This is a genomic window from Bacillus sp. TE9106W, from assembly GCF_054062215.1.
In genome coordinates this window covers 115,343-156,051 of record NZ_JBSSFA010000011.1, presented here as the reverse complement: position 1 = coordinate 156,051, position 40,709 = coordinate 115,343, and the positions used below count along the sequence as shown (strand labels likewise).

Annotated in this window: 39 protein-coding genes (1 of these 39 cut by a window edge); 12 read left to right on the top strand and 27 right to left on the bottom strand. The window is 36.3% G+C overall.

The features are described from left to right. Window positions 1-98 precede the first annotated feature (98 nt). Complete coding sequence (locus ACVWY7_RS19635; RefSeq protein WP_000948230.1) at window positions 99-443, bottom strand: potassium channel family protein; 345 nt, start codon at window positions 441-443, stop codon at window positions 99-101. A 118-nt stretch (window positions 444-561) separates the two neighbouring features. Continuing rightward, window positions 562-1,614, bottom strand: a complete 1,053-nt coding sequence (gene bdhA, locus ACVWY7_RS19630; RefSeq protein WP_000645822.1) for a (R,R)-butanediol dehydrogenase — start codon at window positions 1,612-1,614, stop codon at window positions 562-564. 225 nt (window positions 1,615-1,839) lie between these two features. Between bdhA and ACVWY7_RS19625 the strand changes: the two genes are divergently transcribed. Beyond that, a complete protein-coding gene (locus ACVWY7_RS19625) occupies window positions 1,840-2,994 on the top strand; it encodes an MFS transporter (protein WP_073525627.1) in 1,155 nt (384 codons plus the stop codon). Between the two features lie 285 nt (window positions 2,995-3,279). Here the strand turns inward: ACVWY7_RS19625 and inhA2 are convergent, their stop codons facing one another. The 10 genes from inhA2 to ACVWY7_RS19575 form a co-directional block, all read right to left on the bottom strand. Further along, window positions 3,280-5,679, bottom strand: a complete 2,400-nt coding sequence (inhA2, locus tag ACVWY7_RS19620) for a M6 family metalloprotease immune inhibitor InhA2 (RefSeq protein ID WP_456523934.1) — start codon at window positions 5,677-5,679, stop codon at window positions 3,280-3,282. A gap of 316 nt (window positions 5,680-5,995) precedes the next feature. Next, window positions 5,996-6,643 carry a fructose-6-phosphate aldolase gene (gene fsa, locus ACVWY7_RS19615; protein WP_000667661.1) on the bottom strand — a complete coding sequence of 216 codons (648 nt, stop codon included), beginning with the start codon at window positions 6,641-6,643 and terminating at the stop codon, window positions 5,996-5,998. Between the two features lie 34 nt (window positions 6,644-6,677). Next, on the bottom strand, window positions 6,678-7,604 hold the full coding sequence (rbsB, locus tag ACVWY7_RS19610) for a ribose ABC transporter substrate-binding protein RbsB (RefSeq protein ID WP_000759004.1): 927 nt from the start codon (window positions 7,602-7,604) through the stop codon (window positions 6,678-6,680). A gap of 14 nt (window positions 7,605-7,618) precedes the next feature. After that, window positions 7,619-8,554: an ABC transporter permease subunit gene (locus tag ACVWY7_RS19605; RefSeq protein WP_001074628.1), complete on the bottom strand. Its 936-nt coding sequence runs from the start codon at window positions 8,552-8,554 to the stop codon at window positions 7,619-7,621. 2 nt (window positions 8,555-8,556) lie between these two features. Beyond that, complete coding sequence (gene rbsA / locus ACVWY7_RS19600) at window positions 8,557-10,041, bottom strand: ribose ABC transporter ATP-binding protein RbsA (protein ID WP_212114877.1); 1,485 nt, start codon at window positions 10,039-10,041, stop codon at window positions 8,557-8,559. An 18-nt stretch (window positions 10,042-10,059) separates the two neighbouring features. Next, complete coding sequence (gene rbsD, locus ACVWY7_RS19595; protein ID WP_144508099.1) at window positions 10,060-10,455, bottom strand: D-ribose pyranase; 396 nt, start codon at window positions 10,453-10,455, stop codon at window positions 10,060-10,062. Then, a complete protein-coding gene (gene rbsK, locus ACVWY7_RS19590) occupies window positions 10,452-11,348 on the bottom strand; it encodes a ribokinase (protein WP_144508097.1) in 897 nt (298 codons plus the stop codon). Before rbsK ends, rbsD begins: the two co-directional genes overlap by 4 nt. A 13-nt stretch (window positions 11,349-11,361) precedes the next feature. Next, on the bottom strand, window positions 11,362-12,354 hold the full coding sequence (gene rbsR / locus ACVWY7_RS19585; RefSeq protein WP_002050857.1) for a ribose operon transcriptional repressor RbsR: 993 nt from the start codon (window positions 12,352-12,354) through the stop codon (window positions 11,362-11,364). A gap of 117 nt (window positions 12,355-12,471) precedes the next feature. Continuing rightward, on the bottom strand, window positions 12,472-14,085 hold the full coding sequence (locus ACVWY7_RS19580) for an MDR family MFS transporter (RefSeq protein ID WP_000437634.1): 1,614 nt from the start codon (window positions 14,083-14,085) through the stop codon (window positions 12,472-12,474). Window positions 14,086-14,104: 19 nt separating this feature from the next. Then, entirely contained in the window at window positions 14,105-14,563 is a 459-nt protein-coding gene (locus ACVWY7_RS19575; RefSeq protein ID WP_144508095.1) for a MarR family winged helix-turn-helix transcriptional regulator, read from the bottom strand. A 272-nt stretch (window positions 14,564-14,835) separates the two neighbouring features. On the opposite strand from ACVWY7_RS19575, the gene glpT reads away from it, so the two are divergent. The 6 genes from glpT (at window position 14,836) to opp4A (ending at window position 22,105) form a co-directional block, all read left to right on the top strand. Continuing rightward, the gene (glpT, locus tag ACVWY7_RS19570; protein WP_000466375.1) at window positions 14,836-16,185 is read left to right on the top strand and encodes a glycerol-3-phosphate transporter; all 1,350 of its coding nucleotides are present in this window, start codon (window positions 14,836-14,838) and stop codon (window positions 16,183-16,185) included. 284 nt (window positions 16,186-16,469) lie between these two features. After that, window positions 16,470-17,489 (top strand): ABC transporter ATP-binding protein, encoded by a 1,020-nt coding sequence (locus ACVWY7_RS19565; RefSeq protein ID WP_000795373.1) that lies wholly within the window; start codon window positions 16,470-16,472, stop codon window positions 17,487-17,489. Then, on the top strand, window positions 17,476-18,402 hold the full coding sequence (locus tag ACVWY7_RS19560) for an ABC transporter ATP-binding protein (protein WP_001196379.1): 927 nt from the start codon (window positions 17,476-17,478) through the stop codon (window positions 18,400-18,402). Before ACVWY7_RS19565 ends, ACVWY7_RS19560 begins: the two co-directional genes overlap by 14 nt. A gap of 14 nt (window positions 18,403-18,416) precedes the next feature. Next, entirely contained in the window at window positions 18,417-19,385 is a 969-nt protein-coding gene (gene opp4B, locus ACVWY7_RS19555; RefSeq protein ID WP_000265441.1) for an oligopeptide ABC transporter permease, read from the top strand. An 18-nt stretch (window positions 19,386-19,403) separates the two neighbouring features. Then, window positions 19,404-20,309, top strand: coding sequence for an ABC transporter permease (locus ACVWY7_RS19550; RefSeq protein WP_000880733.1), 906 nt, complete (start codon window positions 19,404-19,406; stop codon window positions 20,307-20,309). Between the two features lie 14 nt (window positions 20,310-20,323). Further along, on the top strand, window positions 20,324-22,105 hold the full coding sequence (opp4A, locus tag ACVWY7_RS19545; RefSeq protein ID WP_105989809.1) for an oligopeptide ABC transporter substrate-binding protein: 1,782 nt from the start codon (window positions 20,324-20,326) through the stop codon (window positions 22,103-22,105). Window positions 22,106-22,208: 103 nt separating this feature from the next. On the opposite strand, the gene ACVWY7_RS19540 is transcribed toward opp4A, so the two are convergent. The 4 genes from ACVWY7_RS19540 to ACVWY7_RS19525 form a co-directional block, all read right to left on the bottom strand. After that, window positions 22,209-22,334, bottom strand: coding sequence for a DUF4027 family protein (locus ACVWY7_RS19540; RefSeq protein WP_000738299.1), 126 nt, complete (start codon window positions 22,332-22,334; stop codon window positions 22,209-22,211). Window positions 22,335-22,544: 210 nt separating this feature from the next. Then, the gene (locus ACVWY7_RS19535) at window positions 22,545-22,967 is read right to left on the bottom strand and encodes a universal stress protein (protein WP_000277989.1); all 423 of its coding nucleotides are present in this window, start codon (window positions 22,965-22,967) and stop codon (window positions 22,545-22,547) included. Window positions 22,968-23,032: 65 nt separating this feature from the next. Continuing rightward, window positions 23,033-24,484 (bottom strand): SulP family inorganic anion transporter, encoded by a 1,452-nt coding sequence (locus tag ACVWY7_RS19530; protein WP_144508093.1) that lies wholly within the window; start codon window positions 24,482-24,484, stop codon window positions 23,033-23,035. A 157-nt stretch (window positions 24,485-24,641) separates the two neighbouring features. Beyond that, window positions 24,642-25,883 (bottom strand): cell wall-binding repeat-containing protein, encoded by a 1,242-nt coding sequence (locus ACVWY7_RS19525; RefSeq protein WP_144508091.1) that lies wholly within the window; start codon window positions 25,881-25,883, stop codon window positions 24,642-24,644. Between the two features lie 174 nt (window positions 25,884-26,057). Here ACVWY7_RS19525 and ACVWY7_RS19520 point away from each other — a divergent pair, with 174 nt between their 5' ends. Both ACVWY7_RS19520 and ACVWY7_RS19515 read left to right on the top strand, forming a co-directional pair. Then, on the top strand, window positions 26,058-26,735 hold the full coding sequence (locus ACVWY7_RS19520) for a response regulator transcription factor (RefSeq protein ID WP_000227657.1): 678 nt from the start codon (window positions 26,058-26,060) through the stop codon (window positions 26,733-26,735). 11 nt (window positions 26,736-26,746) lie between these two features. Continuing rightward, complete coding sequence (locus tag ACVWY7_RS19515) at window positions 26,747-28,117, top strand: sensor histidine kinase (RefSeq protein WP_000822541.1); 1,371 nt, start codon at window positions 26,747-26,749, stop codon at window positions 28,115-28,117. A gap of 34 nt (window positions 28,118-28,151) precedes the next feature. Here ACVWY7_RS19515 and ACVWY7_RS19510 read toward each other — a convergent pair whose 3' ends face one another. After that, window positions 28,152-28,673, bottom strand: a complete 522-nt coding sequence (locus ACVWY7_RS19510) for a dihydrofolate reductase family protein (RefSeq protein WP_144508089.1) — start codon at window positions 28,671-28,673, stop codon at window positions 28,152-28,154. A 64-nt stretch (window positions 28,674-28,737) separates the two neighbouring features. Here ACVWY7_RS19510 and ACVWY7_RS19505 point away from each other — a divergent pair, with 64 nt between their 5' ends. After that, complete coding sequence (locus tag ACVWY7_RS19505; RefSeq protein WP_186305751.1) at window positions 28,738-29,721, top strand: helix-turn-helix transcriptional regulator; 984 nt, start codon at window positions 28,738-28,740, stop codon at window positions 29,719-29,721. Between the two features lie 21 nt (window positions 29,722-29,742). Here the strand turns inward: ACVWY7_RS19505 and ACVWY7_RS19500 are convergent, their stop codons facing one another. From ACVWY7_RS19500 to ACVWY7_RS19455, 10 genes are all read right to left on the bottom strand, one after another. Continuing rightward, window positions 29,743-30,255 (bottom strand): HIT family protein, encoded by a 513-nt coding sequence (locus tag ACVWY7_RS19500; protein WP_144508085.1) that lies wholly within the window; start codon window positions 30,253-30,255, stop codon window positions 29,743-29,745. A 134-nt stretch (window positions 30,256-30,389) separates the two neighbouring features. After that, window positions 30,390-30,767 carry an OsmC family protein gene (locus tag ACVWY7_RS19495; protein WP_000778827.1) on the bottom strand — a complete coding sequence of 126 codons (378 nt, stop codon included), beginning with the start codon at window positions 30,765-30,767 and terminating at the stop codon, window positions 30,390-30,392. After that, window positions 30,742-32,169 carry an amino acid permease gene (locus tag ACVWY7_RS19490; protein ID WP_001187102.1) on the bottom strand — a complete coding sequence of 476 codons (1,428 nt, stop codon included), beginning with the start codon at window positions 32,167-32,169 and terminating at the stop codon, window positions 30,742-30,744. Before ACVWY7_RS19490 ends, ACVWY7_RS19495 begins: the two co-directional genes overlap by 26 nt. 205 nt (window positions 32,170-32,374) lie before the next feature. Next, complete coding sequence (locus ACVWY7_RS19485; protein WP_000345964.1) at window positions 32,375-33,019, bottom strand: amino acid ABC transporter permease; 645 nt, start codon at window positions 33,017-33,019, stop codon at window positions 32,375-32,377. Continuing rightward, window positions 33,020-33,676, bottom strand: coding sequence for an amino acid ABC transporter permease (locus tag ACVWY7_RS19480; RefSeq protein WP_001112689.1), 657 nt, complete (start codon window positions 33,674-33,676; stop codon window positions 33,020-33,022). A gap of 62 nt (window positions 33,677-33,738) precedes the next feature. Beyond that, window positions 33,739-34,569: a glutamine ABC transporter substrate-binding protein GlnH gene (gene glnH, locus ACVWY7_RS19475; RefSeq protein WP_000916480.1), complete on the bottom strand. Its 831-nt coding sequence runs from the start codon at window positions 34,567-34,569 to the stop codon at window positions 33,739-33,741. 12 nt (window positions 34,570-34,581) lie between these two features. Further along, complete coding sequence (locus ACVWY7_RS19470) at window positions 34,582-35,310, bottom strand: amino acid ABC transporter ATP-binding protein (RefSeq protein WP_000569229.1); 729 nt, start codon at window positions 35,308-35,310, stop codon at window positions 34,582-34,584. A gap of 137 nt (window positions 35,311-35,447) precedes the next feature. Next, entirely contained in the window at window positions 35,448-36,908 is a 1,461-nt protein-coding gene (locus tag ACVWY7_RS19465; protein ID WP_073525657.1) for an alanine/glycine:cation symporter family protein, read from the bottom strand. Between the two features lie 157 nt (window positions 36,909-37,065). Further along, window positions 37,066-38,037 carry a phosphotransferase enzyme family protein gene (locus tag ACVWY7_RS19460; protein WP_000401653.1) on the bottom strand — a complete coding sequence of 324 codons (972 nt, stop codon included), beginning with the start codon at window positions 38,035-38,037 and terminating at the stop codon, window positions 37,066-37,068. Between the two features lie 23 nt (window positions 38,038-38,060). Next, window positions 38,061-38,747, bottom strand: coding sequence for a CPBP family intramembrane glutamic endopeptidase (locus ACVWY7_RS19455; protein ID WP_212114874.1), 687 nt, complete (start codon window positions 38,745-38,747; stop codon window positions 38,061-38,063). A gap of 150 nt (window positions 38,748-38,897) precedes the next feature. On the opposite strand from ACVWY7_RS19455, the gene gerKA reads away from it, so the two are divergent. Further along, a complete protein-coding gene (gene gerKA / locus ACVWY7_RS19450) occupies window positions 38,898-40,400 on the top strand; it encodes a spore germination protein GerKA (protein WP_073525658.1) in 1,503 nt (500 codons plus the stop codon). Beyond that, window positions 40,381-40,709: the 5' portion of a GerAB/ArcD/ProY family transporter gene (locus tag ACVWY7_RS19445; protein WP_073525660.1), read on the top strand. It continues 778 nt past the right edge of the window; the window shows 329 of its 1,107 coding nt (coding positions 1-329); its start codon is at window positions 40,381-40,383; the stop codon falls past the right edge of the window. Before gerKA ends, ACVWY7_RS19445 begins: the two co-directional genes overlap by 20 nt.

Below are 40,709 nucleotides of genomic sequence, written 5' to 3'. Positions count from 1 at the left end.
AGAAAAACTTCACGGCCTTTCCCCGATAGAATATCGGGAAAAGGCCGTGGCATAATACTCTTTTTATGACTGTCTACTTGACAGGGAGATGACCAGCTTTACTCTTTTTTTCTATTCGATAATATACTCGGTAGTTGTACATTAACTGCCAACTTATGAATAAATCCAAACACTAATCCAATCCCAATAAATATGTATAAGATTGTAAATATCTTTCCAAAATCAGTTTGCGGACTAAAATTCGCATCACCGACAGTCGTCAACGTGACCACACTAAAATATAAAGCGTCAAGAGGACGTAATCCTTCAACTGTACTATAAAAAATCGTACCGGATGTTAATGTTAAAAATGTTAATACGCATAATACTTGAAATTCTTTATCTTTCCACGCTCGTAAACAAGCTTTTAGCATCCGTTTCAATGTCAACATAAATGAAAGCATTAGACTTCCCCTTCCAAACAAAATACCTGTAGTTACAGGAAAGTCTATCACCTTTCTGTATAGAAAAAAAGTAGCCCTTTTCTATTTCTAGAAAAGGGCTACTTTTTACTATTCTATATTATTTAGGTGAAACAAGAATTTTCACTTGTGTTTTATCTTTTACAAGTGCTTCAAATCCTTCTTCAACAACTTGATCCACTGTGATTTTTTTCGTAATTAATTTCTCTGCCTGAATTTGGCCAGAACTAATTAATTTAATAACAGCTGGGAAGATATGACGGTATCCTAAAATACCAACCACTTCTTTTTCTTTTAGTACAAGATTATTTGGAGTAATTGTTGCGTCTTTTTCCCATACACTAACAATTACAGTTTGTCCTTCAAAGCTTGTGCTTTCAATTGCTTGACGAAGTACTACTTCAACACCAGTTACTTCAAAGCTTACATTTACACCTAAACCATTTGTTAAGTTGCGAATTTCAGCTAATACATCTTGAGTCGCTGGATTCAATACGTAATCCGCACCTGCTAATTTTGCTAACTCTTGACGTTCTTTAGAAAGTTCAACTGCAATAACAGGAGTTGCTCCTGCTGCTTTAGCTGCTTGGATAACAAGAAGTCCAATTGGACCACAACCAAATACTGCTACAGCTTCCCCTTCTTTTAATTTACTTTGACGTACTGCATGAACCGCTACTGCTGCTGGTTCTACAAGAGCACCTTGTTCATACGTCATTTCATCTGGAATATGGTGAACCATATCTTCTGGTACTACTGTATATTCAGAGAAACCGCCGCCTTCTCCGCCAAGACCGTGGAAAACAAGTTGTTCACAAACATTGTAATGTCCATGTTTACAAGCTTCACATTTACCACAAGAATAAATTGGTTCTACAACGACGCGGTCTCCCACTTTATGAGATGTAACGCCTTCACCGATTTCAACTACCTCACCGCTAAACTCATGACCTAAAATAACCGGTGCTTTTACATGTGTTAATGGATGCTCTTCTGTCGGAATAAAAATAGGTCCTGCTAAATATTCATGCAAGTCTGTTCCGCAGATACCACACCATTTAACTTTAATCTTAACTGCTCCTGGTTTTACAGTTGGTTCTGGTACTTCTTCTACTCTTACATCACGTTGATTATGCCAAAGTAATGCTTTCATTTTATACATCCCTCTCTATGTATATACTTAACCTGGTGAAGTTTACAAATCTATTATAATACTTCTATCCATATATTTCAAAAAAACAATCTCATTCCCACTAAATTTTAACAAATAACGTTCAATATTTTGTCACTTTGTACTTTTTTCCACATCTGTTAATTCAATTTCATTGCGGTTGAAATTCGCATTATGCCATAATAGCATAGGAGAGGTGAATATCGCTTGAAATATTTTATTTACTTTATTGTTATCGTAGCGTTTCTAGATACATTTTCACAATTACCTATTATGAGTACGTTCGCTCAAAGTCTTGGAGGATCCCCTCTTATTATTGGGCTAGTTGTCGGCATGTACTCATTCGCTAATATGATCGGTAATATTATTGCTGGCGCTGCTGTTGATAAATTTGGTGCAAAAAAAATACTTTATATAAGCATGGGACTTACGAGTTTCATAGTCTTGTTATACACTGTTGTTCAAAGTGGTGAACAACTATTAGTTGTGCGCTTTATGCATGGCTTTAGTGACGGATTTTTAATTCCTGCTGCCTTTACATTTTTATCAAAACAAACAAATGCAGCAAGACAAGGTAAGGCAATGGCCCTATCTGGTGCTGCTGTTGGAACAGCGGCAATTGTAGGACCTGCTTTTAGCGGTATTATGAAAGCAACTGCTGGTATAGAGTGGGTGTTCATTACCATTTCTATTTTAATGGTTCTTGGTACAATCGTATCTCTATTCTTCTTACCAAATAACGTATCAAGAAAAGATACTTCAAGAACACAAATGATGAACAAAGAAGATATGTTTGAACTATTGAAATCAGAACCGTTATTACAGGCGTATATTGGTGCTTTCACACTCATGTTTTCACAAGGAATTGTCACTTATATGTTACCAGTGAAAGTTGAGGCATTGGCACTTAAAGCATCTACAACAGGCATGATGTTAAGTGTATTCGGCATTACCGCTATCCTCTTCTTCTTACTACCGACAAATCGTATTTACGATCGATTTAATCGTTCAAAACTAATGTTAATTGGTATTGCAGTAATGGCATTAGCATTATCTTTACTTGGATTATTCGCAACAAAAGGCATGCTCTTTATCGTTATGATGATTTATGGCATTGGATTCGCTATCCTTTTCCCATCGATAAATGCATTACTTGTTGAAAATACGACAGATGATAAACGCGGAAAAGCATTCGGATTGTTTTATGCTTTCTTCTCATTAGGAGTTGTTGCTGGATCCTTTACAGTTGGAGCAATCGGGGCATCCCCTAGCGTCAGCTTCGTTATTGGAACTGCATTCTTATTAACATTTGCCGGTATGATTTATGTAAGAAGCAAAGTAAAAAAGACAATGATGGGTTAATGCCATCATTGTCTTTTTTTCGCCTAATATATATTACTTTTGCATATAACCAAGTAATACTGTAAACAAACTTATGTATAAAAGCAATACTACCTTCTTTCTTTAAAAAAGAAAGTTTACAAATACCGACGATACTTCGACAATTTCCTCGGAAATATTTCCTTTCCCTACATAATTTGATACACTACATATGAACAGACACTTATATTACATAAGCTAAAATAATAACTTACTGTACAAATTTAAAAAGAACACTCTTCATATGAAGAATGTTCTTTTCTATTATTAACGTTTAATCCAAACAGCGCCTGCTGATTTATCATCTGCCTGTCCAACAACTTGGAATTTAAGTCCGAGGTTTGGAACTTTTCTTCCTGCGTCTGCAATTTGGTTGTTACTATATACTTTTGAATCATCAAAAGTTGTAACGCCTTGTAATCCAGAATAGTTAAACTGTCCACGTGTTAATGAATTTACACTCCATGCTGGTGTTTGATCAAATGAAAATGCAGCGTCTGCAATTTGCATACCTGTGTTACCATAAGCTGGTTTTCCGTTTAAATTGCCAACAAATGCTTCTGGATGAGAGTCTACAACCCCAAGGAATCCTTCACCTGGATGCACCCCAACCCAGTTATCTTTAAAGCTATCATCTGCATACCAAACGACAAGACCTGTATTATACACTGGACCTTTTCCTGCTTTTAATCCATTATCTGATCCTGCATAGTTTCTCCACTCTAAGTAGTAATAATGAGCTTTTTTCTCTGTCCCATCAGAAACAACAAAACCATTTAAATTCATTTTAGACTGTCCTTCTACATCATCAGAAAATACTACTTGTCCATCAACAGTTACATTTACATGATCCATCGCGAAACCTTTATATGTTACAGCTGGATCTGTAATATAATCGAATTGTAGTTTCACTTTTTTTCCTTTAAATTGACTTAAATCATATGATTTATCAATCCATTTTCCATCTGTTGTATCTTTATCTCCTTGGACTACTTTTTCTCCAAGTCTATCAATTAATGTTTTCGTTCCATCTTCTGTTACTGCATGAACTTCAACAAAATCGCACTCTGCTTCTAACTCATAATTTGCTTTATAATCAAACTTTGCATTTGTTTCTTTTGTTAAATCAAAGAGCGGTGTTTCTAATGTTGTATGCATATCATCGCCTCTTGTACTATAATATGCATGCTTTCCAAACTCCGGTTTAATCGTTTCAACACTTTTGCCTGGTAAGTTAACACGTACAACACCTGGACGATTTGATTTCGTAACACTTTGATCAATATATGTAGGAACTCCTACACCACGCTTAATTTTATCGTAATCTACTTCTAAAATTTTTGCCCAGTTGCCTCCCATATTCTTTTGTAAGAAATCTTTATTTTGTGGTGAAAAACTAGTTGGCTCTGTTCCTGCAATTTTCCCTGTCCAACTACCTCCACTCATTAATGACCAAGCTTCGACAGGTGAACCAGTTCCAGTATATTTCGTATCATATTCATCTGGTAAGCCAAGATCATGTCCAAATTCATGCGCAAATACACCTACTGCTCCATCTTCTGGTTCAATTGTGTAATCATGTGCTGCTACTTTGCCACTAAAGTAATCTACCTTTGATTTTGTCCCTTCAATTGCTACTGGATCTATTGCTAATTTTGAACGATGTGACCAAATGGCATCATCACCTAATTTACCTCCACCAGCTTCTTGACCAACACCAGCATGGATTACCATTAAATGATCAATTACACCGTCAGGTTCATTTTGATTTCCATCACTATTTGTATCATATCTATCAAACTGATCAAATTGAGATAAATCTAAACCTTTCTCAGCAGCTGCATGTAAAGCTTCTTTCACTAAATCACGTGCGCCTTTTGGACCTTTATTATCGTGACCACTACTACCATCCGCTCCATAATCAGATGCTTTTCCTGGAACGGTTAACCATTCAGTTACATATCCGTCTGTCGTATAACTACCGCCAGACTGCTCTTCATAGTATTGTTTAAATGTTTTTACTTTCGAACCATCAAATAATGTGTACGGCTCATTACCAAATAACATCTTTTGATAATGCTCTCTACTAAAGTCATTCGAATACATATAACCTGGTGTTTGATCAATATTATTATGTTTATAATCACTAAATTCAACGAGTAACACTAATACTTTATCCGTTCGAACAGACCCCTTATATGGCGCTTGCTTTGCTTTAGATGTTGGAACTTGTCCATTCAATTGTTTTTTATTTGGTTCAGGCTTTTGCTCAGGGCTAACATTTTTTTCAGGTTTCTTTACTTTCTCCTTTTCTTCCATTTTTTTCTCTTTTACTTTTTTCACGAAATCAGATGCCTCTTTAGCAGTATCAGCTGGAAGAATTTCTTTATTTGCCTGATCTCCTTGTTTCTTTTCAATATATTTCTCTACAGCCTTTTTCGTCTCTTCTTTAGAAGATGCTGGATTAATTGTTCCTCTTTCTTTCAGCGCTTCCGCTAGACGATCTTCTTGAATTAAATTGTAATCAATTGGTGTTGTAGACACATTTTCTTTCTCTTTTGCTGGCGTTTCTGCGTACGCTAATGGAGCACTCATTACAGATGTACATCCGATAATTGCCGCAATTGCTAATGACGATAACACTTTAAGTGGCGCTTTTCTTCTCATTCTATTTCTCTCCTTTTATAAAACTTAAAATTCAGATAAATAAGTGCATTTAAATCAAAAGCTCTACTTTCTGCCCTCCCTATATAAAAAGGCATAATTCTATAAACATTAAGCTTTCTGTTATAGAATCATGCCCTCCAGTTTTCTGGTCAGACTCTCTATCTGTCTATATCAAAATATGCAAAATAAAGAGTGATTTGTATATATTAAATAGTTTATATAACAAATTTAAAAGACAATATGCAAAATTGCATGAAAATTCTTTTAAATACAAAAAAGAATCCTAGTCACTTAAACTAGGATTCTTGATTTTCTATTATTTCTCTTGTGTTTTTTCCCAATCAGCTAAGAATTTCTCAATTCCTTGATCTGTTAGTGGATGCTTCACTAATGAAGCAATTACGTTTGCTGGGATTGTTGCAATATGTGCACCATTTAATGCTGCGTCAGTTACGTGAACACTGTGACGTACAGATGCTGCGATAATTTCTGTTTCGATGCCATGAATTGCAAAGATTTCTGCGATTTGGCGAATTAAGTCCATACCGTTATGACCGATATCATCTAAGCGACCTAAGAATGGTGAAACGTATGTTGCACCAGCACGAGCTGCAAGTAATGCTTGAACTGCTGAGAACACTAATGTAACGTTTGTACGAATTCCTAAGTCAGAGAACGCTTTTACTGCTTTTAAACCTTCTGTTGTCATCGGAACCTTTACAACAACGTTTGGAGCAATTTTCGCTAACTCTTTTCCTTCTTCGATCATTTTATCTGCTTCTAAGCTAATTACTTCTGCACTTACAGGTCCTTCTACAACGTTGCAAATTTCACGAATGCGCTCGTGGAAATCTACACCTTCTTTTGCTACAAGTGATGGATTTGTCGTTACTCCAGCTAATACGCCTAATGCATTTGCCTCTTTAATTTCGTTAATATTTGCTGTATCAATAAAGAATTTCATTTGTTATTCTTCCTTCCTAATTTTCAATTTATATTTATTTATTTTTCTTAATAAGCTCTAATTCAATCGGAATAGATTTGTCCACTTTTTTACCTTGCGTGATCTCTTTTGCTGTTTGCATCGCCTTCTCCCCGATTAATTCCGGTTTTTGAGCAACTGTTGCAGCCATACGCCCATCGTTAACCGCTTTCACAGCATCTTCAGTTGCATCAAATCCAACAACGACTACATCTGTTTTTCCAGCAGACTTCAATGCTTCAAGTGCACCTAATGCCATCTCGTCGTTATGCGCAAATACCGCTTTAATATCACCATTTGCTTGCAAAATATTTTCCATAACAGATAATCCTTTCGCTCTATCAAAATCAGCTGCTTGTTTAGAAACTACTTTTAAAGACTTATCGGCTACGTTATGGAATCCTTTCCCGCGTTCACGAGCTGCAGAAGAACCAGGGATTCCTTCTAATTCAGCAACGTTTGCTCCTTCGCCGACTAATTCACGAATGTAATCACTAGCCATTTGACCACCTTCAATATTATTAGAGGCAATGTGAGAAACAACTTTACCTGAATTCGCAACGCGGTCTACTGTAATAACAGGGACATTCGCTGCATTTGCCGCACTTACTGCTGAAGCAACAGCATCTGAATCGGTTGGATTAATAACAACTACATCGACACCTTTTTGAATTAAATCTTCAACATCATTTGTTTGCTTTGCTGCATCATTTTGTGCATCAACAGCAATCAATTCAATGCCGCTTTCTTTCGCTTTCTTTTCTGCCCCTTTTTTCAAAGTTACAAAAAATGGATTGTTTAAAGTTGAAACAGAGAATCCAACTTTAATAGTTTTATTTCGACCTTTATCGCTAGAATCCTTTGCCCATTCTGGTGGTTCCATTGAACAACCAGCAGTAATGACCATCATACATGCAACAAGTATAAGTAACCATTTCTTCATAAACTGTCCCTCCATTACGCTTCTTTTCGACGATCAATTAGTACAGCTAGTAAGATTACAAGTCCTTTTACAACTTGTTGGAAGAAAGAAGATACACCTAATAAATTTAAACCGTTATTTAGTACACCGATAATAAGTACACCGATGAATGTACCAACAATCCATCCTCTTCCCCCAGAAAGACTTGTTCCACCTAATACAACTGCTGCAATTGCATCTAATTCGTAAGAAGTACCTGCAGTCGGCTGTGCAGAATCTAGTCGTGATGTTAAGACAATACCTGCAAGCGCTGCCAAAATGCCGGAAAGACCGTAAATCATTACTTTAATTCTCGTAACATTAATACCTGATAATGCTGCTGCTGCTTCATTTCCACCAATTGCAAATGTACGGCGACCAAATGTCGTTTTCTTCAAAATGAAGTACAGTACTGCGAAAGCGATCATCATTGTAACAGCTGGTACTGGAATACCGAGAAAATAACCGCGGCCAAACATTTGGAACATTAAATGATCACCAAGACCAGTGATCGGACGTCCGTCCATATAAACAAGCGTCAACCCGCGAAAAATAGTCATTGTTGCTAAAGTCGCAATAAATGGAGCTACTTTTCCCTTCGCTATGATGATACCGTTTACAATTCCCATTACAAGACCAGCTAATAATCCAACTGCCATCGCAAGGAACGGGTCCATGCCACTTGCCATCATTCCAGCAACAAGTGCACTTGATAATGCTAAAATAGAACCTACCGATAAGTCAATACCCCCTGTTAAAATTACAAAGGTCATTCCGAATGCAATAAGCGCATTAATCGATACTTGACGCAGTATATTAAATAAATTTGGAATTTCAATAAACGCTGGATTTAAAGCCGTAATTACTACAATAATTAGCGCTAGTCCAATTAAAGACCCAAGTTGTTGTAATACATTCCCCTTCTTAGCCATCCTTACTCTCCCCCTGTAGCTAGTGCCATAATAGACTCTTGCGATGCCTCATCTTTCTCTAAAATGCCGCCGACTTTTCCTTCATGAATAACAAGAACGCGATCACTCATCCCTAAAACTTCTGGAAGCTCAGATGATACCATAATAACGGCATCTCCTGCTTCGGTAAGCTTATTCATAATAGAGTAAATTTCTTTTTTCGCTCCAACATCAACACCCCTTGTTGGCTCATCTAAAATGAGTAACTGCGGGTGGATACCTAACCATTTTGCAATAACAACCTTTTGCTGATTTCCACCAGAAAGAGATTTCACAGCTTGCTCTCCACTAGATGCTTTCACATTAAGAAGTTTCATCATGTCCGCTGTAAACTGTTGTTCTAGTTCGTTACTTAAGACGCTTCCCTTTGAAAGACTTTCTAAATTCGGTAAAGCTAAATTTTCTCGAATTGAGAAATCTAGCACTAACCCTTCAGATTTTCTATCCTCTGTAATGAAAGCTATTCTTTGTCTAATCGCATCTATCGGACTATCAATCTTTACTTCTTGTCCATTTATAAAAATTTGGCCAGAATCTAAAGGTTCGTATCCAAATATCGCTTTCATAATATCTGTACGGCCAGCTCCCATCAAACCAGCAACACCAAGGATTTCACCTTTTCTCACCTGAAACGATACATTTTCAAACTTCCCTTTTTTCGTTCCATTACGCATCTCAAAAATCACATCGCCAATTTGACTATTTCGTTCTGGGTAACGTTCACCAATGCTGCGTCCCACCATCATACTCACTACTTCATCAAACGATGTTTCCGGAATGGATCTCTTTCCGACGTATTCCCCATCACGTAAAATCGTAATGGTATCACATATTGAAAAAATTTCTTCCATTCGATGTGAGATATAAACGAACGAAACGCCTTCTTTACGTAATTTATTAATGACAGTAAACAACGTTTCAATTTCACGATCTGTTAATGCAGCTGTAGGCTCATCCATAATAATAACGCTTGCATTTGTCATTAGTGCTTTCGCAATTTCGATAATTTGCTGTTGTCCAACCGATAACTCTCCTGCCAACATAGCGCCTTTTACATGTAATCCTAACTCTGCTAGTTGCTGCTGCGCAATCGCGTTCATTTGACGCGTACGTAAAATACCTGTCTTCCCATACATTAACTCTTTACCGAGAAACATATTTTCAGCTACTGTTAAATTCGGTAATATGTTCAATTCTTGATGTATAAATGCAATACCGTACTCTTCAGCTTCTTTCGCATTTTTAAAAGTTCGTTCTTGTCCATCAATCGTGATCGTTCCACCATCTCTTTTGTATACACCTGTTAAAATCTTCATGAGCGTTGATTTACCCGCTCCATTTTCCCCCATCAATGCATGGACTTCTCCTGTTTCAATCATAAATTGTGCATTCTTCAAAACAGGATTGCCATTGAACGCCTTTGAAATATTTTTCATTTCAATACGCATTCCCATCACTTCCCTTTATTAAAAAATCACGCCTGCATGTAAAATTACATTGGCATAAGGCGTAGCCTCACCTGTACGAATAATAGCTTTCGCTTTCTTTGTATGCTCTTTAAATTGTTCATGACATACATATTCAAACGCTGGTTCTATTAATTTTAGCTCGATTTCTTTATTTACTTCCGCATTGTTGTTAATGACTTCTTCTGCTAACGTCACTTTTTCAATTGCCATATCATCCGCTACCACTTGCAATACATCTAAAAAGCTAGGTTTTCCTATTTCAACAGCTAGATCAATTCTCTTTACTCCGGCAGGAATTGGTAAACCGCAATCAGCGATTACAATCGTATCCGTATGCCCAAGTGAAGCAAGCACTGCTGCAATCTCACTGTTTAATACGCCGTGCTTTTTCACCCGACAATCACCTGCACTTCACGTACTCTATCTCTCGTTGGCATACCGCCTTGCGCCCCAAGCTTCGTTACAGAAAGACCACCAGCAATATTCGCAAAACGAATTGCTTTTTGAAGTGTTTCTCCTTCAGAAAGCGCAACTGCTAATGCACCATTAAATGTATCACCAGCTCCAGTCGTATCTACTACATCAACAGCAATGCTAGGAACATGTACAATCTCCGTACCATTATGGAAACGTACACCGTTAGAACCTTCTGTTATCAATAGTTTATTCGGATATTTAGCCAGTAAATCTTCAATTGGCGATGTGAAATCATCTAATACGATGCGGCACTCATGTTCATTTGGTGTAATATAAGTTGCCTTTTCTAAAATATCTTCTGATAACACTTGTGCCGGTGCTGGATTTAACATAACCGGGATTTTGTGTTCCTCACAAATAGCCAATACATATTTTACTGTTTCAAGCGGAATCTCTAGTTGAAGCACAACCATATCAGCTTTTATAAGAAGATCTTTTGAACGATTTACAACCGACTCATTTACAAGAGCATTCGCCCCTTGCACGACAACAATACTGTTATCTTCTTCTGCTAAAACGATATGAGCAATTCCTGTCGCCGCATCTGTAACCGGTACCACATAGTCGATAAAAACGCGTTCGTTCTCTAAATTTTTCTTCACTACAGTTCCATAATTATCGTCTCCTACCGCTCCAACCATCGCTACATTTGCGCCTAATCTAGCTGCAGCAACCGCCTGGTTAGCTCCTTTCCCTCCTGGAATTGTATGAAATGCTTCACCAATTACTGTTTCCCCTGCTTTCGGACGTTTTTTTGAAACGGCCACTAAGTCCATTGAAATACTACCTACTACTGCAATATTTGGCATCTATTTCATCTCCTTACTTCGTTGTATTTCGTTCTATAATTTCAATCGGTAAACGATAGTGTTTCTCTTCTAATACGTTTCCTTCCATCTGCTCTAACAGCAGTTCTGTTGCAACTTTCCCCATTTCATAAATTGGCTGTGCAACAGTTGTAATAGATGGATACATCATCTCTGTTAAAGAAATTCCATCGAATCCGATAATTTGTAAATCATCCGGAATAGAAATCCCCTTTTGAAGCGCAGCCTTTACGATACCTATTGCAATTAAATCATTCCCAGCAACAATTCCATCAATATGCGGGTATTCTTCTAATAGTTCCACCGCTACACGCTCACTATTAGCTGGATCAAATGTACTCTCTGCAATCATATAAGAAAGATTATTTTGCGTAATAACGTCTACAAAGCCTTCAAAACGTTCATTAGCTGTACTTACGTCACGCGGTCCACGAATATGCGCAATATGTTTACAGCCTTTATCTATTAATAACTTTGTCGCTGCCTGACTTCCCGCATAGTTATCTGCATACACAGCAGGTATACGCTCATTAAACATACGGTCAATTGCAACGACTGGTACTGACAAGTTCATGTAATTCACACTATTTTGTGGATTTGTCGCTACAATAAATCCATCTACATTATTTTGCCTAAGTACATCAATATATTGCTTTTCTTTCTCTAAACTTTCATCAGAGTTACAAAGTACAACTGTATACCCTTGCTTATGAGCTACATCTTCTACGGCACGTGCAACTTCTGGAAAGAATGGATTCACGATATTTGGAACAACTAAGCCAATTAAACGAGATTTTTTATTATACAGTGAACGCGCTACTGTACTAGGCTTATAGTCTAGCATCTCAATCGCTCGTTCTACTTTCTTTAACGTATCCTCATGAACATATCCATTTTTATTTAACACTCTGGAAACGGTCGCAACAGATACTCCCGCTAATTTTGCAACGTCTTTAATCGTACTCATTCTCTTCTCTCTCCATTTCATGTAACCGTTTACAGAAAATAATATAACGTATTTCTAGAAATACGTCAATCATTTCTCAAGAAAAAGCTTTTAAGGTTATACTTAAAAAAAGCATCGCCATAAGGCGATGCTTTTTCATTACGAATAGGATACAGTTTGTTCTTTTTCCTCTGCAGCTGGCTCTTCAGCATCCTTTTTACGATCTGACAGTTTAATCTTCTGTAAGAAAATCGTAAAGATAGCACCCACTACAATGAATACTAATCCTGTTAAGAATACAGTATGAAGAGAGTCTACTAAAGAGTTTTTCAAAATTGGTACAATGCTGTTAGCGAATGCTTCTGGCATTTGTTTTAATGCCTCTGGGCTAAATAGCATTGAATATAAACCTTGTGGGTCCGTATGAATCATATCTTTAAATTTCGTTACCATTTGTCCCGCTTCTTTCGGGAACGTATCTAATACAGGTACTAAATTTTTTGTTAATGTTGTACCTGAAGTGTTATTCATAATTGATCCTAAAATTGTAATACCAAATGTTCCACCGATTTGACGGAAGAACTGACTTGATGATGTTACGACACCAAGATCTTTTTTCGGGAAGCTTTCTTGTAACGCTAACGTTAATGTCGGCATTACAAGACCCATTCCTAAACCGATAACCATCATATAAGAAGTAGCAGTCAATTTAGTTGTGTGCATATCCATCGTTGTTAATAACCAGAATCCTCCAGCCATTATAAGCATCCCTGTAATAATTTGTGGTTTCACACCAACTTTTAATACAAGTTGCCCGCCGATAATACTCATCACAATCATTGTAATCATCATTGGCGTCATGATCGTTCCTGATTCAGCAGCACTTACTCCTACAATTCCTTGCATGAAGAATGGGACGAACATAATCGCACCGAACATTCCAATACTCATAAAGAATCCAATCGCATTTAGTAATGTAAATGTACGATTTTTAAAGAAATGCATCGGTAAAATTGGTTCTTCTGCTTTCGTTTCAACGATAACAAAGCTAACAATACCAATTAGAGCTAATGCAAATAACCCGATAATTTGCCAAGAATCCCATGCGTAATCTTTTCCGCCAAACGTTAATGCAAGTAATAAACTGACAACACCGAGAATCATCGTGAAGATTCCAGCGATATCAATTTTAATTGGTCCTGTTTGTTTATGTGATTTTAATCCCATTGCAATAAAGATTGTTGCTAAAATACCCACTGGTAAGTTAATGTAGAATACCCATCTCCAGTTTACTGCGTCTACAATCCAGCCACCAACTTGTGGCCCAATTACAGAAGCAAGACCGTATAACGCACCAAAAATACCTTGCCATTTCGCACGTTCTTTCCCCGTGAACATGTCTCCGATAATAATCATAGCCATCGGCATCATAATACCGCCACCAAGACCTTGAATACCACGGAAAATAATTAATTCTGTCATACCATTTGCCATACCACATAACGCTGAGCCAACCATAAAGATAACTAGCCCTGTTATATATACGTTACGACGGCCAAGTAAATCCGCTAATTTACCTGCAATTGGTACAACTGTCGTTGATGTTAACATATAGGCTGTTGTTAACCACGTCATTAAGCTTAATCCGCCTAGTTCACCGACAATACGCGGCATTGCTGTACCGACGATTGTTCCATCTAATGCAGCAAATAGCATGGCAATGATTAAACCGATTAACAACAACTTTCTGTTTATATTTTCTTGTTGCTCCATGTAATCTCCTCAATTCCTCTTAGTTATTCTCTTTTTTCTCTTGTGTCCCGCAAATAATTGTTTCGAGCTTCTCAAAGAGGCGTAACAAATCTTCTCTTTCTTGTAATTCTAAATGTGAGAAATATTTTGCAATGTGCTCATTACGAGCGACCATTGCCTCTTCTACCCTGGCTTTCCCCTTTTTTGTTAACTCAATGATGACAACGCGCCGGTCATCTTTGTCGTGATAGCGCTCTACAAGCTCTTGGTCAATTAGGCGATCGATCATCACTGTAATTGCACTAGGCTTTACATACATCTTTTTTGCTAATTTTGTCGCCCTTGAAGCTCCATAATGATCTAAAATCTTTAAAATATAAAACTGCGGTGGTGTAAGTCCTTTTGCTTGCATTTGTTCTAATAACTCTGTCTGCATTTTCTTTCCAATCGAAAAGGCAAGAGCTTGAATTTTATCGATATGCGTCATATCATTTGGCATGTTATCCACCTCTTATTTAAACAATAAAATATTTAACCTATTTAAATATTAATCCGACGAATAAAATCCGTCAACACTTTTTATTTATAAAAACGTTTACATTTTTGTCACAAAGTTGTATAATTTTCGACGAAGTTAATATTGACAGTCACGGAGAATCGGAGTATACGGCTATGAATCATAAAAAAGGAAACTTTTTTATATTTCATGGCCTTTTTATATTCTCTCTGACTTACGACACTTCGAATTAATTTGGGGAGGATTTTCATTTTATGTTTTTTACACAATTCTTTAAGCCTGCGCCCCACGCGGAACGCTTACCAGCTGACCGCGTTGACAGTGAATACCGTAAACTACGTTTACAAGTATTCTTAGGTATCTTCATCGGCTATGCAGGTTATTACTTTGTTCGAAAAAACTTTTCACTAGCAATGCCATACTTAATTGAACAAGGCTTTAGTAAAGGGGAACTTGGGGTTATCCTTTCAGCAGTTTCTATCGCTTACGGATTAAGTAAATTTCTTATGGGTATCGTATCCGATCGTTGTAATCCTCGCTACTTTTTAGCAGCTGGGCTATTTTTATCAGGTATCATTAATATTATTTTCGGCTCATTTTCTTTCATTACAACGAGTATTATACTTATGTTTGTACTTCAGTTTTTAAATGGATGGGTACAAGGTATGGGATGGCCTCCTTGTGGTCGTACAATGGTTCACTGGTTCTCTATTAGTGAACGTGGTACAAAAATGTCTATTTGGAACGTCGCTCATAACGTCGGCGGAGCGCTTATGCCTTCTCTTGTAACATTAGGCTTATACTTCTTTGCGAATGACTGGAAGAGTATTTTTTACTTCCCAGGTATTCTTTCAATTTTAGTTGGTGTTTATGTATTAATTACGATGAAAGATACACCTCAATCTTGTGGATTACCTTCTATTGAAGAACATACTGGAGAATATCCACCAGATGAGAAGATAAAAGATCGTGAACGTGAACTTTCAGCAAAGGAAATTTTATTTAAATACGTACTAAACAATAAATTTTTATGGTACATCGCGATTGCGAACGTTTTCGTATATTTCGTACGTTACGGTGTTGTAGACTGGGCTCCTACTTATTTAGTAGAAGAAAAAAGCTTTACTCATAGTAGTTCACGTACAGCTTATGCTCTATATGAATGGGCTGGTATTCCAGGTACACTTCTTTGCGGCTGGATGAGTGATAAACTATTTAAAGGACGCCGCGCACCTGCTGGTATTTTATTTATGGTTGGTGTATTTATCGCCGTTCTTGTGTACTGGCTAAACCCTCCTGGTAATCCAATGGTTGATAGTATCGCACTTGTTGCAATTGGATTTTTAATTTACGGACCTGTTATGTTAATTGGTCTACACGCTCTTGACTTAGCACCAAAGAAAGCGGCTGGAACTGCAGCTGGATTAACTGGCTTCTTCGGTTACTTAGGCGGAGCAGCTTTCGCTAGTGCCGCTATGGGCTTTATCGTCGATGCATTCGGATGGGATGGTGGATTCATCTTATTACTTGCATCTTGTGTACTTGCAATGTTCTTCCTTGCTCTTACTTTAAAGACAGGGTCAGTAAAACAAAAGCAAGCTTAAGCACTAATATTATTCTTATCAAAAAAAGAGAGACTGTTCTTTCGAGAACGCCTCTCTTTTTTCTACATATAATACTTTTTTCTTACAAAAGATTTATTTCCCTCTCTTATATATGTTAGCGTTTTCAAAACACTCCAACTACTTATATACATGCATCCAATCTCTATATAAAAAGATTTTTGAATATTTTCTCAACTTATACTTGTCAAACATTGTCAATTTATATTAAAATAACAACAACATACAAAATATTTAGTCTTTTCAGAAAAGATGGAGGGATAGCCATGAAGAATCCACTTCTTCGCATTGAAAACTTACAGACTTCCTTTCGTATACAAGATCAATATCATGCCGCAGTTGATGATGTTTCGTTAACTGTCCATGAAAATGAAATTGTCGCGATAGTCGGTGAATCAGGTTGCGGAAAAAGTGCACTTGCCCTTTCCATTATGCGACTGCATAATGAAGCAAATACAAAATTACAAGGGCAGCTTAACTATAGAGATAAGGATTTACTAACGATGTCAGCCGCAGAGATGAATAAAGTACGCGGATCAAACATCGGCATGATTTTCCAAGAACCTCTTACAGCACTCGATCCTCTTATGACAGTTGGAAAACAAATCGAAGAAAATTTAGACTACCACACAAGCCTTTCAAAAGTTGAAAAGAAAGACCGCACCTTAGAACTACTTCATCAAGTTGGTATTCCAAAACCAGAACTTACATATAAACAATACCCACACGAATTATCTGGCGGAATGAGACAAAGAATTGTTATTGCAATTGCAATTGCTTGTAACCCAGCACTTATTATTGCAGATGAGCCAACAACGGCTCTTGATGTAACTATCCAAGCACAAATTTTAGACTTACTAAAATCTATTCAAGAACAAACGAAAATGGGCATCATTTTAATTACACACGATTTAAGTGTTGTCGCAGAAACAGCCGATCGTATCGTCGTTATGTACGCTGGACAAGTTGTAGAAACAGGAAAAGTTGAAGAGATTTTTAACAACCCTCTTCACCCATATACTCGTTCTCTATTAAACTCCATTCCATCTGCGTATGCTGAAAAAGAAAAATTGCATGTTATTCAAGGTGTTGTACCGACGTTAGCTAAGTTACCTCGCACAGGTTGTCGCTTCCAAGCACGAATTCCATGGATTAGACCTGATCAACACGAGGAGAATCCAATTTTACATGAAGTAAAACCAAACCATTGGGTACGTTGTACTTGCTACAAACATTTTAACTTCCAAGATAAGAAAGGAGATGACGTAACTCATGGCACTGCTTAAAGTAGAAGATTTAAAAGTACACTTTCCAATTAAAGGTGGTGTTTTCGGTCGTACATTAGATTACGTTCGTGCTGTTGATGGCGTAAGCTTCGAACTACAACCTGGCGAAACGTACGGAATCGTTGGGGAATCTGGGAGCGGTAAATCAACAACTGGAAAAGCAATTATGCACTTAACGAAAGCGACGGGCGGTAGTATTCATTTTAATAATAGAGATTTAACAAAGTTAAGTCGCTCAGAACTAAGAGAACAACGAAAAGATATTCAAATGATTTTCCAAGATCCTTATTCATCCTTAAACCCAAAGAAACGTGTTATGGATATTATCGCGGAACCACTTCGGAATTTTGAGAAACTCTCACCCGACGAAGAACGTAGAGCTGTTCAAGATTATCTTGATAAAGTCGGCTTAAATCCGGAGTCTATTTATAAATATCCACATGAATTTTCCGGTGGGCAAAGACAGCGGATTGGTATTGCACGCGCCCTTACACTAAAACCGAAGCTTATTATCGCAGATGAACCTGTATCTGCACTTGACGTGTCAGTACAAGCCCAAGTTTTAAACTTCTTACAAGATTTACAATCTGAACTCGGACTAACGTACTTATTTATTAGTCATGATTTGGGTGTAATCCGCCATATGTGTGACCGTATTGGTGTTATGTATCGCGGACGCATTGTGGAAGAAGCAACTAGTGCTGAAATTTATAACAATCCACAGCACATCTATACGAAGCGCCTAATATCAGCTATTCCTGACATTCGTCCAGAAAACCGCGAACAACAGCGTAAATTGCGTCGTGAAGTAAGCGCTGAGTACGAAAAATCATATGAAAATTATTTCAATGAAAATGGACGTGCTTACGATTTAAAACCAATCTCGCCAACTCACCGGGTGGCATTACCATAAGGGAGTGATAAAACATGTGGAAATTTATATTACGCCGGATTTTAGTTATGATACCACAATTATTCATATTAAGCGTACTCGTCTTTACACTTGCTAAAGCAATGCCAGGTGATGCATTAAGTGGCGCTGAACTAGCAAACCCAAAAGCCGATCCAAAAGTAATTGAAGAACAACGTGAGAAACTTGGGTTAAATGATCCTATTCCCACACAATATGTAAGGTGGATTTCAAATGCCGTACAAGGAGATTTCGGTATTTCTTACGCACATAAAATACAAGTAACAGATATTATTGGAGAACGCCTTGGTAATACAGTGCTGTTAGCTCTTCTAATTCTTATTCTTACTTATTTAATCGCCATTCCACTTGGCGTTATAAGTGGGCGTTGGAATGATACGTGGGCTGATCGACTCATTACACTCTATAACTTTTTAGGTTTTGGTACACCCCTATTTATTTTTGGATTAGTAATGTTATTCTTATTCGGCTTTTTATACCCGATCTTCCCTACAAGTGGTAGCGTTGATCCACAAGTGGCAGCCGGATCATTTGATTACTATTTAAGTAAATTAAATCATATGATTTTACCAGCTTTATCTGGGGCATTAATTGGCACTGTAGGAACTGTACAATATTTACGAAGTGAAATTATTGATACGAAACATAAAGATTTTGTACGCACAGTAAAAGCAAAAGGTGTACCAGAATCTAAAGTATATTCCAGACATATTTTACGAAATTCATTTTTACCAATTGCAGCATTTTTAGGCTATGAAATTACAGGTTTAGTTGGTGGCTCTATTATTCTAGAAAATATTTTCGGCTACCCAGGAATTGGACAACTATTTTTCCAATCTATCACTCAACGTGATTTCAGTGTCGTAACTGCTCTTGTATTATTTACTGGATTCGCAACGCTACTCGGGACCCTTCTTTCCGATATTATTCTAAGCATCGTTGATCCACGTATTCGTATTGATTAATGGAGGTGAAGAAACGTTATGTTAGCAAATCCTGAAAAACAAACTGAGGTCATTCATTACGAAAAGAGCCCTTCTGGTTTCTCCATTATGTGGCGAGAATTTCGTAAAGATAAACTAGCAATGTTTTCCCTATTCTTTTTAGCTTTAATATTAATAGCCGTTTATACAACTTCATTTATTATGAAACAAGAAGATATCGTTCGAGTCGATCTGTTCGCCATTTATGATCCTCCTTCCGCTGAACATTGGCTAGGAACTGATTATGGAGGCCGTGATATTTTCGGACAATTAATTATTGGTACACGTAATTCCTTTACAGTTGGTTTAGCCATCACTCTTTTATCAACTCTTATCGGTCTTACAATGGGACTAATTGCTGGCTATTTTGGGGGAGTTGTCGATAACATCATCATGCGTTTTATCGATTTTATGATGATTTTACCATTCTTAATGATTGTTATCGTATTTATCTCACTCGTTCCAACTTTCAATATTACTACCTTTATTCTCATAATGACCGCTTTCTTATGGGTCGGAAAAGCAAGACTTATACGCTCTAAAGTATTAACGGAGAAAGAACTTGATTACGTATCTGCATCTAAAACATTAGGAACACCAAATTGGAAGATTATCTTCCAACAAATATTACCTAATTTAAGTTCTATTATTATCGTAAATATTACATTAAATCTTGCTGGTAACATCGGGATTGAATCTAGTTTGACTTACTTAGGTTTTGGTCTACCAGAAAGTACACCGAGTCTTGGTACACTTGTAAGTTATGCAACAAACCCAGATGTATTGCAAGAAAAATGGTGGATTTGGTTACCCGCATCAATCATGATTTTAGTGTTGATGCTGTGTATAAATTTTATTGGTCAAGCGTTAAAGCGTGCGGCTGATGCGAGACAAAGAAAAGGATAAGGGGTGGAGAAGTTATGAACAAACCAAAACTGTACAAAGTATTAAGTACACTTGCTGCTTCAACATTATTACTATCTGCATGTGGGGGTGCTGATAGCGGTAGCAAAAAGACAAATACGAAAAAAGTAGAAACAGATAAATTTAGCTCTGCTGTAAAAAATGATGGCAAAGAAATTAAAGACGGATCATTAACTTATGGACTCGTTTCGAATTCACCCTTCGCTGGTGTTTTAAGTAGGGTATTGTATGAAGTTGCTCCAGACCGTGAAATTATTGACTTCTTCGATGAATCATTATTATCCACAGATAAAAACTGGGAGATCAGTAACGATGGTGCTGCAACTTATAAAATCTCTGAAGACAAGAAAACAATTACAATCACAATTAAAGATAATGTAAAATGGCATGATGGTAACCCAGTAACAGCAGAAGATTTAGAATATTCCTATCTAATTATGGGAAGCGATAAGTATACAGGCATTCGTTACGATACACAAATGCAAATGATTGAGGGAATGGAAGAGTATCATGCTGGTAAAGCTGACAAAATTTCTGGTATTAAAGTAATCGATCAAAAAAACATTTCCATTACTTATAAAGAAGTAAATCCTTCATTGAAAACAGGTATTTGGACAGCTCCTACACCTAAAAAGTATTTAGGCGATGTCCCAATTGAAAAACTAGCAGAATCTGATAAAATCCGTAAAAATCCAATTGGATTCGGACCATTTAAAGTGAAGAAAATGGTTCCTGGTGAATCAGTTGAGTATGAGCGCTTCGATGATTATTGGGCTGGTAAACCAAAGTTAAAAAATGTAACGTTAAAAGTTGTAAATCCATCTATTGTTAGTGCATCTCTGAAAAAAGGTGATATTGATATTGCAGCAATTACTGCTGATCAATATCCGAACGTAAGTAAATTAAAAAATACACAACTAATTGGTAAAACTGACCTTGCTTACACTTATATCGGATTTAAATTTGGACATATGGACAAAGCAAAGAACGAAGCTGTAATGGATAAAGATAAGTTCAAAGATGTTCGTTTACGTCAAGCGATGGCATATGCAATTGACAGAGAAAAATTAGCAGAGAAAGTATATCACGGACTTCGCATTCCAGCTAACTCTCCAATTCCACCATCTATGCCAAAGTATCATAATAACGATGTTGGGGCATATAACTTAGATGTAAATAAAGCGAAAAAACTATTAGATGAAGCTGGTTATAAAGATAAAAATGGTGATGGCTTCCGTGAAGATCCAAAAGGTAATGAATTCAAAATTAACTTCCTAGCTAGTAACGGTAGTGAAACAAGTGAACCACTTGCTAAATTCTATATTCAATCTTGGAAGGATATTGGCTTAAAAGTAGAACTTGTTGACGGACGATTACACGAATTTAATGCTATGCGTGACATGATTAAAAAAGATGATCCGAAAGTTGATATTTTCTCTGGTGCTTGGGGAACAGGTTCTGACCCTGATTTATCTGGGCTTTGGGGCAAAAACGCCGGGTTTAACTATCAGCGCTGGGTAAATGATGAAAATACAAAATTATTAAATGAAGGGTTATCTGCAAAAGCTACTGATGAAAAATATCGTAAGGAAGTATACGATAAATGGCAAAAATTAATTCATGATGAAGCACCGATGATTCCTATTCACTATACATTTGATTTAACTGGGCTTAATAAACGTGTTAAAAACTTCAATCTTGATCCTGGTATTCATACAGTAACTTCACAATGGAAAGACGTTACTGTAACAAGTGAGAAGCCAGAAGTAGAAAAATAATCATAAAAATAGCTCTTAGCATTTACTTACTGCTAAGAGCTATTTTTTATTTACAATCCTTTTCTTACTATTTATAACAACCAATTCCTTCCCTACTCTAAGATTAAAAGATTTGATGAATCATCTTTATTACAACAGCTAACGTAACAGATGCAGCAAATCCCCCTAAACAAATAAGACCGACACCTTGGCTATATGATAAATTTTGAAGTGCTTTCATCTTTTTCATCCTCCCTATCTTCCCTTCGTTATTTTTATTTTACCAATGGAATAATTGTCATAACATCGATTTTTCTGACAACAAACTTACAAATTTGTAAGTTAACAATTTCTCTTTAAACTTATATATCTAGTATGTCCACACTCTCTCACTTTATACGAAAAAAAGACCTCGAATTATATCAAGGTCTTGCTTACACTACAGAATATCTCACTCAATTTATTTAATAATCATCACCGGACATTTCACACGCTTTGCTATTTTATGACTCACACTACCAAGCACCATTTCTTGTAATGTATTTAGCCCTCTACTCCCAGCAATAACAAGATCTATATCTCCTGTATTTACATATTGAACAATCGTATCTCCTGGATCGCCATGTAATATCGTAATTTTATAAGAAATGTTCTCTTTCTTTAATAAACCTTCAATCTCTTTTAATTTATCTTTTCGACTAGCTGATACTGTTTCTAAATCTGTCTGACCTTGTATAATATCTGACTTTGCCGTTCTATTATCTACTACGTACACAACTTCAACATTTGTTTCTTCGTTAAATTTTGCAATATGTGTCGCGTGCTCTGCTGCTCGAAGCGCATGTTCAGAACCATCACATGCTAATATAATTTGTTTATACATATGCTGAATCCCCTTTTCGTTATCCTACTCATATTATATAGTAAAGCCCCCTAAAAAGGAGGCTTCTAACTAGCAATTCTTTTATTATAAGTAGCTAAATTTGTAACAAGTTTTGCGCTACGTTCATTTAATCCTGTTATACTTACTTTCACACCACTTTGTTCATACCTCATGATAACTTTATCAATTGATGCCACTGCTGAATCGTCCCATACGTGTGCGTGGGTAAAATTCATTTCAATTTCTTTTACATCTTCATTGAATGAAAAGTTATTTATAAAATCTGCCGTAGATGCAAAGAAAAGTTGACCGTGAATTTCGTATATTTTCTTATTTTCAATATATAAATGTTTCACGTGAATCTTTGCCATATTGAATGCAAATAACACAGCACTAATTACTGTCCCAATGACTACACCTAATCCTAAATTGTGAGTAATAAGAACGACCACTACTGTTACGATCATAACGAATGCATTCCCTTTTGGTACTTTATGAATCGTTGCTACAGAGTTCCAATCAAATGTTCCGATTGAAACCATAATCATAACCGCAACTAAAGCTGCCATCGGAATATGAACCACATAATCACCTAAAACGAATAGTAATACGATTAAAAATCCGCCCGCTACAAACGTCGATAAGCGACCTCGTCCACCTGATTTAATATTAATAACAGATTGGCCAATCATTGCACATCCTGCCATACCTCCGAAGAAACCAGCGACAATATTTGCAATACCTTGACCGCGTGCTTCCTTATGCTTATTACTTTCCGTATGCGTCATATCATCTAAAACTGAAGCTGTTAATAATGACTCTAATAAACCGATAATTGCAAGCATAACTGCGTACGGTAAAATAATCCCTAACGTCTCAAGTGTAAAAGGCACGTCTGGAATACTAAAGAACGGTAATTCTTTCGGCAGGCTTCCCATATCCCCTACTGTTTTTAATTGTAATCCACTCATAAGTGCAATACTTGTCACGATGATAATTGCAATAAGTGTGGACGGTACAGCTGTCGTAATACGTGGAAATAAATATATAATTGCAAGTCCTAATGCGACAAGCGCGTACATTTGCCAAGTTGCATTTTTAAACTGCGGCAATTGCGCTGTAAAAACTAAAATCCCAAGTGCATTTAAAAATCCACTCATAACTGATTTCGGAACAAACTTCATAAATGAGCTCAGTTTGAACACGCCAAAAATAATTTGGACAATACCTGTTAATATTGTTGTAGCAAATAAATATTGTAAACCGTGATCTTTAACGAGCGTTACCATTAATAATGCCATTGCACCTGTTGCAGCTGAAATCATCCCAGTTCTTCCGCCAACAAATGAAATGGTAACTGCAATACAAAAGGCTGCGTATAGCCCAACGGTCGGATCCACGCCTGCAATAACGGAGAAAGCGATCGCTTCCGGAATTAATGCTAAAGCAACGACAATTCCTGATAACACGTCCCCTTTTACATTGGAAAACCAGTCATTTTTTATCGTCTGAAACAAAGTACCACTCCTCTACTCTTTTATCATTTGATTTTCTCCGTAAGAAAATCAAGGCCGACTGCACGAAGGTTATTATATAACGAGTAGAGGATTTTGTGCTATGTAAAAGTTTCCTAAAGAAAAAGACACTACCTTAGTAGCATCTTTTCTCATTTCATTAATGTCCACCGTGACCTTGACCGCTTTCTTGCACAATCTCTAATCTCTCATCTAATACTCCTTGTGTTTCAAATGAAATATCACTCGTACTTCCTAATAGGAAGCCGTGATTATACGGTCCAAGTGTTGGGTCATCTTTAAACTTCGGTTGAATAGTAGCAAGGAAGTCATACACTGGTTGTGAAGCTTTTCCTTCCTCTAAAAAGATAACAGGGGCATGTTTACCCATATGTGAAAAAGGTGCTCCCGCAACTGCTAAATCTGGTGTTTTATTTGAAACAAATGACACACCATGACCTGGCTTTTTGAATCCCCAGCCAAATTTTGTTTTTTCATCTTTAAATTTCGCAAATGCAATAGAATTCTCTACCGGAGTCTCTCCACTAATACGCGTTACTTTTCCATATTTGCTTAACTCTTTTTCCACTTCTTTTGAAATGATTTTTTCTGGTCCTAATACATATATATTCGCTTTATCTTTTCTCATCTTTAATGCCTCTATCGTCGCTTTTGGCACCTTATCTTTCTCTGTATATAAAAGCGGTTCTGGCATATGAGAAATCCAGTTTACAGCTGGTGTTGTGTATAAACGTCCTTCTTCTTCAGACGAACCGATAATAACACTATTTGGGTAGCTTCCTGTTATATCGGCATATTCTTTATCCACATCTTTTGCAAATGTAGCTGGATCTGTTTCTTTTATTTGCTTTACTTTATATTCTTTTAATTGCTCAAGGATAGATGCACCTACATCCCCCATCACCATAATTTGTGTTCCATCTTTCGTTCCGAGCGGATTTAATCGTTTTATTTCTTTTAACGTCATTTCGGGTACCTTTTCTTTTTCTATAAATAAAATTGGCCCGTTATTCGGATGATGAATAAGATCCGCACTCGCAGTACCTAATTGCCACTCGTTTACTGGTACTAAAATAATAGCGCCTGGCTGATTCTCTTTATGCGTTGCTGGCCATATCGTTTGTGAAGTTAATACTGCCATTTGCAAAGGATCATTTGTGTTTAATCTCGTTACATTTTTTAAACTTGTCGTTAATAAATCATTCGATGCACTTTCGTTCATTTCTTTCGGTGCAGTTACCTCCTGATTCATTTCCTTTTTCTCTGTCTTTTTCTCTTCTTTCGATTCATGATTTTTATGATCTGTGTTCGTTTGTCCACATGCAGCAAGACCAACTGCTGTAATTATTGTTATCCCAAAGATTCGGGTCATCTTTTTCACTATACCGCCTCCGTATGAATCGTTTTTGAGCCAATATGATTACCTAAAATGGAATTTCAACTTTACAATAACAAGCAATTCTGAAGAAATTATGCAGATGAATGATAATCTGCACCATTTCTTCATGATTTTGACTTACAATTTAAGTAATAACTACAAATGCGGAGGTACTCTATGGTCGATATACTACTCGTAGATGATGAGCCGAGAATGCTTGAATTATTAACACTTTATCTTACTCCAATCGGATATAACTGCGTATGTGCAGTATCAGGGGAAGAAGCTATTTCACATATAGAAAATCGAAACTTCAAATTTGTTTTACTCGATATTATGATGCCAAAGATGGATGGGTGGGAAACGTGCAAAAGAATTCGATCATTTAGTAACGTTCCTATCATTATGGTAACTGCTCGTGATCAAACGGTAGATGTCATTCAAGGGTTAAAACTTGGAGCGGATGATTACGTGACGAAACCTTTCCATGAAGAAGAGCTTTTCGCAAGAATTGAAGCTGTTTTAAGGCGTACGAATCAACGTACGCAAATCCAATATCACGGCATTTTATGGGATGAGGCAAAGCATTTCGTCTCTGTCGATAATGAAGAACTTCTTCTCACTCCAATCGAATTCTCTTTACTCGGATTATTTTTACGTCATGTGAACTACGTATTAAGCCGCGATCAGCTCATTGAACGAATTTGGGGATTAAATACAAATACAGAAGATAGAACAGTCGATTCACATATTCGTAATTTGCGTGATAAATTACGAAAAGTAAATTTCCCTATTGATGATCATTTAAAAACTGTGTACGGAGTTGGTTATCGATGGATTGATATCGAACATTAAGGAGCAAAGTGATGAAACGAATCTCTATTCAATTCGGATTTTATTTTTTAATTGTCACACTTTTAATTGAAAGTGTTCTATTTGTTTTGCTCTATTATAGTCTAGTTAACACTAGAGTAAATGAAGAAATGACCGCTTTATTAAAACGTGGAAACAGCCATCGTGATGTACTTGAAAAATATTATGATGAGCAAACAATCTCTCACGTTGCACTAATGGAATCTGAAGCTGAAACTACTGTCGTTATTACAAATACAAATAAAGAAGTGCTAGCTAAATCTAACGAAATAAACACGACTATAAAAGATCACATTAGTAGCATGCAAACACGAACAGATCATGACGGAGCGATTATAGAGAATCACTGGAAAACATCTAATTATATATGTACAGTTAGTCCCATTATAGTAGCTGGAAAACATGAAGGCTATGTGTATATGTTTCTTGGAACAGAATCCATTGAAAAGTTGGTGAATGGATTAACAAAACAATTCATTATTGCTGGCGCCATCACATTTCTACTCACAGTCATTACCATTTTTCTTTTATCTCGGTTATTAACAAAACCATTGTTACACATGAAACATGCCACTGAAAAAATGAGTAAAGGCGATTTATCCGTTTCGTTAACGACTAGTCGAAATGACGAAATTGGTGAACTAGCCTCATCTATTCAAACGCTTGCTAATGATTTACATTATATGAAAACAGAGCGAAGTGAATTTTTAGCAAGTGTTGCTCATGAATTACGAACACCTTTAACATACGTAAGAGGCTACGCTGATATTGCTTTAAAAGAAACCACATCTCCCGAGCAACGTTTACGATATTTATCTATTATAAAAGATGAGTCTGATTACATTACAAACTTAGTTCAAGATTTATTTTCACTGGCACAAATGGAACAACATAACTTTTCTATTCAAGTAAAGGAAGTACATTTACACCCTTTCCTTACTCGCATATCTGAAAAAGTAAACGCCATGTATAAAGAAAGATACATTACAGTTTCTTTCTCTTGTCCTCCTACACTGCTAGTAAACTTAGATGAACAACGATTCGAACAAGTTGTGGTGAACATTTTAAATAACGCTTATAGACATTCAAAAGAACATTCTCATATTCGCATTTCTGTTATAGAAGAAAATAAATGTATCTCCATTACAATAGAAGATGAAGGCGAAGGTATTCCTCCTGAAGACCTCCCTCACATTTTCGAACGCTTTTATCGAGTGGATAAAGCAAGATCACGAGCTACCGGTGGAACTGGGTTAGGACTATCTATCGTAAAAGAAATTGTAGAACTACACGGCGGGAATATTACTGTAACGAGCGAAGTTGATCACGGGTCTTGTTTTATCATTTCATTACCATCTATATAAAAACACGACTACTGATGGTAGTCGTGTTGCTTTATCATTTTACTTTATAATATAAATTTACAAATTGCCCAAAACGTTTCGTATCCGTTAAAGTTAAATTAATTTCTGGATTCTTGTCTTGAAATAACGGAACTCCAGAACCTAATATATGTGGTGTAATCGTAACAACATATTCATCAATTAGATTATTCTTAAAGAACTCTCTTAGTAGACTTCCTCCACCGACCATCCATATTTTAGATCCTTCTTGTGCTTTTAACCTTTTTGTAAACTCCACTACATCTTCATTTACAAACTCCACGTGTTCGTTTGAACCTTTTTGTGAGTTAGAAAAAACATAACATTTTTTATCTAAATACGGGAATGGTTCTATATGCTCTACTACATAATCGTACGTTCTTTTTCCCATAATTATTGTATCAATCGTTTCATACATTTCTGTATAACCGTTATCTCCCTCTCCTTCCGTTTCCATTAACCACTGTAAATCATCATCTTCTTTCGCGATATATCCATCCAAGCTCGCTGCTATAAATAAAACGATTTCACGTGACATATCTTTTCCTCCTTGCATCTCATATTGATAACATATGATGTAAACAATATACTAACAATAAAACATGACAACTTATGTCATGTTAAAAAGAAAAAAGGTGATACATTTGTCAAAAGCTAAACGCTTATTAGATATTCTTATATTTGCTTCTGCCAAAAAGACATTTACAGCGCAAGAAATAGCTGATGAATTTAATATTTCCGTTCGTACGGTTCATAGATACATAGTAGATTTAAGTGATATGGGATTACCCATCTATGCTGAACAAGGTCGTAACGGAGGCTATAAAGTATTAACGAATAGAGTCATTCCCCCTATTTTATTTACGGAAGAAGAAGCAGTCTCCATCTTTTTTGCTTTTCAATCTTTAAGCTACTACAGGGATTTACCTTTTAACACAGAAATCAATTCCGTTACACATAAACTGTATAGCTCTCTACAACATGATGCGAAAACGAAAGTTGATAAAATACGTTCCTATATCGCTTTTTGGAATCCGAAGAGAACGATTGATACACCTCTTTTAAACGAAGTATTAACTGCGGCTATTGAAAATAAAAATTTACACTTTCAATACGAATCTAAAACAGGAATAAAAACAAAACACGTTCATCCTATCGGTGTATATGCTCATGACGGGCTATGGTACTTACCATCCTATGACTTCAGTAGAAAAAAAGTATTACTGTATCGCGTTGATCGTATTCTTTCTATATTATCAGCAGAAGAAAATGAAAGTATGTTCATGAATTTAGAAGAATGGTTTGACTCTAGCTCTAACGTAGTACACAGTCCTACTCAGTTACATATTTTACTGACGACAGAAGGTGTACGCCAATGTAAAAGTGTTCCTTACCTTGAAGAATTCGTAGTAGTAAACGAAGACGGGACAGGATATATACATTCAACAATTGATAAAGGAGAAATCAATTTTATTACGCCTTTATTTTATAGGCTTGGGAAAGATGCACGAGTTTTAGAACCGAAAGAATTGATAGATAGTTTACGTATACGTGCGAAAGAAGTTTTACATATGTATGAAGACTAAAAAGGCGTAAGAAAGTTTTTCTTACGCCTTTTTGATGTACAGTATTCTCTCTATCTCTTCTTTTAACAAATTCTTTGCCTCTTCAAAGTTATGATTCTGCTTCTCTCCAGGTTGTACCATATAAAACTCAGCAAATGAGCGCTCTTTATATCTTGGTACGACATGCATATGGTAATGTGTTAACTCGTTAAAGATTCCACCATTTTGACAAACTGTAATTCCGTCAGGTTTATATAATAATTTAATCGCTTTTGTAATAAGCTTAGAAGCATCCATAATGGATTTTGCTACAATATCATCTAATTCATCTACTTCTACAACATGTTGTTTTGGCACAATTAAAGTATGTCCTGGATAGAAAGGTGCATGATCTAAAAAGCATGTTACATAGTCATCTTCATATATTTTATATATTTTTTCCTCTTCGTTTGCTAATTTACAACCTAAACAATCCATTACACTTTCTCCTCTCTCTAAAACATAAAAACGTGAGAGCCGTATTCTCACGTTTTTATGTTTTACTTTATCCCGCATTAACGGGCAGTAAGATCCCTATCTCAAAACTCTGCTGTAAAGCAAAGAAGTGAAATAGGAGATCAACTGCCCGTAAAAGCCCGATTGGTTCAACTAGTAATCAGTGGGGATAAACACTCCCACTGATTACAGTTTCACTTTATTAATTCAATCGTTTCCGTAACTTTTATACTATCCTTTACAGACTGAACAATTGTGCAATTTTTCACTGCAAGCTGCAGCGCCTTGTCCAACTGCTCTTCTGTAATGTTTTGCGCTTTAATTTTATAATGCAAATGAACACTTTCAACTGGTTTTGATAATGCTTCACTTCTACCAATTTCCGTTTCAATTGTAAACGTATCGTATGTAATACGTTTCTTTTCTAAAATTGTTCGAAAGACAATTGCACTGCATCCTGCGATAGAAGAAACGAGTAATTGTAACGGTGAATACCCATTTTCTTTTCCAATCGCTAATGGACCATACGATAAATCTGCCTCAATATCATCGTGTTTGATTGTTAGTTTCATTTGCTTTTTCCATCTCCACTTTCATCGGTTTCTGCCGTTTCTTATTTATATAATAATATATGTAGCAGAAAATGATAAATGGAATACCACAATATAACGCCATTCTTTGTTCTGGAATAAACGCTAAACTAATAACAACGATACTATTTGTAATTAAAGCTAAAATAGGAACAATTGGATATAGCGGTGTTCTATATTTTAAGTCCTCTAACTTTCCTCCGCCTTTTATATATTGACTTCTAAAGCGTAGTTGCGATAAAGCAATAATGATCCAACTTGAAACAGCTGATAAACCAGCTATAGATAATAAGTACATGTATACTGTATCTTCTGCAAGGAAACTTGTGAATAAAGAAAGGCCAGCTACAGCAATCGTTACAACTAATGCGGTAATTGGAATCCCACGCTTATTTACTTTCTGGAAAGATGTTGGTGCCATTCCTTCATTTGCAAGTGACCAGAGTATACGAGTTGCCGCATATAATCCTGAATTCGCTACAGATAGTAACGCTGTAATAATAACGAAGTTCATAATATCAGCTGCGTATGGAATACCAATTTTATCAAATACCACTACAAATGGACTTTCAATTACCCCTGCTTCTTTCCAAGAAATTAATCCTACTAAAATCGTCATTGTTAAAATGAAGAATAACATAATGCGCCATACTGTATTACGGATGGCACGCGGAATTGTCTTTTCTGGATTTTCACTTTCTCCCGCTGCAATCCCGATTAACTCTGTTCCTTGGAACGAGAAGTTAACTGTAATCATTGTAAGTAATACGGCAGCTAGTCCATTCGGGAATAACCCGCCTTCGCTTACAAAGTTAGAGAAAAGAGGTGCTGCTTCTTTTCCGTCATATGATATAAACCCTAATAATGCACTACCACCAAGAACAACAAATGCAAGAATTGTAATTACTTTAATACTAGAGAACCAAAATTCTAATTCAGCATAACTTTTCGCTGAAATTGCGTTTGAAGCATATAAAATAACGCCGAAGACGAGACACCATACCCAAACATCAACATTCGGAAACCATCTCTTCATCATTAAACCAATTGACGTTAATTCTAGTCCTACTGTTACTGCCCAGCCAAGCCAATATAGCCAGCCAATCATAAAGCCCGTTCCTGGTCCAATAAACTTCGTCGCATACTTTTGGAAAGATCCTGAAACTGGCATTGCTACCGTTAACTCTCCAAGGCATAGCATTGTTAAATACATAATAAATCCGCCCACTAAATATGAAAGGATGGCTCCCCCTGGTCCAGCCTGATTAATAGTGTAACCAGAACCCAAGAAAAAGCCCGTCCCGATTACACCACCTAGTGCGATCATAAATAAATGTCTACTCTTCATCGTACGATGTAATTTCTCATTCGTTGGTTGCTGCATCTAAATCCTCCCCCTACCAATACCCCTATATCTTGTTAAAATTTTCTGATAATAAAAATATACACGAAAGCGATTACATTTTCTATATAAAATTAAAACTTTTCTGATAAAATAATATAAAAAATTGAATTATCGTGAAGTTCAGATTCTAATTAGAGGAAAATAAGGAGAAACAAGGAAAAAACCCTTACATATATTGTAAGAGTTAATGAAGTTCTAACCTTCTGGATAAAATTGATAAACTATAGTTTACAATAAAGTACATACAAGCTACTACTATAAACGTTGGAATCATATAATTTACATTTTGTCCGCTAATAATTTGAGCATTATGCATAAGCTCCGGTAGTGATATAGCGACTGCTAATGATGTATCTTTTAGCAATGAAATAAACTGACTAACAAGCGGCGGAACCATCCTTCTTAATGCTTGCGGTAAAATAATGTGCCAAAGCGCTTGCACATACGTTAACCCTGAAGATCTTGCAGCCTCAATCTGTCCTTTCTCAATAGATAATAGGCCACTTCGAACAATTTCAGATATCATTGCTGCTTCAAATATTGTTAAAGCGACAATTACAGCTGTTATAATTTCTAATTTCAAGCCTACTTCTGGAAGTGCAAAATATGTGAAAAATATAATTAAAAGTAGTGGTAAGTTTCGAATGACTTCAACGATAATCCCCAATATTTGTGAGACAACAGGTATTTTCATGTAGCGCAATATTCCTATTACGCTACCAATAATAAAACTAAGTATAATTGCTACGAGCGCTACCTCTAATGTGATGAGTAATCCTTTTAATAAAAAGAGAATATGATCACCCGTTATGGCTCCCTTAAAATCCATTTACACCGCCTCCTTTGCTAAGCGTTTTTCTAAATAACGCACTAGCATACTGAGCGGAATTGTTAATATTAAATAAAACATCCCGACAAATATATAAACATCGAACGTAACAAACGTCTTCGTTGAAATTAAATCTCCTTGATACATTAAATCAGCACCAGCAATAATTCCGAGTATGGAAGAGTTTTTTACTAAGTTGAGAAATTGGTTTCCTAGAGGAGGGATTACAATTTTCATCGCTTGGGGTAAAACGACATGGTACATCGCTTGCGTATAAGTCAATCCTGAAGAACGTGCTGCCTCCATTTGGCCTTTCGCGACTGATAAAATACCAGCGCGAATGACTTCCGCAATAAACGCTGCAGTATATACGGTAAGCGTAACTGTTCCTGCTACAAAACCATTTAAAGTAATTCCTACTACAGGTAAAGCGAAATAGAATATAAATGCAATTAATACGAGTGGAATATTTCTTACGAACTCTACAAAAGCAGTACCCAACCAATTTAAAATACGAATGGGTGCAATACGCATTATCGCCAATACTACACCTAAAATAAAACTGCCTATTAATGCGATTACACTAGACATCACTGTATATTTAAAGCCTTCTAAATACATATCAATGTTATTCGTTAATATAGAAAAATCAGGCACATATTCTCCCCTCTTTCTTTACAAGAAGAGGATGAGTACTCTCATCCTCTCACTTTTACTATCTACTTTTCTGGTTTTTGTCCAATCCATTTTTCATACAGTTTATCGTATTCCCCATTTGCCTTCATATCTTTTATCAAGCTATTAATCTCTTTCGTTAAATCATCTGCACCTTTTTGCACTGCAATTCCGTACGGCTCATCCGTGAAAATTTTCCCGACAACTTCATAATTCGAATCTTGTTTTGCCATGCCGTAAAGAATTGCATTATCTGTCGTTAACACATCACCTTTTCCTGCTTTTAACGCCGTAAATGCCTCACTGTAATTTTCAAATTCTAATACAGTCGCTTCCGGTGATTTTTGGCGAATGTTATTTGTAGATGTTGAACCTTTTACCGCTAACACTTTCACGCCCTTTTTCACATCATCAATACTTTTAATGTCACTCCCTTTTTTCACGAGTAACGATTGCCCTGCTTTAAAATATACATCTGAAAAATCTACCTCTTTTTTGCGTTCTTCCGTAATTGTCATTGTTGCGATAATTGCATCAATGTCACCGTTTTTCAGTAGTGGAATACGCGTTTTAGACGTTACTTCTTTTAATTCTAGTTTCTTTTCATCTCCAAGAATTTTTTTCGCAAGTGCTTTTGCAACATCAACATCAAATCCTTCTACCTGCCCTGTTGAAGGGTTTTTCAATCCAAACAAGTTCGTATCATTCTTCACCCCAACTACTAATTTCCCGCGCTTCTTAATTTGCTCAACAGCCCCGCCTTGCTTCGTATTCGTTTCTTTCGCCTCATCTTTTTTACTTCCGCACCCAGCAACGACAAGTACGAATAAACATGAAAATACAATTAAGGTAAACAACTTTTTCATTTTAAGCATAAAATTCCTCCTTTAATGATTTAACACTCGACTTAAAAATAGACGCGCTCTTTCTTGTTCGGGACTTGCAAAAAATTGCGCCGGTGTTGTATCCTCAATGATTTTGCCATCATCCATAAATAAAATCCGATCGGCTACTTCTCGCGCAAATCCCATTTCATGCGTGACAACGACCATCGTCATCCCTTCTTTAGCTAGCGTTTTCATAACATCAAGTACTTCCCCGATCATCTCTGGATCAAGAGCAGACGTAGGCTCATCGAACAACATAATTTCCGGCTGCATTGCGAGTCCTCTAGCAATTGCTACCCTTTGCTGTTGTCCTCCGGATAATTGATGTGGATATACGTTAGCCTTCTCTGGAATTCCTACTTTCTCTAAATAAAACATCGCTGTTTTCTCTGCTTCCTCTTTTGAAATTTTATTTACTTTAATAGGTGCTAGTGTAATATTTTGAAGAACCGTTTTATGTGGATATAAATAAAAATGTTGAAAGACCATTCCGATATTTCGGCGTAATTCATTCATATCTGTTTTTGCATTGTGTACCTCCGTATTTTGTACAATTAACTCTCCATCTGTAATTGTCTCTAGCTGATTTATACACCGAAGCAACGTACTTTTTCCTGATCCCGAAGGCCCAACAACTACTACCACTTCACCTTTTTTCACTTGCACATTAATATCTTTTAGCACTTGAAAGTTGCCATAATATTTATTTACGTTACGAAACTCTATCAACATACTCACCCCTTCCCCTAACAAAGCATGTACATTCTTTTTATATTCAAAAATAGGCAAAAAAATAACTTCCTGCTTCATTTTGTCCATAAAAAAAAGCAAAGGCATTTTCCCTTTGCTTTTTCATTTCTATTCCATTAAGATACTTCTTCTTTCTTATCTTTCCCGTATTCATGCTCCCAGAAATCGGCATTTTTAATACCTAATGGTCCTGGATCGAATACTGGATCTTTTCCTTCTTTTTTCTGCTTTTCATAATCCTTTAATGCGACTAATGCAGGTTTTTGTAATAGTAAAATCGCAATGATATTTACCCATGCCATAATTCCTACACCGATATCACCTAAAGCCCATGCCGTTGCTGCTGTTTTTATACAGCCGTAGAATACAGCACCTAAAAAGACAAATTTTAGTACCATAGACAACCAAGGGCGGTCTTTCTCACGATTTAAGTACGCGATATTCGTTTCTGCAATGTAGTAATACGCCATAATTGTTGTAAATGCAAAGAATAGTAACGAGATTGCAACGAAACCGTTTCCAAATCCAGGGAAAACGGATTCTACTGCTGCTTGTGTATATCCCGGTCCTGGCTGTGTACCATTTAATTTATTTACGATAAAGTTTTTTCCGCTTGCATCAAATACGTTATACATGCCTGTAATAATCATCATAAATGCTGTTGCTGAACAAACAAATAATGTATCAATGTAAACGGAAAATGCTTGCACTAAGCCTTGCTTAGCTGGATGTGATACTTCAGCTGCTGCCGCTGCATGTGGCCCAGTTCCTTGCCCTGCTTCATTAGAATAAATACCACGTTTTACTCCCCAAGAAATTGCTAAACCGATAATACCACCAAATGCTGCTTCTAATGCAAACGCACTTCTTATAATTAACATAAATGCTTCTGGCAGTTTTTCAATATTCATAGCGACAATAACACAAGCTACTAAAATATACCCAACAGCCATAAACGGTACGACAACTTGCGCTACGTTAACAATTCGCTTTACTCCACCGAAAATGATAAGAGCTAATACAACAACTAATAAAGCCCCTGATAATGTAGTGTTAATTCCAAAAGCCGTTTCTAAACTTACAGCAATACTATTTGCTTGCACACCCGGTAGTAAAAGCCCCGTTGCAAGAATTGTCGCTGCAACGAATACTAAAGCATACCATTTAACCCCTAAACCTTTTTCAATGTAATAAGCAGGTCCACCGCGAAACTGCCCTTGGTGTTTCGTCTTATATATTTGCGCGAGTGTTGATTCTACATAAGCTGATCCTGCTCCTAAAAAGGCTACTGCCCACATCCAAAATACAGCCCCTGGTCCACCGAAGGCAACCGCTGTGGCTACCCCAGCGATATTCCCTGTCCCAACGCGCCCTGATAACGAAAGTGCTAACGCTTGGAATGAAGAAACACCAGCCTCTGATTTTTCTCCTTTAAATGTCAGCTTCACCATTTCTCCTACATGCCTTACTTGTAAAAACCTCGTTCGAATAGAAAAATATAAACCTACCCCTAAACATAAATAAACAAGTGCTGGACTCCAAACAATATTATTTAACCAATTTACGAAAGCTTCCAATATTCCCCCTCCTTTTTATCAAGAATATTCAGAATATATAAAAATTATAAGTGTATACCGAATCTATGACAATATTATTTTAATAAAACAAACATATTTTTGTATAAAAAAACAAAGTATACATTTATTTTGTATACTTTGTTTTTAACAAAATGTATTATATATTCACAATCGCTTCTTTTTTTATAATTCTTTCATATAGCTCTTCCGATAATTTTCGAAAGTTATCTGGCATATCTTTTCCCTTGAACTTCTTTTGGAGTGTGCCGTATAGACCTATGTCACGCAAACGTAAAAATAGTGGTAATGATTCATACCAACTATCCGCCAGTCTGTGCTCATACTCATAGCCTTTCCGTAACACTTGTAGCTGTTTACGAGCAAAATGTGTCTTCTCTTCCGTTGTCCACGGTGTAAATAGAACTGAGTAATAGAGAACCATCGCTAAATCATGTATAAAGTAATTATAAGCCGCATCATCAAAATCAAAGATTGTTAGCTCTTTACCATCATAATGAAAATTGCCGGGATGAATATCACCGTGCATAAGGCCGAATGTTTCTCTTTCAATTGGAAGAGCTTTTATTTCATCCATTAATACCGCTGCAATCTTTTTCACTTGATCATCTTCTAATTCATTAACAATCCCACTTTCGTCTTCTTCCCACGTATCACGATAATCTGTTTTAGGGTAGTTCATTGTTAGTCGATGCAGTTGGCCAATCGCTTTTCCCCATGCTTCAAAATAAATATCGCCCCAATAAGGCGATTCTTCTCCTTTTACTTGCTCACCTTTTGCATATGTAAATAAAGAAGCGAAAAAGAAAGTTTCATCCTCTGCTCTGATCTCTTCTACAAGATTTTGAGACTTTGAATAAAGAGGCCCTGCTACCTTTGCCCCATGCTCCGCAACATATCGTAAAAAATCTAATTCAGCTTCGACTTCTTTTTTTGAACGATGAGAAGAATGGGTTAAACGCAATACGTAATCTTCACCACAATCGCCCTTGGCCTTAAAAATATAATTCTCAAAATCTCCGAGCGGCTTGTCTTCCAATGTTACATGAAACAAACTCGCTGCCCTTTTTAAAATCTCTTTCGTAAAAACACGTTCTACAGCTATTTCCATATGTATCCCTCCTATATATCTTCTTAATTCGACAAAAATGTTAAAAGTACTGCTATGAAATTAAATAGTGCGTGGGCAATCATAGCTGATAAAATAGAATTTGTTTTCTCATATAACCACGCAAATACTACTCCACTTAAAAAATTCACTGGTAATGTGTTATATGTTGGAATATGAACAACGGTAAATATTATAGAACTTATAAGCACTCCACCCCATATACCATATCTATCACGAAAAAATGTATAAAAAACACCTCGATATAAAATCTCTTCATAAATTGGTGATATAACTGCTGCTCCAATTACCGCGATACAGAACGAATAGATTGATTTATCATTTTGGACCGTCTCCGTTTTACTATTTTCAAAAGAAATACCCATTTTCTCCATTATCATTAATACAGCAACACTAACTACAATTAAGGTAATCAATGCTATAACTGTCCATAAAAAATCTTTCCATGAAAGCTTTCGGATTCCAATATCTTTCCAAGATAGTTGATATCTTTTTATACAAAAAAGATAAACTACAGTAGTAAATATCACTGCCATTATAAATCCCATTAATACTCCAGCATATAATGAGTTCCCTATTATTTTTAAAGCATAGTTATAAAAAAGAGATTCAACTGTTACTGGGACAATTAAAAATACGAAAACTAATAAATATAAAATTTCTTTCCATCCCCACATATATCTTAAAGTCATCTATATCATCCCCTATATCCTATTTCTCTTAGTATAAAAGATGACGTAACGTAACTTTCAAGCTACTTTTTTTAAAATAATCCAAGCATAAATTTCTCACAAAAAGCAAAAATTAACAGAAGTAACTTTATTCTAAAAGAGGTGGAAATTATGACAGAGCAAAAAGAACAACAAGAGAGTAAAAACCAAAAGCATATGTTTCCATCACTTCCGGAAAACATTAATTATATCGAAAATAAGCTCTGTCATTCAGACGATATAAAAAAATTAGATCTCCCTTTTCAAAACGGAAAAGGAACAATCTTATATATCGAATCTTTAGCAGACCCAAATTTAATTCATCAGCTAGCTCTTGAGCCTTTATTGACACGGTCAGATTTACCTTTAGATAAAGCTTTTGCCACATTAAATATGAAAAAAGAAACGAATTTAAATTATGGCGTACAGCTGCTATTACAAGGTAAATCATTATATTTTCATGACCATGTCGATAGCTTTTGTATTTTCGAAACGGCTTTATCTTTAAAGAGAGATATAACAGAACCTGATAATGAAGGCATTGTACGTGGACCCCATACTGGTTTCGTAGAAGATTTAGCAACCAATTTAGCTTCTATTCGCAAACTCATAAAAAGTCCAAATGTCGTCGTTAAATATTTCACACTTGGTGAAGAAATGCACACGAAAGTGGCAATTGCTTATATGCAAAACATAGCGAATGACGATTTAGTTGCAGAAGTAAAAAGAAGGTTAGAAACGATTAAAACGGATGCACTCATGCCACCAGGTTACATACAAGAATTTATAGAAGATACGTCTTTCTCGCCATTTCCACAGCAATTAAATACAGAGCGTCCAGATAGGACCGCTGCAAATTTAATGGAAGGACGAGTTGCTATTTTTTCTGACGGTGATCCAACAGCTCTTATCGTTCCTGTTACGTTATTTGCTTTCTATCAATCACCAGATGATTATAATAACCGCTGGATTGTCGGTTCTTTCGTCCGAATGATTCGCTTAGTGAGTTTCTTGATTGCTTTTCTCTTACCAGCTATATATATCGCAACCGTAGCCTTTCATCCTGATGTATTGCCGCTCGAACTTGTGTATACAATTAAAGCCTCATTAGAGAAAGTACCACTTCCTCCTATTTTCGAAGCTCTCTTAATGGAGCTAATTTTTGAGTTATTACGGGAAGCTGGTATTCGCTTGCCGAGCCGAGTTGGACAAACAATCGGTATTGTAGGTGGTTTAGTAATTGGTGATGCAATTGTAAAAGCTGGACTTGTTTCTTACACAATGATTATCGTTGTAGCTTTAACTGCAATCTCATCTTTTCTCGTTCCATCAAATGATATGAGTTCAGCAGTTCGGATTCTTCGATTTCCATTAATGCTCCTTGCTGCCATATTTGGATATGTAGGAATATCATTTGGCCTAATTATAACTTTCGTTCATTTATGCCAGTTACATTCATTTCATACCCCATATCTTTCTCCTGTTGCACCGATGCGGATTAAAGATATGAAGGATTCTTTTGTAAGACTACCAATTTGGTCATTTTGGGAACGACCACATGATTCAAAACCGAAAAAAATGCAGCGCCAACATGTAACGAGGGAGGATGAGAACGGTGACAAACACGCAAAATAAAATTTCCCTTGTCCAATTTACCTTTTTCGTTATTCAATGCCAAATCGGAGTTGGTATACTTTCTCTACCGAACCGTCTTCACCCGATAGCAAAAGGTGGCGGTTTGATTTCTGCTCTCATCGCTGGTCTCGCAATTCAAATTATTATTTTACTTATGTGGTTTTTGTTAAGAAGATTTCCTGATGCAACTATGTATGAAATTTCCTCTATAATGTTTGGTAATAAATTCGGAAAACTATTAGGATTTTCATATGTTCTTTATTTTACCCTTATCGGTATGACGGTTATGTTAAATGTTTGCAATGTCAT

Coding starts and splice junctions, on each gene's coding strand:
- ACVWY7_RS19635 (WP_000948230.1), bottom strand. CDS start 443: ATGCTTTCATTTATGTTGACATTGAAACGGATGCTAAAAGCTTGTTTA.
- bdhA (WP_000645822.1), bottom strand. CDS start 1,614: ATGAAAGCATTACTTTGGCATAATCAACGTGATGTAAGAGTAGAAGAA.
- inhA2 (WP_456523934.1), bottom strand. CDS start 5,679: ATGAGAAGAAAAGCGCCACTTAAAGTGTTATCGTCATTAGCAATTGCG.
- fsa (WP_000667661.1), bottom strand. CDS start 6,643: ATGAAATTCTTTATTGATACAGCAAATATTAACGAAATTAAAGAGGCA.
- rbsB (WP_000759004.1), bottom strand. CDS start 7,604: ATGAAGAAATGGTTACTTATACTTGTTGCATGTATGATGGTCATTACT.
- ACVWY7_RS19605 (WP_001074628.1), bottom strand. CDS start 8,554: ATGGCTAAGAAGGGGAATGTATTACAACAACTTGGGTCTTTAATTGGA.
- rbsA (WP_212114877.1), bottom strand. CDS start 10,041: ATGCGTATTGAAATGAAAAATATTTCAAAGGCGTTCAATGGCAATCCT.
- rbsK (WP_144508097.1), bottom strand. CDS start 11,348: ATGCCAAATATTGCAGTAGTAGGTAGTATTTCAATGGACTTAGTGGCC.
- rbsR (WP_002050857.1), bottom strand. CDS start 12,354: ATGAAATGGAGAGAGAAGAGAATGAGTACGATTAAAGACGTTGCAAAA.
- ACVWY7_RS19580 (WP_000437634.1), bottom strand. CDS start 14,085: ATGGAGCAACAAGAAAATATAAACAGAAAGTTGTTGTTAATCGGTTTA.
- ACVWY7_RS19575 (WP_144508095.1), bottom strand. CDS start 14,563: ATGCCAAATGATATGACGCATATCGATAAAATTCAAGCTCTTGCCTTT.
- glpT (WP_000466375.1), top strand. CDS start 14,836: ATGTTTTTTACACAATTCTTTAAGCCTGCGCCCCACGCGGAACGCTTA.
- ACVWY7_RS19565 (WP_000795373.1), top strand. CDS start 16,470: ATGAAGAATCCACTTCTTCGCATTGAAAACTTACAGACTTCCTTTCGT.
- ACVWY7_RS19560 (WP_001196379.1), top strand. CDS start 17,476: ATGGCACTGCTTAAAGTAGAAGATTTAAAAGTACACTTTCCAATTAAA.
- opp4B (WP_000265441.1), top strand. CDS start 18,417: ATGTGGAAATTTATATTACGCCGGATTTTAGTTATGATACCACAATTA.
- ACVWY7_RS19550 (WP_000880733.1), top strand. CDS start 19,404: ATGTTAGCAAATCCTGAAAAACAAACTGAGGTCATTCATTACGAAAAG.
- opp4A (WP_105989809.1), top strand. CDS start 20,324: ATGAACAAACCAAAACTGTACAAAGTATTAAGTACACTTGCTGCTTCA.
- ACVWY7_RS19540 (WP_000738299.1), bottom strand. CDS start 22,334: ATGAAAAAGATGAAAGCACTTCAAAATTTATCATATAGCCAAGGTGTC.
- ACVWY7_RS19535 (WP_000277989.1), bottom strand. CDS start 22,967: ATGTATAAACAAATTATATTAGCATGTGATGGTTCTGAACATGCGCTT.
- ACVWY7_RS19520 (WP_000227657.1), top strand. CDS start 26,058: ATGGTCGATATACTACTCGTAGATGATGAGCCGAGAATGCTTGAATTA.
- ACVWY7_RS19515 (WP_000822541.1), top strand. CDS start 26,747: ATGAAACGAATCTCTATTCAATTCGGATTTTATTTTTTAATTGTCACA.
- ACVWY7_RS19510 (WP_144508089.1), bottom strand. CDS start 28,673: ATGTCACGTGAAATCGTTTTATTTATAGCAGCGAGCTTGGATGGATAT.
- ACVWY7_RS19505 (WP_186305751.1), top strand. CDS start 28,738: ATGACAACTTATGTCATGTTAAAAAGAAAAAAGGTGATACATTTGTCA.
- ACVWY7_RS19500 (WP_144508085.1), bottom strand. CDS start 30,255: ATGCGGGATAAAGTAAAACATAAAAACGTGAGAATACGGCTCTCACGT.
- ACVWY7_RS19495 (WP_000778827.1), bottom strand. CDS start 30,767: ATGAAACTAACAATCAAACACGATGATATTGAGGCAGATTTATCGTAT.
- ACVWY7_RS19490 (WP_001187102.1), bottom strand. CDS start 32,169: ATGCAGCAACCAACGAATGAGAAATTACATCGTACGATGAAGAGTAGA.
- ACVWY7_RS19485 (WP_000345964.1), bottom strand. CDS start 33,019: ATGGATTTTAAGGGAGCCATAACGGGTGATCATATTCTCTTTTTATTA.
- glnH (WP_000916480.1), bottom strand. CDS start 34,569: ATGCTTAAAATGAAAAAGTTGTTTACCTTAATTGTATTTTCATGTTTA.
- ACVWY7_RS19460 (WP_000401653.1), bottom strand. CDS start 38,037: ATGGAAATAGCTGTAGAACGTGTTTTTACGAAAGAGATTTTAAAAAGG.
- ACVWY7_RS19455 (WP_212114874.1), bottom strand. CDS start 38,747: ATGACTTTAAGATATATGTGGGGATGGAAAGAAATTTTATATTTATTA.
- gerKA (WP_073525658.1), top strand. CDS start 38,898: ATGACAGAGCAAAAAGAACAACAAGAGAGTAAAAACCAAAAGCATATG.